This is a genomic window from Dehalococcoidia bacterium (assembly GCA_040902535.1).
GTDB lineage: Bacteria > Chloroflexota > Dehalococcoidia > DSTF01 > JACRBR01 > JBBDXD01.
In genome coordinates, this window is the sequence record JBBDXD010000019.1 from 227998 (window position 1) to 284097 (window position 56100).

Annotated in this window: 64 protein-coding genes and 1 riboswitch (2 of these 65 cut by a window edge); of the genes, 48 read left to right on the top strand and 16 right to left on the bottom strand. The window is 66.0% G+C overall.

All coding sequences use genetic code 11. The features are described 5' to 3' along the window. Positions 1-106, top strand: partial view of an ATP-binding protein gene (locus tag WEB52_10755; protein MEX2226916.1) — the final stretch only. The gene continues 1106 nt to the left of window position 1, outside the view; only the last 106 of its 1212 coding nucleotides appear in the window; the start codon falls outside the window, past its left edge; it ends in the stop codon at positions 104-106. A gap of 23 nt (positions 107-129) precedes the next feature. On the opposite strand, the gene fabF is transcribed toward WEB52_10755, so the two are convergent. Both fabF and fabD read right to left on the bottom strand, forming a co-directional pair. Next, positions 130-1374: a beta-ketoacyl-ACP synthase II gene (gene fabF / locus WEB52_10760; GenBank protein ID MEX2226917.1), complete on the bottom strand. Its 1245-nt coding sequence runs from the start codon at positions 1372-1374 to the stop codon at positions 130-132. Positions 1375-1406: 32 nt separating this feature from the next. After that, entirely contained in the window at positions 1407-2423 is a 1017-nt protein-coding gene (gene fabD / locus WEB52_10765) for an ACP S-malonyltransferase (GenBank protein ID MEX2226918.1), read from the bottom strand. A gap of 130 nt (positions 2424-2553) precedes the next feature. Here fabD and argF point away from each other — a divergent pair, with 130 nt between their 5' ends. From argF to WEB52_10795, 6 genes are all read left to right on the top strand, one after another. Next, entirely contained in the window at positions 2554-3480 is a 927-nt protein-coding gene (gene argF, locus WEB52_10770) for an ornithine carbamoyltransferase (GenBank protein ID MEX2226919.1), read from the top strand. Between the two features lie 9 nt (positions 3481-3489). After that, the gene (gene cdaA / locus WEB52_10775; GenBank protein ID MEX2226920.1) at positions 3490-4278 is read left to right on the top strand and encodes a diadenylate cyclase CdaA; all 789 of its coding nucleotides are present in this window, start codon (positions 3490-3492) and stop codon (positions 4276-4278) included. A 14-nt stretch (positions 4279-4292) separates the two neighbouring features. Beyond that, the gene (locus WEB52_10780; protein MEX2226921.1) at positions 4293-5537 is read left to right on the top strand and encodes a CdaR family protein; all 1245 of its coding nucleotides are present in this window, start codon (positions 4293-4295) and stop codon (positions 5535-5537) included. Further along, on the top strand, positions 5534-6886 hold the full coding sequence (gene der / locus WEB52_10785) for a ribosome biogenesis GTPase Der (GenBank protein MEX2226922.1): 1353 nt from the start codon (positions 5534-5536) through the stop codon (positions 6884-6886). The genes WEB52_10780 and der overlap by 4 nt, the downstream gene beginning before the upstream one ends. Positions 6887-6966: 80 nt before the next feature. Then, positions 6967-7647 carry a glycerol-3-phosphate 1-O-acyltransferase PlsY gene (gene plsY / locus WEB52_10790; GenBank protein ID MEX2226923.1) on the top strand — a complete coding sequence of 227 codons (681 nt, stop codon included), beginning with the start codon at positions 6967-6969 and terminating at the stop codon, positions 7645-7647. After that, the gene (locus WEB52_10795; protein ID MEX2226924.1) at positions 7635-8633 is read left to right on the top strand and encodes an NAD(P)H-dependent glycerol-3-phosphate dehydrogenase; all 999 of its coding nucleotides are present in this window, start codon (positions 7635-7637) and stop codon (positions 8631-8633) included. The genes plsY and WEB52_10795 overlap by 13 nt, the downstream gene beginning before the upstream one ends. A gap of 27 nt (positions 8634-8660) precedes the next feature. Here the strand turns inward: WEB52_10795 and WEB52_10800 are convergent, their stop codons facing one another. The 6 genes from WEB52_10800 to WEB52_10825 all read right to left on the bottom strand — a co-directional run bounded on the left by WEB52_10800 (position 8661) and on the right by WEB52_10825 (position 14763). Beyond that, positions 8661-9605 carry a lysylphosphatidylglycerol synthase transmembrane domain-containing protein gene (locus WEB52_10800; GenBank protein ID MEX2226925.1) on the bottom strand — a complete coding sequence of 315 codons (945 nt, stop codon included), beginning with the start codon at positions 9603-9605 and terminating at the stop codon, positions 8661-8663. Between the two features lie 16 nt (positions 9606-9621). Beyond that, positions 9622-10746, bottom strand: coding sequence for a rod shape-determining protein RodA (gene rodA, locus WEB52_10805; protein ID MEX2226926.1), 1125 nt, complete (start codon positions 10744-10746; stop codon positions 9622-9624). Beyond that, a complete protein-coding gene (gene mrdA, locus WEB52_10810) occupies positions 10743-12659 on the bottom strand; it encodes a penicillin-binding protein 2 (GenBank protein ID MEX2226927.1) in 1917 nt (638 codons plus the stop codon). Before mrdA ends, rodA begins: the two co-directional genes overlap by 4 nt. 27 nt (positions 12660-12686) lie before the next feature. Further along, the gene (locus WEB52_10815) at positions 12687-13190 is read right to left on the bottom strand and encodes a hypothetical protein (GenBank protein ID MEX2226928.1); all 504 of its coding nucleotides are present in this window, start codon (positions 13188-13190) and stop codon (positions 12687-12689) included. Beyond that, positions 13187-14011 carry a rod shape-determining protein MreC gene (gene mreC, locus WEB52_10820; protein MEX2226929.1) on the bottom strand — a complete coding sequence of 275 codons (825 nt, stop codon included), beginning with the start codon at positions 14009-14011 and terminating at the stop codon, positions 13187-13189. The genes WEB52_10815 and mreC overlap by 4 nt, the downstream gene beginning before the upstream one ends. Before the next feature lie 254 nt (positions 14012-14265). Beyond that, on the bottom strand, positions 14266-14763 hold the full coding sequence (locus tag WEB52_10825) for a MogA/MoaB family molybdenum cofactor biosynthesis protein (GenBank protein ID MEX2226930.1): 498 nt from the start codon (positions 14761-14763) through the stop codon (positions 14266-14268). 185 nt (positions 14764-14948) lie between these two features. On the opposite strand from WEB52_10825, the gene WEB52_10830 reads away from it, so the two are divergent. The 23 genes from WEB52_10830 (at position 14949) to WEB52_10940 (ending at position 37734) form a co-directional block, all read left to right on the top strand. After that, positions 14949-15386 (top strand): hypothetical protein, encoded by a 438-nt coding sequence (locus tag WEB52_10830; GenBank protein MEX2226931.1) that lies wholly within the window; start codon positions 14949-14951, stop codon positions 15384-15386. Next, on the top strand, positions 15383-16321 hold the full coding sequence (gene rsmH, locus WEB52_10835; GenBank protein MEX2226932.1) for a 16S rRNA (cytosine(1402)-N(4))-methyltransferase RsmH: 939 nt from the start codon (positions 15383-15385) through the stop codon (positions 16319-16321). The genes WEB52_10830 and rsmH overlap by 4 nt, the downstream gene beginning before the upstream one ends. Positions 16322-16354: 33 nt before the next feature. After that, on the top strand, positions 16355-16768 hold the full coding sequence (locus tag WEB52_10840) for a hypothetical protein (protein ID MEX2226933.1): 414 nt from the start codon (positions 16355-16357) through the stop codon (positions 16766-16768). Positions 16769-16840: 72 nt separating this feature from the next. After that, the gene (locus tag WEB52_10845; protein MEX2226934.1) at positions 16841-18553 is read left to right on the top strand and encodes a penicillin-binding protein 2; all 1713 of its coding nucleotides are present in this window, start codon (positions 16841-16843) and stop codon (positions 18551-18553) included. A gap of 39 nt (positions 18554-18592) precedes the next feature. Next, positions 18593-19954 carry a UDP-N-acetylmuramoyl-tripeptide--D-alanyl-D-alanine ligase gene (murF, locus tag WEB52_10850; GenBank protein ID MEX2226935.1) on the top strand — a complete coding sequence of 454 codons (1362 nt, stop codon included), beginning with the start codon at positions 18593-18595 and terminating at the stop codon, positions 19952-19954. Beyond that, a complete protein-coding gene (mraY, locus tag WEB52_10855) occupies positions 19951-20922 on the top strand; it encodes a phospho-N-acetylmuramoyl-pentapeptide-transferase (protein MEX2226936.1) in 972 nt (323 codons plus the stop codon). The genes murF and mraY overlap by 4 nt, the downstream gene beginning before the upstream one ends. Positions 20923-20965: 43 nt before the next feature. Continuing rightward, positions 20966-22363, top strand: a complete 1398-nt coding sequence (gene murD, locus WEB52_10860; GenBank protein ID MEX2226937.1) for a UDP-N-acetylmuramoyl-L-alanine--D-glutamate ligase — start codon at positions 20966-20968, stop codon at positions 22361-22363. Next, positions 22363-23610: a putative lipid II flippase FtsW gene (ftsW, locus tag WEB52_10865; protein MEX2226938.1), complete on the top strand. Its 1248-nt coding sequence runs from the start codon at positions 22363-22365 to the stop codon at positions 23608-23610. The genes murD and ftsW overlap by 1 nt, the downstream gene beginning before the upstream one ends. A gap of 2 nt (positions 23611-23612) precedes the next feature. Beyond that, positions 23613-24704 (top strand): UDP-N-acetylglucosamine--N-acetylmuramyl-(pentapeptide) pyrophosphoryl-undecaprenol N-acetylglucosamine transferase, encoded by a 1092-nt coding sequence (locus WEB52_10870; protein MEX2226939.1) that lies wholly within the window; start codon positions 23613-23615, stop codon positions 24702-24704. Beyond that, positions 24701-26095, top strand: coding sequence for a UDP-N-acetylmuramate--L-alanine ligase (murC, locus tag WEB52_10875; protein MEX2226940.1), 1395 nt, complete (start codon positions 24701-24703; stop codon positions 26093-26095). Before WEB52_10870 ends, murC begins: the two co-directional genes overlap by 4 nt. Beyond that, entirely contained in the window at positions 26096-27058 is a 963-nt protein-coding gene (murB, locus tag WEB52_10880; protein MEX2226941.1) for a UDP-N-acetylmuramate dehydrogenase, read from the top strand. After that, positions 27055-28125, top strand: a complete 1071-nt coding sequence (locus WEB52_10885) for a D-alanine--D-alanine ligase family protein (GenBank protein ID MEX2226942.1) — start codon at positions 27055-27057, stop codon at positions 28123-28125. The genes murB and WEB52_10885 overlap by 4 nt, the downstream gene beginning before the upstream one ends. Next, on the top strand, positions 28118-28972 hold the full coding sequence (locus WEB52_10890) for an FtsQ-type POTRA domain-containing protein (GenBank protein ID MEX2226943.1): 855 nt from the start codon (positions 28118-28120) through the stop codon (positions 28970-28972). The genes WEB52_10885 and WEB52_10890 overlap by 8 nt, the downstream gene beginning before the upstream one ends. A gap of 10 nt (positions 28973-28982) precedes the next feature. Continuing rightward, the gene (ftsA, locus tag WEB52_10895; GenBank protein MEX2226944.1) at positions 28983-30227 is read left to right on the top strand and encodes a cell division protein FtsA; all 1245 of its coding nucleotides are present in this window, start codon (positions 28983-28985) and stop codon (positions 30225-30227) included. A gap of 121 nt (positions 30228-30348) precedes the next feature. Then, positions 30349-31470: a cell division protein FtsZ gene (ftsZ, locus tag WEB52_10900; GenBank protein ID MEX2226945.1), complete on the top strand. Its 1122-nt coding sequence runs from the start codon at positions 30349-30351 to the stop codon at positions 31468-31470. A gap of 285 nt (positions 31471-31755) precedes the next feature. Continuing rightward, on the top strand, positions 31756-32193 hold the full coding sequence (locus WEB52_10905; GenBank protein ID MEX2226946.1) for a TIGR03668 family PPOX class F420-dependent oxidoreductase: 438 nt from the start codon (positions 31756-31758) through the stop codon (positions 32191-32193). Positions 32194-32513: 320 nt separating this feature from the next. Continuing rightward, positions 32514-33179 (top strand): transcriptional regulator NrdR, encoded by a 666-nt coding sequence (gene nrdR, locus WEB52_10910; protein ID MEX2226947.1) that lies wholly within the window; start codon positions 32514-32516, stop codon positions 33177-33179. Positions 33180-33213: 34 nt separating this feature from the next. Continuing rightward, positions 33214-33594: a hypothetical protein gene (locus tag WEB52_10915; GenBank protein ID MEX2226948.1), complete on the top strand. Its 381-nt coding sequence runs from the start codon at positions 33214-33216 to the stop codon at positions 33592-33594. A gap of 16 nt (positions 33595-33610) precedes the next feature. After that, positions 33611-33901, top strand: a complete 291-nt coding sequence (locus WEB52_10920; protein MEX2226949.1) for a hypothetical protein — start codon at positions 33611-33613, stop codon at positions 33899-33901. Positions 33902-33985: 84 nt separating this feature from the next. Beyond that, the gene (locus WEB52_10925; protein ID MEX2226950.1) at positions 33986-34249 is read left to right on the top strand and encodes a hypothetical protein; all 264 of its coding nucleotides are present in this window, start codon (positions 33986-33988) and stop codon (positions 34247-34249) included. 31 nt (positions 34250-34280) lie between these two features. Continuing rightward, on the top strand, positions 34281-37070 hold the full coding sequence (locus WEB52_10930) for a vitamin B12-dependent ribonucleotide reductase (GenBank protein ID MEX2226951.1): 2790 nt from the start codon (positions 34281-34283) through the stop codon (positions 37068-37070). Between the two features lie 44 nt (positions 37071-37114). After that, positions 37115-37435: a hypothetical protein gene (locus tag WEB52_10935; GenBank protein ID MEX2226952.1), complete on the top strand. Its 321-nt coding sequence runs from the start codon at positions 37115-37117 to the stop codon at positions 37433-37435. A gap of 143 nt (positions 37436-37578) precedes the next feature. Continuing rightward, positions 37579-37734, top strand: coding sequence for a hypothetical protein (locus WEB52_10940; protein ID MEX2226953.1), 156 nt, complete (start codon positions 37579-37581; stop codon positions 37732-37734). A gap of 218 nt (positions 37735-37952) precedes the next feature. Here the strand turns inward: WEB52_10940 and WEB52_10945 are convergent, their stop codons facing one another. Continuing rightward, entirely contained in the window at positions 37953-38312 is a 360-nt protein-coding gene (locus WEB52_10945; protein ID MEX2226954.1) for a hypothetical protein, read from the bottom strand. Positions 38313-38677: 365 nt separating this feature from the next. Here WEB52_10945 and WEB52_10950 point away from each other — a divergent pair, with 365 nt between their 5' ends. The 6 genes from WEB52_10950 (at position 38678) to WEB52_10975 (ending at position 44024) form a co-directional block, all read left to right on the top strand. Then, complete coding sequence (locus WEB52_10950) at positions 38678-39106, top strand: MarR family transcriptional regulator (GenBank protein MEX2226955.1); 429 nt, start codon at positions 38678-38680, stop codon at positions 39104-39106. Continuing rightward, on the top strand, positions 39103-40809 hold the full coding sequence (locus tag WEB52_10955) for an MDR family MFS transporter (GenBank protein MEX2226956.1): 1707 nt from the start codon (positions 39103-39105) through the stop codon (positions 40807-40809). The genes WEB52_10950 and WEB52_10955 overlap by 4 nt, the downstream gene beginning before the upstream one ends. A 25-nt stretch (positions 40810-40834) precedes the next feature. Further along, positions 40835-41173, top strand: a complete 339-nt coding sequence (locus WEB52_10960; protein MEX2226957.1) for a LysR family transcriptional regulator — start codon at positions 40835-40837, stop codon at positions 41171-41173. 90 nt (positions 41174-41263) lie between these two features. Next, positions 41264-42163 carry a substrate-binding domain-containing protein gene (locus tag WEB52_10965; protein ID MEX2226958.1) on the top strand — a complete coding sequence of 300 codons (900 nt, stop codon included), beginning with the start codon at positions 41264-41266 and terminating at the stop codon, positions 42161-42163. A gap of 20 nt (positions 42164-42183) precedes the next feature. After that, on the top strand, positions 42184-42951 hold the full coding sequence (locus WEB52_10970) for an ABC transporter permease (GenBank protein ID MEX2226959.1): 768 nt from the start codon (positions 42184-42186) through the stop codon (positions 42949-42951). After that, positions 42936-44024 carry an ABC transporter ATP-binding protein gene (locus WEB52_10975; protein MEX2226960.1) on the top strand — a complete coding sequence of 363 codons (1089 nt, stop codon included), beginning with the start codon at positions 42936-42938 and terminating at the stop codon, positions 44022-44024. Before WEB52_10970 ends, WEB52_10975 begins: the two co-directional genes overlap by 16 nt. Here WEB52_10975 and WEB52_10980 read toward each other — a convergent pair. The 6 genes from WEB52_10980 to WEB52_11005 all read right to left on the bottom strand — a co-directional run bounded on the left by WEB52_10980 (position 43990) and on the right by WEB52_11005 (position 48269). Continuing rightward, positions 43990-44562, bottom strand: coding sequence for a glycerophosphodiester phosphodiesterase (locus WEB52_10980; GenBank protein MEX2226961.1), 573 nt, complete (start codon positions 44560-44562; stop codon positions 43990-43992). The genes WEB52_10975 and WEB52_10980 overlap by 35 nt on opposite strands. 157 nt (positions 44563-44719) lie before the next feature. Beyond that, on the bottom strand, positions 44720-45223 hold the full coding sequence (locus WEB52_10985) for a secondary thiamine-phosphate synthase enzyme YjbQ (GenBank protein MEX2226962.1): 504 nt from the start codon (positions 45221-45223) through the stop codon (positions 44720-44722). A gap of 200 nt (positions 45224-45423) precedes the next feature. Beyond that, complete coding sequence (locus WEB52_10990; protein MEX2226963.1) at positions 45424-45858, bottom strand: cupredoxin domain-containing protein; 435 nt, start codon at positions 45856-45858, stop codon at positions 45424-45426. Positions 45859-45940: 82 nt separating this feature from the next. Next, positions 45941-46333, bottom strand: a complete 393-nt coding sequence (locus tag WEB52_10995) for a DUF2203 domain-containing protein (protein MEX2226964.1) — start codon at positions 46331-46333, stop codon at positions 45941-45943. Between the two features lie 78 nt (positions 46334-46411). Then, positions 46412-47773: a TldD/PmbA family protein gene (locus tag WEB52_11000; protein ID MEX2226965.1), complete on the bottom strand. Its 1362-nt coding sequence runs from the start codon at positions 47771-47773 to the stop codon at positions 46412-46414. Positions 47774-47789: 16 nt separating this feature from the next. Then, positions 47790-48269 (bottom strand): phosphoribosyltransferase family protein, encoded by a 480-nt coding sequence (locus WEB52_11005; protein ID MEX2226966.1) that lies wholly within the window; start codon positions 48267-48269, stop codon positions 47790-47792. 310 nt (positions 48270-48579) lie between these two features. On the opposite strand from WEB52_11005, the gene moaD reads away from it, so the two are divergent. Both moaD and WEB52_11015 read left to right on the top strand, forming a co-directional pair. After that, positions 48580-48831, top strand: a complete 252-nt coding sequence (gene moaD / locus WEB52_11010; protein ID MEX2226967.1) for a molybdopterin converting factor subunit 1 — start codon at positions 48580-48582, stop codon at positions 48829-48831. Beyond that, positions 48831-49274, top strand: coding sequence for a molybdenum cofactor biosynthesis protein MoaE (locus WEB52_11015; protein MEX2226968.1), 444 nt, complete (start codon positions 48831-48833; stop codon positions 49272-49274). Before moaD ends, WEB52_11015 begins: the two co-directional genes overlap by 1 nt. A 63-nt stretch (positions 49275-49337) precedes the next feature. Here WEB52_11015 and WEB52_11020 read toward each other — a convergent pair whose 3' ends face one another. Continuing rightward, a complete protein-coding gene (locus WEB52_11020) occupies positions 49338-49625 on the bottom strand; it encodes a zinc-ribbon domain containing protein (protein MEX2226969.1) in 288 nt (95 codons plus the stop codon). A gap of 140 nt (positions 49626-49765) precedes the next feature. Between WEB52_11020 and WEB52_11025 the strand changes: the two genes are divergently transcribed. The 10 genes from WEB52_11025 to WEB52_11070 all read left to right on the top strand — a co-directional run. Continuing rightward, positions 49766-50296 (top strand): NUDIX hydrolase, encoded by a 531-nt coding sequence (locus WEB52_11025; GenBank protein ID MEX2226970.1) that lies wholly within the window; start codon positions 49766-49768, stop codon positions 50294-50296. Positions 50297-50316: 20 nt separating this feature from the next. Then, positions 50317-50814, top strand: coding sequence for a DinB family protein (locus WEB52_11030; protein MEX2226971.1), 498 nt, complete (start codon positions 50317-50319; stop codon positions 50812-50814). Between the two features lie 115 nt (positions 50815-50929). Beyond that, positions 50930-51664: a tRNA (guanosine(37)-N1)-methyltransferase TrmD gene (trmD, locus tag WEB52_11035; protein ID MEX2226972.1), complete on the top strand. Its 735-nt coding sequence runs from the start codon at positions 50930-50932 to the stop codon at positions 51662-51664. A 58-nt stretch (positions 51665-51722) separates the two neighbouring features. Further along, positions 51723-51833, top strand: a riboswitch (TPP riboswitch). Positions 51834-51858: 25 nt separating this feature from the next. After that, positions 51859-52725 (top strand): bifunctional hydroxymethylpyrimidine kinase/phosphomethylpyrimidine kinase, encoded by an 867-nt coding sequence (thiD, locus tag WEB52_11040; protein ID MEX2226973.1) that lies wholly within the window; start codon positions 51859-51861, stop codon positions 52723-52725. Then, positions 52725-52973, top strand: a complete 249-nt coding sequence (locus tag WEB52_11045; protein MEX2226974.1) for a hypothetical protein — start codon at positions 52725-52727, stop codon at positions 52971-52973. Before thiD ends, WEB52_11045 begins: the two co-directional genes overlap by 1 nt. Continuing rightward, on the top strand, positions 52966-53760 hold the full coding sequence (locus WEB52_11050) for a thiazole synthase (GenBank protein ID MEX2226975.1): 795 nt from the start codon (positions 52966-52968) through the stop codon (positions 53758-53760). The genes WEB52_11045 and WEB52_11050 overlap by 8 nt, the downstream gene beginning before the upstream one ends. After that, positions 53757-54437, top strand: a complete 681-nt coding sequence (locus WEB52_11055; protein ID MEX2226976.1) for a thiamine phosphate synthase — start codon at positions 53757-53759, stop codon at positions 54435-54437. Before WEB52_11050 ends, WEB52_11055 begins: the two co-directional genes overlap by 4 nt. Beyond that, positions 54434-54640 (top strand): sulfur carrier protein ThiS, encoded by a 207-nt coding sequence (gene thiS, locus WEB52_11060; protein ID MEX2226977.1) that lies wholly within the window; start codon positions 54434-54436, stop codon positions 54638-54640. Before WEB52_11055 ends, thiS begins: the two co-directional genes overlap by 4 nt. Further along, entirely contained in the window at positions 54637-55755 is a 1119-nt protein-coding gene (gene thiO / locus WEB52_11065) for a glycine oxidase ThiO (protein ID MEX2226978.1), read from the top strand. The genes thiS and thiO overlap by 4 nt, the downstream gene beginning before the upstream one ends. Positions 55756-55812: 57 nt before the next feature. After that, positions 55813-56100 carry the start of a DUF2269 family protein gene (locus WEB52_11070; protein ID MEX2226979.1) on the top strand. The gene runs 288 nt beyond the window's last position, so only the first 288 of its 576 coding nucleotides appear in the window; its start codon is at positions 55813-55815; its stop codon lies off the right edge, out of view.

Consider the following 56100-nt stretch of genomic DNA (forward strand, 5'->3'; position numbering starts at 1 on the left):
CGCTCTCGCCGATGCGGGACTGGTTTACAAGAATCGGTGGGGGAAGTACTCGTTAGCAGTTCCTCTGCTTGACCAGTTCATAAAACGGCAGATGGCATCTCTTTAGCTCACCTGGCGTCGACGTCGAGATCAGTCTTCGTAGCGCTGGAAGATGACGCAGGCGTTGTGGCCGCCAAGTCCGACGCTGTTCGACAACGAGACGCGCACATCAGCCTGGCGGGCTTCGTTCGGCACGTAGTCGAGGTCGCAGTCGGGGTCGGGCACCTCGTAGTTGATCGTCGGGGGGATGATGCCGGTGCGGATCGCCTGGATCGCCGCGATCGACTCGAGTGCGCCGGCGCCGCCCATCAGGTGACCATGAAGCGCCTTCGTCGAGCTGATCGCGAGCTTCTTCGCGTGGTCGCCGAATGCCGCCTTGATGGCATTGGTCTCGGCACGGTCGTTGAGCGGCGTGCCCGTGCCATGCGGGTTGATGTAGTCCACGTCCGACGGCTCGATACCGGCCTTCTTCAGCGCGCGCGTCATCGCCATCGCTGAACCACGGCCATCCTCGAGCGACGCCACCATGTCGTACGCATCGGCGCTGGAGCCGTAGCCGATGACTTCGGCATAGATCTCGGCGCCGCGCGCCTTCGCGTTGTCGAGGCTCTCCAGCACGAGCGCCGCTGCGCCCTGCCCGACGACGAACCCGTCGCGGCGCGCGTCGAACGGCTTGCACGCACGCTCGGGGCGCTCCGGATCGTTCGCGAGCGCGCGCAGAGCGTGAAATCCGGCGAGCAGCACGGGCAGCAGCGGGTTGTCCGTGCCGCCGGCAATGATCGCCTCGGCATCGCCGCGACGGACCGTCTCCCACGCTTCACCGATGGCGCCCGAGCCCGTGGAGCATGCAGACGCGACGGCCATGTTCGGTCCGGCGGCACCGAGCAAGATCGAGACGTGCCCGGATGCGGCATCGGGCAGCATGTTGCTGATCAGGAAGGGGCTGACGCGACGATAGCCGCTCTTCTGGAAGATCTCGTACTGTTCCAGCAGCAGGCCATAGCCGCCGCCCGCAGACCCGAAGATGACGCCGACGTCGTCGCGGTTCGACTCATCGATGACGAGGCCGGCATCGGCGACAGCTTCGAGCGCGGAGACGACGGCGTACTGGCCGTTCTTGTCCATGCGCCGCAGCTCTTTGGTGGGGATCGCCTCTTCGGGACGAAAGTCCTTGACCTCGCCGCCGATCTGCACTTCGAACTGGCTAACGTCGAACTGCGTGAGCCTGGCGATGCCGGAGCGGCCGTCGACCATCGCCTGCCAGGCATCGCGCCAGTTGTTGCCAAGCGGGCACACGGTGCCCATGCCGGTCACGACGACGCGACGGTTGGGCAGATACTCGGGGCGGCCCTTGGACGAGGCGTTGGTCACGAGACGAATGTCTTCTCGGGAGCGGTCGCGTTGCCTTCGTCGAGTCGCGGTAGTGCAAGCACCAACTCCTGCCACTGCGTCTCATCGAACGGGTCGAAGACGGTGACGTCCTTGTCGACGCGTTTCGCGAGGTTCGCCAGCACGTGGCCCGGACCCACTTCGAAGAACGTCGATGCGCCGGCGCGGCGCATCTCCAGGAACGCGCGCATCCAGTTGATGGCGCCCGTCATCTGGTCGCTCAGCTCCTGCTTCGCCTCGTCGGCCGTCGTCAGGGCGCGGCCGGTGAGGCTCGAGACGATCGGGAACTTCGGGTCGTGAAACTCGATCTGCTCGATGAATTTGCGGAGTTCTTCGCGCGCCTCTGACATCTTGGGAAAGTGGCCGGGCACGGATATTGGCAGGTGCACGACGCGGGCGCCGCGCTCCTTGACAAGTTCCGCGGCGCGCTGCAGGGCGGCGATGGTGCCGGAGATGACGGTTTGTCCCGGCGCGTTGATCGCGGCGACGCCCACATCGCCATCGGGCGAGACCTCCTCGCAAGCGTCGCGCACGTCGTCATCGGACGGGCCGATGATCGAGGCCATGCCGCCGGGGCGCTTCTTCGACCACTTCGTCATAATGCGGCCGCGCTCGCGCACGAGGCGGAGCGCATCGGAGAACGAAAGCGCGTCGGCGGCCGCGGCGGCGGAGAACTGGCCGAAGCTATGGCCGGAGCCGAACGAGGGCTTGATCTGCCTCCCGACGCTTTCGGCACGCTCGCGCAGATAGGCGAGATATGCCCAGCTCACGGCGAGGATCGCCGGCTGGGTGTTGACCGTGCGGGCAAGATCCCGCTCCGAGCCTTCCAGCACGATCTTGGTGACGTTGATTTTGAGGATGTCGTCGGCCTGCGCGAAGACGTCCCGCGCGGCGCGTGACCGTTCGGCGACCTGCTTACCCATGCCCGGGTGTTGCGATCCCTGACCGGGGAAGATCAAGGCGAGCTTGCGCTCGCGCTGCGGGGTTAGCTCCATAGGAGTCGTCGCGACCGTCCTGACTGACAATCTGCGGGGAACTATAGCATAGCGTTGGCGTGTCAAGCGGCGTTCCGCAGGGCCGCGCGGCTATACTACGTTCGCGTGACGGGCGGGGACGGAGGATTCTGTGCGCGGACGTGATCTGCTCTCCATCGCCGACCTCAGCCCCGACGAGGTCGAGAAGATCCTGCACATCGCCCTGAGCATGAAACGCGATGGCGGCGGCACGGACTTGCTCGCGCGCAAGACGCTTGGCCTGATCTTCGAGAAGCCGTCGCTGCGCACGCGCGTCAGCTTCGACGTCGCGATGCAGCAGCTTGGCGGCCACGCCGTCTATTTGAACCAGGCGGAAGTGGGGCTCGGCCAGCGTGAGCCGGTCGCCGACGTCGCGCGCGTGTTGAGCCGTTATGTCGATGTGATCGCCGCGCGCACGTACCTGCACCAAACGCTGATCGACCTCGCACGGCACGCCGACGTACCTGTGATCAACGCCCTTTCCGATGAGGAGCACCCCTGCCAGGCGATGGCAGACCTCCTGACGATCCTTGAACGGCGCGGCACCCTCCGTGGTGTACGGCTGGCATTCATTGGCGACGGGTTTAACGTGGCGCAGTCACTCGCCGAGGCCTCGGCCCTCACGGGCATACAGTTCGCGATGGCCTCCCCGGAGGGCTATGAGTTGCCGCCGGGGATCATCCGCGCGATCGAAGACATGGCACGCGCGAACGGCGGCCACTTTGAGCTGCACGCCAGCGCCGCCGCCGCCGCGCGAGACGCCGACGTGGTGTATACCGACGTCTGGGCGAGCATGGGCCAGGAAGACACGTACGCCCAGCGCAAGGAAGCGTTCGCCGGGTTCAGCGTCACGGCCGACGTGATGGCCCTCGCGAAGCGCGACGCTATCTTCATGCACGACCTGCCGGCGCACCGCGGCGAAGAAGTCACGGAAGATGTGATCGAAGGCCCGCAGTCGGTGGTGTTTGACCAGGCGGAGAACCGGCTACATGCGCAGAAAGCGATCCTTGCGCTGGTTGCGAGCGAGCATGCCCTGTAGCGCCGTGCGATGACGGATCTGTGGGACTTTATCGTCGACAACTTCGAGCAGTTCGACTCCACGGCGGCGCTTGACGTCTTTCTGATCTGGTCGCTGATTTTCGGCATGCTGCTGTTGCTCCGCGGCACGACCGCGATGGCCGTCGTCCGCGGCGCGACGATCTTGCTGATCGGCGCCTTCATCCTGGGCAGAATCTTCGACTTGCGCTTGCTCAACTTCCTGCTGCGCAACTCATTCCTCGGTCTGCTCATCGCTCTGCCCGTCATTTTCCAGCAGGAGATCCGGCGTGCGCTCGAACGCGTCGGGCGCGCGGGCGCGCGGGCATTCGGCACGCTCGACTACGACGAGACGCTCGACGCCGTGAGCGAAGCGGCGCTTGATATGGCGCGACAAAAGATCGGCGCCCTGATCGTGCTCGAACGAGAGACGGGGCTTACGGAGTTTTCGGAGCGCGGCATAGCCGTCGACGCGGTCCCTTCGCCCGAACTGATCGAGAACATTTTCTTTCCCAAGTCACCGCTGCACGATGGCGCGTTGGTGGTGCGGGGCGACCGCGTCGTAGCTGCGGGCGTAACACTGCCGTTGTCCGAGAACTCGCTGCCGGGCGAATTGGGCACGCGGCACCGCGCAGGGCTCGGCATCACCGAGCGCACGGACGCGGTGTCACTCATCGTGTCCGAGGAGACGGGCCGCATCTCGGTGGCGGCGGATGGCCGCATGTACACCCGGCTCGATGAAGCGCGATTGCGCGGACTGCTCGAGCGGTTGCTCGGCGGCCAGAACGGGGCGAGCGTGTGAATACGCTGCGCAGGTTGCCGGGCGCTCTGCTCTTTATCGGCCGTGGTGCGATCACGTCGGTGATCGGCAACCTGAGCCTGGCGGCGCTGGCGTTGGCGCTGGCGGTGAGCCTGTGGCTGTACGTGACCGAGCGGGAGAACCCGACGACGGAGCGTACGTTCAACAAGGCCATCCCCATCACGTACGTCAACGTGCCGAACGACCTGGCTGTCTCGCAGGCGTCCGCTTCGACCGTAAGTATCCGCATCGAGGCGCCGGAGAACGAATTTGAGGGGCTGGACGTCGATGACTTCGAAGCGACGGTTGATCTCGGCGGCCTGACGGTGGGCCGGTCAGGGGTGCCGGTGGATGTTGCGCCGCCGAATGGCCGCGTCAACGTGGTCTCGACAACGCCCGCGCAGGTCGACGTGACCCTGGAGCCGCGACGCTCCCGCGATGTGCCGGTGCGCGTGGAGATCGTCGGATCGCCGCAGACGGGGTTCGCGGCAGCCAACACAAACGTCCAACCAGACAGTGCGACGGTTACGGGGCCGGAAAGCCTGGTGGCGCTCGTCGACAGCGTGGTAGCGGAGGTGAACCTCACGGGCGCGCGCGTCGACGTGACGGAGGACCGCGTGGCTCTGGAGCCGCGCGACGCCCGCGACGGAGCGCTCAGCCGCGTAACGGTGAGCCCTTCGACGGCGAGCGTCGACGTGGACCTCGAGCAGCGGGAGTTCAGTTCGCCGTTCGTCGTGTCGCCCGTGATCGCGGGCAACCCGGCGGCCGGGTTCAACGTGGCGGACATCAGCGTGCAGCCTGCCATCGTCACGATCAGCGGATCGCTCGAAGTCCTGCAGTCCATCGATGCCGTCCGCGGTGTGTTGACCGAAGAGATATCGATCGCGGATGCCCGTGACGACGTGCGCCGCACGGTGCAGCTGCAACTGCCGCCGGGGGCGCGCTTGCAGGGCAACCCGACGATCGAGGTGGCGATCGATATCGAACCAGGCAGTGGCGAGTTCACGTTCCTGGTCGTGCCGCAGATCGCGAACGTCGGCGATGGGTTGTTCGCGACGCCGGCGGAGCCGGTAGCGGTGACGCTCGCCGGCGACGTATCGGTGTTGGGGCAGCTCACGGCACAATCGATCGTCGTCAGCGCCGATGCGCAGGGATTGGACGAGGGACTGCATGTCCTGCCGCTGCAGGTAACCCCGCCCGGAAACACCAGCGTCATACGGGTCGAGCCGGGGGAACTCGGGGTCGCGCTGACGCGCCAATGAACGCGACCCCGGACGGCGCTTCCCGCGTCGTTGCAATCGTCGGGCGGCCGAACGTCGGCAAGTCGGCGCTGTTCAACCGCCTCGTAGGCGGGCGGCCCGCGCTCGTCGAAGACCTGCCAGGCACGACGCGCGACCGCATCTACGGCGCCGTCGAATGGCGCAACCGCGAGTTCACGCTCGTCGATACGGGCGGGCTCGAGCCAGACGTGCCGGGAACGTACACACCGCTGGTGCGTGCGCAGATCGAACAGGCGCTCGAAGAGGCGGCGATCGTATTGTTCGTCGTCGATGCGCGCGACGGTTCGACCGCGGCAGACATCGAAGTCGCAGATATCCTGCGGAGGTCGAACAAACCGGTGCTGCTGCTCGCCAACAAGGCGGAGAACGAAGAGCGCACGGACGCGTCGGTCGCGTTTTATGAACTCGGCCTGGGCGATCCGATACCCGTGAGCGCGCTGCACGGTCACGGCGTTGCGGACGTGCTCGACATGATCGTCGATACGCTGCCGCCGGAAGAGGCGGAGGAGCGGCAGGACGAAGAAGGTCTGCGGCTCGCGATCGTGGGACGGCCAAACGTCGGCAAGTCGTCGTTGCTCAATGCGGTGCTCGGCGAAGAGCGGGTGATCGTCAGCGATGTCCCGGGCACGACGCGAGATGTCATCGACACACCGTTTGAGTTCGAGTCCCGGCGGCTCATCCTCATCGACACCGCCGGTTTGCGGCGCCGCGGCTCGATCGAGGCGGGCGTCGAGAAGCACTCCACGCTGCGCGCTCGCCGGGCGCTGGAGCGCGCGGAGATTGCGCTTGCGGTCTTCGACCTCTCGCAGGGGTTCACGGCACAGGATTCGCACGTCGTGGGCTACGCGCTCGACGCGGCCTTGGGCTTGATCGTCGTCGCGAACAAGTGGGACCTCGTAAGAGACGGGGAATGGGCGCGCGAGGACTGGGAGCGGCGGCTGCGCTGGAAGCTCAAGTTCGCGCCGTGGGTTTCGCTGCGTTTCGTGTCGGCGAAAGATGGCGATGGCATCGAGGCGGTGCTCAAGGAAGCCGTGCGCATCGGCAACGAGCGGCGAAAGCGCGTCGATACGGGCGAACTCAACCAGGTGATTCGCCGCTCCGTCGCGGAGCGGCCGCCGACGGTGCCTTCGAAGGGCAAGCGGCTGAAGCTGCTGTACATCACGCAGGCGGAAGTGGCACCGCCGACGTTCGTCTTCTTCGTCAATGATCCTACACTCGTGCATTTCAGCTACCGGCGTTACATGGAGAACGTGATCCGCCGCCGGTGGGGCTTTCAGGGAACCGCGATCAAGCTGGTGTTCCGGGGCCGAACAGAAGAGGTGCCCGAGTAGCGATCCCGCCGCGGCGGCGCATGGGCTAGAGTAGAACGGATCGCGCTGGAAGCACGCTGCCGAGGAGCACAAGCGCCGTGGTGTGGGCGATTCCACTCGCCGCCGTTGTCGGATATCTGATCGGGTCGATTCCGGTCGGGCTGATCGTCGGGCGCGTCACGCGCGGCATCGACGTGCGCGACTATGGCAGCGGCGTCACCGGCGCGACGAACGTCATGCGCACGTCCGGCATGAAGGCGGGTGTCGTCGTGATCGTCGCGGATATCGCGAAGGGCATCGTGCCCGTGTATCTCGGGCAAGGCCTTGCGCGGCTCGCGGATATCGGGACGACAGATGACCGCGCTTGGGTCGCGGCCGCCGCCGGCTTCGCCGCCGTGTGCGGGCACATCTGGCCGGTATTCGCGAATTTCCGCGGCGGGCGCGCCGTCGCGAGCGGCTACGGCGCGGCGCTCGCGATGAACCCGCTGGCGGCGCTGGCGATGATCCCGGTAGCCGCGCTGGTGGTCGGCGCGACGCGGATCATGTCCGTGATGTCGATCAGCATGGCGCCTGCACTCGCCGTGGTGTTCATCGCCCTGGCGACGATCGATGTCAGCCCGTGGGCGTACGCGGCGTACGCGACGGGCGCCGCGGCGCTTATCGTATACAAGCATCGCCCGAACATCGAGCGACTGCTCGCGGGCGCTGAGCCGAAGATCGGCCGAGGCGGCGACAAGCGCGCCCACCCCGTCGAAGAGGAACGAGCGCCATCGCCGTCGTAGCCTTCACCGGCGCGACGGCCTGGGGTATGACGCTCGCGTGGCTGCTGGCGCGCAACGGCCATGCCGCCCGCATCGTCACGCGCACAAGCGAAGAGGCGCGCGAGATCAACGGCAACCGCCGCGCGCCGCGCATGCCGTCGCTCGAACTGCCATTCCATCTCGTCGCGACGAGCGATACGCGCACGGCGATCCACGGCGCCGACGTGATCGTAATCGCTGTGCCGTCGCAGTCGATCCGCGAGAACGCGAGAGCGATCCGCGACGCGATCGCGCCTCGCACCCTCGTCGTACATGCGACCAAGGGGCTCGAGCGCACATCGGCAAAGCGCGTGTCGGAAATGTTGCTGGAAGAACTGCCACAGGAAGATGAGGGCGACATCTGCGCTCTCTCCGGTCCGAATCTTGCGTCCGAGATCGCGCGCGGCCTTCCGGCGGCGACGGTCATTGCGGGCCGGAATCCGGCGAACGTTGAGCGTGCGCAATCGCTGTTTCACAGCGCGGCGTTTCGAGTCTACGCGTCGAGCGACGTGGCGGGCGTCGAGCTTGCGGGCTCCCTGAAGAATGTCGTCGCGATCGTCGCGGGCATCGCCGATGGCCTCGGCGTCGGCGACAACGCGAAAGCGGGCATCATCACGCGCGCGCTGGCCGAGATCACGCGGCTCGGCGTCGCCGCGGGCGGAATGCCGGCGACCTTCGCCGGGCTCGCAGGCATAGGCGACGTGATGGCGACTTGCTATAGCCCGCTGAGCCGCAACCGCAGCTTCGGAGAAGCGATCGCTCAAGGCGCATCGGAGCCGGAGGCGCGTGCGCGTTCGGAGGGCGTCGTCGAAGGCATCGATGCGACGGCTTCGGCGTGCGTGCTCGGCGAGCGCCTGCGCATCGACCTGCCAATCACGCAGAGCCTGCGTGCGGTGTTGTTCGAGGAAGCGACGACCGCATCGATGATCGCGCGGCTGCTCGAGCGGGAGCCAACGCGGGAGGCGTAGCGGCCTGCTGCCGAGCGCTCTCGTTCCTTAGGCGGACGGGTTGGGGCCGACAGGCGCCGGTTCCGTTCGCCGGTCGCGGACCTGCAGCCGTTCCGCCGCCTCGACGAGCAGCAGTCCGAACGCGTTGGAGACGATGAGCAGCACGCCGAGTGCAAATCCGACCGACGCGCCCTGCGCAGACGTCGCGCCGGCGTGATTCAGGAGCGCTGAGTAGCTCGATTCGCGAACGCCCAGGCCGCCGAGCGTGACCGGCAACAACAGGGCGATCGCGACGACCCACGTCGCGAAGGCCCAGTACCACCACGACACCTCGATGCCGAGGGCGCGCCCGGCCAGCGCGATCGTCGAGATGTAGAGCGCCTGGATGGCGAGAGAGAACACCGACATCTGGTACACGGCGACCAGTTCGCGGCGGTGGGCGAGCAGATTGCGCAGGAAATGATCGTGCTGAATCGCCGGGAACGGCATGCGCGGCAGCACGAACGCAAGCACGAGCGCGGCGCTCGCGCCGCCGGCGAGGGCGAGGAAACCGATCGCGACGTTGCCATAGTGGAACGCCGCGCCGAGCGCGCCCAGGCAGGTCATCGCGCCGTATCCGGTCGCGCGCTCGTACAGCACGCTCATCGTCACGTCGGCGGCGCGCGCCTGCGCCTCGCGCTGCATGCGATACACGCGGTAGACGTCGCCGCCTACGGCCGTCGGCAATACGTTGCTCAACAGGTTGCCGATGCAGTACATACGCGCCACGCGCAGGAACGGCTGCTGAACATCGCGCGCGCGCAGCAGCACGAGCCACTTGATCGCCACGAGGAACTGGACGGCGAACATCAACGCGGCTGACGCGATGAGCAGCCAGGGATCGGCGTCGCGCGCGGTATCGCGCAGGTCGCCGGGAGACAGCTTGACGATCAGCCCGGCGACAATTGCGAGCGTGACGACGATGCGGACCGCGGCGAACAGGCGGCTCTGCATGAAGCCAGTCTGAGGCTCAGGCACGTCTGGGGCGGCGGCGTCTGTGTCCAAGAATGCTCAGCAGAATTCCCAATGATGCCAGTAGCGTCACGAGCGAACTTCCGCCCAGGCTCACGAACGGCAGCGGCACGCCCGTCACCGGGATCAACCGGATGTTCACGCCGATGTTAACAAACGCCTGGAAGAGCACGAATGACGCGATGCCGATAGCGATCAGGCGGCCGAACGTGTCGTCGGCGCGGGACGCTATCTGGATCATGCGGAAGAGCAGGATGACGAACAGACCGAAGAGCACCATCGCGCCGGCGAACCCCAGCTCTTCGGCACCGACGCTGAAGACGTAGTCCGTCGTCTGCGTGCGCAGGTAGTCGAGCTGCGTCTGCGTGCCGTGCGTGAACCCCTTGCCCCAGGTCCGCCCCGAACCGATGCTGATTTCCGCCTGCAAGATGTTGAATCCCGACCCGGTCGGGTCCTTCTCCGGATCCCACCAGATGAAGATGCGCTCTCGCTGGTACCCGTGCGCAAGCTGCCAGATGGCCAACGGCGCGATGGCCGCGGCGGCGGCCAGGAGTCCCGCGAGGTGCAGCGGACGGACGCCTGCCACGATCGCCATTGCGAGCCACAGCACGCCAAACACCATCGCTGATCCCAGATCCGGCTCGATGAGGACGAGGGCGCCGGGCACCGCGGCGATAGCGAGCGATGTCGCAAAGACGCGCAGTGAACGGAGATTCTCATCGTTGTCGGCGAAGAACTTCGCCAGCATGATGACGGTGCAGGTCTTTGCGATCTCGGAAGGTTGGACCTGGGTGCCGGGCAGATCGATCCAGCGGCGCGCGCCATACTCGCTGGTGCCGGCAACCAGCACAAAGACCAACAGTGCGAGCGATACCAGGTACAGCGAGAGGCTCAACGGCCCCAGCAGCCGGTATTCGAAGCGCGACACGACGAGCATGACACCCAGGCCGAAGATCGCAAACGCTGCCTGGCGCGTCACCGGATGCGACAGATCCATGCCGGGGTCGCCGTAGGTATTGAGGCTGCCACTGTAAATGAGCAGCAGGCCGTACGTGATAAGCGCGGCGGCAGTCAGCACCAGCACGAAGTCAAACTCACGCGTCGGCGTGTTGCGCCAATTCACGGCGCCACCGCCTGTTGCCCGGGCGCCTGGCGGTGGAAGTAGTAGTCGAGGATCTTCGAAGCGAGCGGCGCCGCTTTAATGGCGCCGACACCGCGCTCGAGGAAGACCGTGATCGCGATCTGCGGATCGTTGGCCGGCGCGAAGCCCGCATACCACGCGTGCGTTTCGTAGTTGCCATCGGCGAAGCGCTGGCCGAACTCGGCGGTGCCGGTCTTTCCGGCGACTTCGACGCCGCGCACCGCGCCGTCCTTCGCCGTGCCCCAGCTCACGGCCTGTCGCATGGCCTCGCGGATGATCTCGAAGTTATGCTCGTCGATCGGGATCCGCGACTCGACTTGCGGCTGGTTCGGGACGATGACGTGCCCTTCGGCGTCGACCACCTCGCGGACGACGCGCGGGTGCAGCACCAGTCCGCCGTTAGCGACTGCGGCCGTTGCGCGCACCATCTGGATCGGTGTCGCCGCCAGGAATCCCTGGCCAATGCCCATGTTGTAGGTGTCGCCGAGTGTCCATTGCTCGCCGAACGTCTCCATCTTCCAGTCCGGATCCGGCACGTTGCCGGGCGCCTCGCCGGCGATGTCGATTCCGGTCGGGCGGCCCAGCCCGAACATGCGCGTGTACGCGGAGAGCTTGTCGATGCCGAGCCCGTTGAAGTTGAAGCCGTACTCGTGGTAGCCGCCCGCCAGAAAGTAGAAGTACACGTCGGACGACATCGCGACGCCGCCGTAAAAATCCAGCGTCCCGAGGCTCGCCCAGTCGCGGAACGTGTAGATGACCGACGGGTCGTACTGGTTGGGGACGGTGATGTAGCCGTTGCTCGTAATCGTCGTCGAAGGGTTCGCGACGCCTTCCTGCAGCGCCGCCGAGCCGGTGATCTGCTTGAAGATCGAACCCGGTGCGTACTGCTCCGCCAGCGCGTGGTTCACGAGCGGTTTCTTGGGGTCGTCCAGATATCGCTCGAGCCGAACTTCGTCGATCTTGCCGGATAGGACGTTGTTGTCGTACATCGGCAGCGATACCAGTGCGAGGACTTCGCCGCTGTTGACGTCCATGATGATGGCGGCGGCCTGACCGCCATTCGCCGCCGCCTGCGTCAGTTCCGTCGCCTTCTTCTGCAGATCGAGGTCGATCGACAGGATGAGGTCATTGCCGGGTTCGGCGAGCACTTCATCGAGTACCTGGATCTCCCGGCCCGACGCATCCTTCTCGATCTGTTTGGAGCCGGGGACGCCGCGCAGGTAGTCCTCGTACGCCGCTTCAACGCCGGCCTTGCCCAGGCGGTCACTCGCGAGATACCCCTCGTCCTTCAGTATCGCGTAGTCATCCTCGTCGACCCGGCCGGTGTAGCCAAGCACGGACGAGAGGATCTCTCCCTGCGTGTAACGGCGTACCGGCTCGATGATCACCTGGAGGCCGGGTAGGTCTGGCAATTCTTCGCGCACGCGAAAGGCGCTGGCGCGATCAAGTCCGTCCTTGACGATGACCGGCGTGAACGGATCGTTCGACTTGCGCGCGGCTTGAATGCGCAGCACGGTCTCGAGCGCAGGCACGCCGAGCAGTTCTTCGATCCCCGCGGCGATCTCGAGCGTGCGGTCGTCGGGTACGTCGGCCGCGACGAGGCCGGCCGAAAAACTCGGGACGTTTTCGACGACGGGCACGCCGTTGCGGTCATAGATCAGCCCGCGCGACGGGATCACGGGCTCGACGCGCAACTGGTTGAGTTCGGCGCGCTGCTCGAACTCGGCGCCACGCATGATCTGCAGGCGCGCAAGTTGCAGGGTGAGCGCGCCAAACGCGATCAACACGAGCAACCGCAAGAGCGCGAGCTTGAATTTGACCTGTTCTTTGGGGTCGGGCTCCTCGACGTTCTCAGAACGCCATCTCCGCCGCCTTGACCCTATTGCCAGTCCCATGAATTCCTTTTCAGCGGATGAACGTCATCAATACGCGTACCTGTTGCGCGATGCGCGTGGCTTCGCCGGCCGCATGAGCACATATACCGGAGGCGCCAGGAGCAGATTGACCGCGGCGGCCGGCAGTACGACATCGCCGAAGGCGCCCCGCAGGTCGAAGACGCCGCCCGTTGCCATGACGCCGAACACGAGCACCGTCTCGTAAATCAGCGACGCCAGTCCTACGAGCAGCAGGGTTAGCACGAGTTCGCTGCTCACGATGTGCATCTCCCGCAGCAGACCCACGGGCGCGATCGCGAGCAGCAACGCCAGCAGCACGAATCCCGGTGTCTGCAGGCCGACGAACCCGAGCGTGATACCCGTGACAGCCACCATCGGCAGTACGTCGTCGAGTCCGCGGACGACGAGCCAGCACACGAGCATGACCAGCATGAGATTCGGAATGACCCCCATGACGCGAACCTGTTCGACCGACGACGCCTGGAACATGGCGAGCAGGAACGCGGCGGCAGCACCGAACACGTATCTCACGGCTGCTCCAGCTCGATGGGCTCAAAACTCATCAGCACGAGCACGCTCTCCATGCTCGTGAGACTCGCAAGGTGGTCGACGTACACCGCCTGGAACAGATCCTGCTCGGTCTTCTTCACGCGCGAGACACGTCCGATGACGATGCCTTCGGGATATCCGCCGCCGATGCCCGACGACATGACGAAGTCGCCGGTTTTGACGATCGCGCCCTGTCCGACGAACTCCATGATCAACTCGCCGCCGTAGTTGCCGGCGACGACTCCTTCGGCGCGTGACTCCTGCACCATCGAGCTTACGGCGCTCTTCGGGTCGGTGATCAGCGTGACCCACGCGTAATCGTCGAAGGTTTTCGAGATCGTGCCGACCAGACTGCGTCCCTCCGAAACCACGATCATGCCATCGCGCGCGCCGTCTGCCCGGCCGATATCGATCGCAATGATCGATCGGACGTTGGTGGTGTCGCGCGCAATCACGGCGGCATCCAGGAAACTGTCGTCCGGGAACTCCGCGCGGACGGCCTCCAACTCCGCCTGCTGTTCTGCCTGCACGGCGCCTTCGCGTGCGCGCGTGAGTTCGTTGCGGAGTTGCTCGTTTTCGGCGCGCAGTTCGCGATTCTCAGCGGACAGCGCACCCGCGTCCGTCACGTTGTTCACCCATCGAGCGACGGGGCGCGTAGTGTCACTCATGACCCCCTGCACCGGTGAGGTGACGTTGAGGGTGACATTTTCGACGGGGTCAAGGACGGTGAGGCCGCTCGCCGCCATGAGCATGAAAGCGGCAACCGCAATGAAGCCTGTCCAGGCCAGCGTACGCGCGGTCATTTGCAGCCTCTCTGCCGCAATCGATCAACGTTGTACGCGCGGCGCTCCCCCGCCAGGTCCGCGCGAATTTTGAGGTGGAGTGAAAACCTCAGCGAGTATAGCCGAGGATCCTCGGCTGTGCGATCCCTCTCCGAGATTACAGATGTGAAATCGCGGGCTGCGGAAGCAGCGCGCCGACATGCCCCCGCAGCGAGCACATCGCAGCACGCGGACATCGCGACGAGGAGCCTGCGCCAGATCACGCGATGATCTCGTTATGACCACGTGGGATGCTCCGTCGCGCCGCGGAGCAGGTCCACCGCATGCGGCAGTACACCGATGATGGCGCTGAGCGACTCGCGCACACCCTTTTCGCTGCCGGGTAAGTTGACGATAAGAGTGGACCGCCGTACGACCGCGACGGATCGGCTCAACATCGCACGCGGTGTGTGCTTCACTCCTTCAGCGCGCATCGCTTCAGCGAGTCCGGGCACGGAGCGCTCAGCGATGCTCATCGTCGCTTCCGGTGTTATGTCGCGTGCGGCAAGGCCCGTGCCTCCGGTCGTGAGGATCAGGTCGAGGCCGCCGCCGTCGCACCACTCGCGCAGCGTCGATGCGATGGTCTCGACTTCATCGGGAACAACCTGGTACCGCCCGATGTCCCCACCGGCTCCCACGATCAACTCGCGTATCGCGTCGCCGCTTGTGTCGGCGCGTTCGCCGCGGCTTCCCGCATCGCTTACGGTGAGAATGCCGACGTTCATCGCGCGCATCGTACAGCGCTGTGTCGTTCCGTGGTTGCACCGGGCTCCATTGAGGCATGCGGTGGAAGAAGATGGGAAAAGTTTATGTGTAAGCACTTGACACATCGAAGTTCAATGGTAGTCTGTGGGGGTTCGTGGGGATACTGGCTGACGGATGGATCCTTTGAGCCATCGACAGGACGTCGAGCGATCTCGTGTACTTTCTCGGAACCGCCGATTACGCGATGGACGAGAGAGGGAGAGTGCCCCTCCCTCCGCGTTATCGCGACGCGTTCCGCAGCGGGGTCGTGCTCAGCCAGGGCTCCCCGGACAAATGCCTGCGCGTCTACACCCAGGAAGCGTTCGAGACGCAGGCCGCACAGACGGTCGCGCAGCCATCGCTCCGCCGCAGCGGCCGCGACCTGCGCAAGTCGCTTTTCTCGCGCTCGTTCGAAACGGAGCTGGACAAGCAGAACCGTATCCTGATTCCAGCGCATATGCGCGAATACGCAGCGCTCTCGGGCAAAGTGCTGATCATCGGCGCAGGCGAGTGGCTGGAAATTTGGTCGCCCGACGCGTACGAAGCGGAGATGGCGCGCGTCGACGCGGAACTCGAAGTGACGCTCGAATCGGTACAGACGTGGGAACCATGATGGCAGATGTGAAACACATCCCTGTCATGCTCGGAGAAGCCCTCACGACGCTGGATGTGCAGGCGGGCGGCAGATATGTCGACTGCACGCTGGGCGGCGCCGGGCATGCGGAGGCGATTCTCGATCGTGCGCAGCCCGGTGGCACGCTCCTCGGCATCGACGCCGATCCGGCGGCGATCGCGCGTGGGAACGAGCGGCTGGCGCGCTTCGCCGGAAGCTTCGAGCTGGTACAGGGCAACTTTGGCGATGTCGGCGAGATCTGCCGGCAGCGCGAGTTCGCTCCCGTCAACGGGGTGCTGATGGACCTGGGTCTCTCATCATTCCAGCTGGAACTGGGCGAGGGGTTCAGCTTTCAGCGCGACACGACGTTGGACATGCGCTTCGGCGGCGAAGGACTGACCGCCGGCGACATCGTCAACACGTACAGCGAGGCCGAACTGGCCGACCTGATCTTCAAGTATGGAGAGGAACCGGCGAGCCGCAGGATCGCCCGCCGGATCGTCGCAGCTCGCCCGGTTCGGACGAGCATTGAACTAGCCAAAGCCGTCGAGCAGGCCGTGGGTAGGAGAGCCAATCTGAAAACCCACCCCGCCACCAGGACGTTTCAGGCTCTCCGCATCGCGGTTAATCAAGAGCTAGAGAATCTAGCCGCCGCACTTCCTCAGGCCCACGGCCTGCTCGGCTTTGGGGCACGGCTCACCGTGCTCAGCTACCACTCGCTCGAGGACCGGATCGTCAAGGAGTACATCCGGCGAGAATCGAGGGATTGCATCTGTCCGCCGGGCCTCCCGGAGTGCCGGTGCGGTCACATGGCCACGCTGCGGCCGGTCACGAAGGGCGCGCTCAAGCCGTCGCACGCGGAGATCGAAGCGAACCCGCGCGCGCGCAGTGCACGGCTGCGCGCCGCAGGGCGCCTCGCCGATCACGCGGCTTAGGGACGGGCGATGGCAGCGCTGCACCGGCCTGCAATGCCCGCTCCGCGAATCTTCGGCAAAGCGCGTTCGGGAAGACTCGTCCTGTACGTCGTTGCGGCGATCGTCGTCGCGGTGGCGCTCTTGCAGGTGAACCAGTTCAGCCGGCTGACGAGCACCGGCTACCAGATCGAATCGTTGAAGCGCGAGCGCGACGTGAAGCTCGCGGCGAATCACAAACTGGAGGCCGATGTCGCAAGCCTGTCGTCGCTGGCGCGGGTGGACCTCGTCGCTCGCATCGAGTTGGGGATGCTGCCGGCGCAGCGACGACTCTATATCGATGTAAATCAGGCCGTGCCGGAGCGCCAGACACTGCCGACACGGTTCCTTCCGGATGAACCACAAGCCGAAACGCCCGCACAAGACGGCAAACCGTTCTGGAAGCGCGCGATCGACTGGCTGATTCCGTAGTAGCAGATCGCGGACCCGCCCGGGCCGCGTGGACTGGTCGAGGGATCGAAGATGTTCGGGAAGCGCGGCCGCATGAACACGCGTCTCACGGCACTCGCCGCGGCGTTCGCCATCGCGGGCCTGGTGCTCACCGCGCGCGTCGTGCAGGTGCAGATTTTCGACGGCGCCCACTACAAAGCCGAAGCGCGCTCCGAGCATTTTGGACAGCAGGAAGTGCGGGCGCCGCGCGGCGCCATCCTCGACCGCAACGGGTATCCGCTTGCGACGACCGTCGACGCATATGACGTGTACATCAATCGCGCGGACTGGCGAGATGTCTCAGTCGCCCACGCAGCGGCATCGGTGATTGCGCCGCTGATCGGACGCACGGCGGCGGACCTGGTGACCGAGGCCCGCAAGGAGGACGAGGGAACATATCTTGCGCACCGCGGCCTCGACTTCGATGCCGGGCAGTCGTTGAAGGATGAAGAGGCGCCGGGGCTGCGCCTGGTGCTGTCAGCGAAGCGCTTCTATCCGGAGGGCGACCTGGCATCGACGCTGATTGGCTTCGTCGGGCGCGACCACACGGGTCTCACCGGCCTCGAAGCCGACCTCGATACGGAATTGGGTGGGACGCCGGGTACGATCTACTTCGAGCGGGACAGCATCGGCAACCGCATTGCGCTGGGGATCGAGCGCATCGGCAAGAAGCCGGAGGCGGGCGGCGACGTCACGCTGACAATCGACCGCTACATCCAGCGCATCGTGGAAGGCGAGTTGGACTCGCGCATCAAAGCGACAGGCGCGCTTGGCGGCACGATCATCGTGATGGAGCCTGCGACGGGCGCGCTGCTCGCCATGGCGAGCGAGCCGGGCTTCCGGCTCTCACAGCTCAATCTGAACGATCCGAACGAGGCGCTGTTTCGGAATCGCGCGGTCACGGACGTCTACGAACCCGGATCTGTCTTCAAAACGCTGACGGCGGCGATGGCGATCGACCAGGGGCTCGTCACGCCGGAGACGACGTATGACGATACGGGCGCGGCGTACATCGGCGTGTCTACGATTCGAAACTGGGATTACAGCGCGAACGGCATCACCACCGTGACGCAGGTGCTGCAGCGGAGCCTCAACACCGGCGCGGTATGGCTCGGCCAGCTCGTCGGGGCGGACCTCTTCTACAAGTACGTGCGTGACTTCGGCATGGGCGAGTCGACCGGCGTCGGCCTGGGCGGCGACCCGGAGGGGCTGGTGCGGACGAACGACGACCTTTACTGGTCGGAAGTCGACTTGGCCACGAACAGCTTCGGACAGGGGATCGCCGCATCGCCACTGCAGGTGATCACGGCGGTGTCGTCGCTGGTCAACGGCGGCGGGCTGATGCGCCCGTACGTCTTGCAAGAGATGGAGACGCCGCAGGGGCCCCGGCGCTTCGAGCCGGTCGTCGTCAGGCAGGTGGTCAAAGAGGAAACGGCTAACACGGTAGCCGATATGATGAACCAGGTGGTCGAGGGCGTGCCCGGTCACCTCGCGGCCGTGAAGGGCTACCACGTCGGTGGCAAGACCGGCACGACGACGGGTGCCACGCTCGCGGATGGCACGGTGCAGGACGGCAACATCGCGTCGTTCATCGGCTTCGCACCGGCCGAAGACCCGCAGATCATCGTGCTGGTGAAACTCGATTTCAAGGAAGACAAGCTTGGAGGCACGGTCTCCGCGCCGGTGTTCTCCGCGCTCGCACCCAGCATCCTCGCCTACCTCGGCGTGCGGCCCGAGGGGCCGCAACTGGTGACAACAGGCCGCTGATCCGGCGAGGACGGCGCCCGAGGCAGGCAGGCTCCGCCCATGATTAGTGCTAAGGAACTGGCCACCGCTCTCCGCCCGGCATTGCTGCAGGCGCCATCCGTCGGGCCGATGAAGTTTCGGCAGGCGGTGGTGGACTCTCGCAAAGCCGGCAAGAACGACATCTTCGTCGCGCTTCCTGGCGAGCACGCCGACGGTCATGACTTCGTGGCGCACGCAGCGCAGCGCGGCGCGTCAGCGGCGATCGTCGCGCGTGCCGTTGATGCTGACCTCGCGCAGTACGTCGTCGAAGATCCGCTCAAGGCACTGCAGAGCCTGGCATGGGTGCGCCGCCAGGCTCGTTCGAACGTGAAGGTCGTCGCCGTCACCGGCAGCGTCGGCAAGACAACGACCAAGGAACTGACAGCCGCCGTGCTCGCGACGCGCTATCCGCTGCTCAAGAACGAAGGCAACCTCAACAGCGAGATCGGCCTGCCGCTCGTCTTGCTCGAACTGACCCGAAGGCACCGCCGCGCCGTGCTCGAAATGGGAATGTGGGCGCCGGGCGAGATCGCGCTGCTCTGCAAGATCGCCATGCCGGATGTCGGCATCGTGACGAACGTCGGGCCGGCGCACATGGAACGCCTCGGTACGATCGAGGCGATCACGGCTGCGAAGACGGAACTCGTCGAGTCGTTAGACGAGGACGGCACCGCGATTCTCAACATCGATGATCCGCGCGTCGCCGGCATGGCTGGCCGGACGACCGCGAACGTCATGACCTACGGGCTTGCGTCGGAAGCCGACGTGCGCGCGGAGGACATCGAGAGTCACGGGCTCGCGGGCGTGCAGTTCACGCTGGTGCACGGCGATGAGCGCGCGACCGTGTACTCGCGCCTGCCGGGCGTGCAGCTCGTCCACAACGCGCTCGCCGCCGCCGCCGCGGCCATCATCGATGGCATCGACGTGACCGACGTCGCCGCGGCGCTATCCGAGGCGCAGATCCCGGTGCGCTTGGCGCAGCGACCCGGCCCGAAGGGTTCAACGATCATCGACGACACCTACAACGCGAGCCCAGCGTCGATGCGGGCAGCGCTTGACCTGCTGGGCGAACTGCCGGGGCGCAAGTTCGCCGTCCTCGGCGACATGCGCGAACTCGGCGACGCTTCGATGGACGGCCATCGGGAGGTGGGACGGCGCGCGGCTGAGGTCGCGGATGTGATTTTCGCCGTGGGGGAGTTGGGCCGCTGGATCGGCGACGCCGCCATCGAAGCGGGGCACGCGGACGTGCGGATCAGCATCGACAAGCACGGCATCGCGGGCGAGTTGCTGCGGCAGGTCGCGGCGGGCGACGTGGTGCTGCTCAAGGGATCGCGCGCGCTCGCGCTCGAGACGCTCGTCGACGAACTGCAGGCGGACGCATGACCACCGCCTTGTTTGCCGGTTGCATCGCGGCGGCCATCGCCGTCCTGGCCGGCAAGCCGTTGATCGCGTTCCTGCGCGAGAAGAAGCTCGGCAAGGCGATCAGCGCCGATGGACCAGAGTCGCACATGGTCAAGGCCGGCACGCCGACGTTCGGCGGGCTGCTGATCTTCGGCGTATCGCTGCCGGTGGCGCTGATTGCGGTGGTCCCGCAAGACGCGGACATGCTCCTGCCGATTGCGGTCGCGGGCATGCTCGCGCTCGTCGGCTTTTACGATGATCTGGGCACGCTGATCGACCGCGGGCAGCGCGAGGCTCATGACCGCACGACGATGGTCTTGAAACTGGTCGCGTTCGCGGTCATTGGCGTCGGTGCTTCCCTTCTGCTTTATGAGGGTATCGACGCGCCGCGGTTGTTGGTGCCGCACTACGGACACTACGACATCGGCCCGATCTACGTGCTGATCGCGATCGGCGTCTTCGTGTCGACGACGTCGGCGGTCGGCGTCAGCGACGGCCTCGACATGTTGTGCGGAAGCACGTCGGCGGTGGCAATCGGGGCGTTCGGCGTCATCGCGTTGATGCAGGAACAGGACGCGCTCGCGACGTTTTGCTTTGCGCTCGTCGGCGCGCTGCTCGGCTTCCTGTGGTGGAACGCGTACCCCGCGCGGATCTTCATGGGCGACAGCGGATCGTTGCCGCTCGGCGGCACGCTCGCCATCGTCGCGTTGATGACGGGTTGGTGGCTCTTGGTACCGCTGATCGGCGTCATCTTCGTCGTGGTGATCGCGTCGAACGTCATCCAGATCGGCTACTTCCGTATGACGGGCGGCAAGCGCGTCTTTCGCATGGCGCCGATCCATCACCACTTCGAGAAGCTGGGGGTCCCCGAGGTCCAGATCACCGTGGCGTTCCTCGTCATCACGATCCTGGGCGCCCTGGCGGGGATCGCGCTGGTGGCGTTGGACTGAATTGAAAGGCGGCGATGCTTGACAGCGGATTTGCTAACGTGCTATGACAGGTAAACGAGACTTCCTGGTGGGGAAACGGGTGACCGTTATTGGTCTCGGCATCGAAGGCGTGGATGTGGCCAGGTTCGCGGCCACGCATGGCGCGGCAAGCGTCACGGTCATCGACGCCAAGCTCCCGGAAGCCCTCACCGACCGGCTGGAACAGCTTCGGGAGCTTCCCATCCGCTACGAACTCGGACCCTCCGGCAACGCAGATCCCGCAGACAGCGATGTCGTCTTCGCCTCTCAGGGCGTGCCGATGAGCCACCCGACGGTCGTGGCGGTGCAGGAACGCGGCATCCGCCTCAGTTCGATGACGCGCGAGTTCATGGAGCACTGCCCGGGACCGACGATCGGCATTACGGGCAGCAGCGGCAAGACAACAACGGCCAGCCTCGTCGCCCACATGCTGGCGACCGCCGGACGCCCGTACCGGGTGGGGGGCAACATCGGCACGGGCTTGCTCGGCATTCTCGACGGTCTCAACGAACACACGTGGACCGTTATGGAAATGAGCCACACGCAACTGGCAATGACGGACCGCAGCCCGCACATCGCTTCGATATTGAATGTCACGCCGAACCACCTCGATCAGTTCAGATGGGATGATTATGTCGCGCTCAAACAGAAGATCGTCCGCTTCCAGTCGCCGGATGATCACGTCGTATTGAACCTCGACGACGCGATCGCGGCCGCGTCTGCTGAACTGACGCCCGCGCGCCTCTCCCATTTCACCGTCTCAGACGACGTGCCCGGCGACGGCGCCTTCGTACGCGACGGCGCGATCTTCGTGCGTGGCGAGAGCATCGAGGAGATGGTGCTGCCGACGAGCGAGATCCCTCTCCGCGGCCAACACAACGTGGCGAACGCGGTTGCGGCGACGGCGATCGCCCGGGCGGCGGGCATCGGCGGCGAGACGATCGCCGCCGCGATCCGCTCATTTGCGCCGATTCCGCACCGGCTCGAGACCGTCGGCGAGGTCGACGGCGTGCGTTACGTCAACGACAGCATCGCCACCACACCCGAGCGCACGCTCGCGGGCATCCGTTCGTTCAGCGAGCCGCTCGTGCTTCTGCTCGGCGGCCGCGACAAGGACTTGCCGAAGGACGAACTGGCGCGCGAAGCGATGAAGCGCTGCCACGCCATCGTGTTCTTCGGACAGGACGGCCAGCGGCTGCACGACGCGTTCGCGGCGGAGGCCGACGACCCGGAGAACAACGCCGTCATGTTCCAGGTCACGACGCTCGCCGAAGCAATGAAGGTCGCGCGCGCGCAGGCAGAACCCGGCGAGGTCGTCCTGCTCTCACCGGCCTGCACCAGTTTCGACGCGTATCGCAATTTCGAGGAGCGCGGAGATCAGTTCCGCCGCTTCGTGCAACAGATCGGTGCGGAGGCGCGGTAATGGCCGTCACGGCGCATCCCGCTCGCATGAAGGTCGGCACACCCGACTACCTGATCATGTTCACCGTCGGCGCTCTCGTCGTGCTCGGCGTGCTGGTCGTCTACAGCTCGAGCTTCGCGCTCGGGCTGCTCGAATTCGGCGATGCCAACTATTTCGTCTATCGACAGGTGTTCTTCGGCATGATCGGCGCGGTGGCGATGGTCGTGCTGATGAAGATGGACTATCGCCAACTGCGCGTCATCAGCCCCTTGTTGATGCTCGGCGCCGTGCTGATGCTCGTGGCGGTGCTGGTGCCGGGCGTCGGCGTCGACCGTAACGGAGCGCAGCGCTGGATCGCCGTGGGCGGGCCGATCCCGCCGATCCAGCCGAGCGAGTTCGCCAAACTCGCGCTGATCATTTACGTCGCCGCATGGCTGGCGGGCCGTGGCGAGCACGTGAAGGCGTTCTGGACGGGGTTCTTTCCGTTCGTGCTGCTCGTCGGCCTCGTCGCGGGATTGATCATGCTGCAGCCGGACCTCGGCACGACGATCGTGATCGTGGCGACGACGCTCACGCTGGTGTTCGTGGCCGGCGCGTCGCTGACGCACATCGCCGCGTTCACATGCATCTCCGGCGTCGTTGCGTCGTTGCTGATCCTGAGCGGCGATTACCGCACCGACCGCATCTTCGCGTTCATCAGGGCCGAAGACGACCCGACCGGACGCGGCTTCCACACACTGCAAATGCTGATCGCGCTCGGCAGCGGCGGCTGGCACGGGCTTGGTCTGGGCGCGAGCCGCCAGAAGTTCTTCTACGTGCCCGGCGCCCACACGGATGGCATCTTCGCCATCATCGGCGAGGAACTCGGATTCATCGGCTGCTTCGTCGTGATCGCGCTGTTCGCGCTGCTCATCGCGCGCGGCTTCCGCGTGATCCTCCGAGCGCGCGACGACTTCGGGTCGTTGCTCGCGGTCGGGGTCGTATCGTGGGTCGCTTACCAGGCAATCATCAACGTCGGCGGTATCACCCGGATGATGCCGCTGACCGGGATCCCGCTGCCGTTCCTGAGCTACGGCGGCTCGGCGCTCATGGCCATGCTCGCCGCCATAGGCATTCTGCTCAGCATTTCCCGGTACGGCGTCGACGCGCGCACGCTCGCCAAGAAGCCGAAGCCCGTCGACGACTCCGACAAGATCGTCCGTCCGACACGCCGCACGACGAGAGACGTGCGCAAGGGCGGCTGGCCGCAGCGGAAGGGAGCGCGGTGAGAGTGGTGCTCGCAGGAGGCGGCACTGGCGGACACGTGTACCCGAGCCTGGCGGTCGCACGTGCCCTCGAGGCGGAGATGCGCGGACGCGCCGAGGCCCTCGACATGCTGTACATCGGCGTGAAGGGCCGTGTGGATGCGCAGATCGTGCCGCGCGAAGGCATCGCGTTTCGCGCCATATCGGCGGGTCAACTGCGGGTTGCATCGCCGATCACGTTCGCGCGCAACATCGTGAAGCTCGCGCTCGGCATCGTGCAGTCGTTGTGGGCGCTGGGACGCTATCGGCCGGACGTCGTGTTCGCAACAGGCGGCTACGCTAGCGTGCCGGTCAGCGTCGCGGCGCGCGTGCTGCGCAAGCCGCTCGTCGTATATCTGCCCGATGTCACGCCCGGTTGGGCGGTGCGCCTGCTCTCCCGGCTCGCGACGCGCATGACGACGACATCGGAGCGCGCGCTCGACTACCTACCGGCGCACAAAACGACGGTCGTCGGCTACCCGGTGCGCGGTGACTTCTGGTCGCTGGACCGCAACGCCGCGCGTGACCGCGGGGGCCTGCCGCGCGACGCGAAGGTGGTGCTCGTCACCGGCGCGAGCCTCGGTGCGCACGCGATCAACAGGGCGATCGTTGCCGCCCTTCCTGATCTGCTCGCGCGCGCACACGTCATGCACCTCACAGGCGCCGACGACGAAGCGTGGGCCATCGCACAGCGCGAACAGCTCGATGCGAACCTGCGCGAGCGCTACCACGTACGCGGCTACACCGACGACATGCCCGCCGCGATGATAGCGGCGGACCTCGTCGTGAGCCGTTCGGGCGCATCGACGCTCGGCGAGCTGCCGGCGGCGGGCGCAGCGGCGATCCTGGTGCCCGGCGAGTACGAGGGCTGGTCGCAGGCGCCGAACGCGGAGTACCTGCAGGCGCAGGGCGGCGCGGTCATGCTGCGTAACGCTGAGATCGAGCGCCTCGGCGAAGTCGTCATCGAACTGCTCGAAGACGATGCACGTCGCGAGCGCATGGCCGCGGCGATGCGGACGTTGGCGCGACCGGACGCCGCACGCGACCTGGCGCGCACGCTGATCGAGGTGGCGGCATGAGCGAACGGGCGCCCAACGTCCCCGACCGAGTGCACCTTGTCGGTATTGGCGGCGCGCACATGTCGGCGATCGCGAAGATCCTGCACGCTTGGGGCCACACCGTGCGCGGCTCCGACCAGCGAGCAAGCGATGCAACGAAGAAGCTCGAAGCGTTAGGCATCACGGTCTACATCGGGCATGCAGCCGAGCACGTGGGAGACGCGGAGCTTGTCGTGTTCACGTCTGCCGCACACGAGGACAACGCCGAGATCGCCGAAGCGCGGCGGCGGGGCATCGCGACGATCAAGCGCGCGGAGATGGTGGCAATGCTGATGGAGGGGCGCTACAGCATCGCCGTCGCGGGCACGCATGGCAAAACGACGACCAGTGGCCTGATCGCGCACATGCTCGTCGAAGCGAAGCTGGATCCGACGTACCTGATCGGCGGCGACGTGCGGAGCCTCGGCACGAACGCCGCGCCCGGTGAGGGCAAGTACATCGTCGTCGAAGCGGACGAATACGACCGCGCGTTCCTCAGCTATACGCCGGACGTGGCTGTCGTGACCAATATCGATCCGGACCATCTCGATATCTATGCCGACATCGACGACCTGGTGGGTGCGTTCCGGCAGTTCATGGCGAGCGTTCCCGCGTCGGGTCATGTAATCGCATCTGCGGACAGCGAGCGGGTGCGCGAGGCGGTCGCTGCGGGCGGCATAGCTGCGAACGACAAGCAGACGTATGCGCTGGAGCAACCGGCGACGTGGACGGTGCACGAAATCTCGCACGACGAACGCGGCCAGACCTTCAGCGTGGACAATCGGGGCGCCGCGTTTGGCGAATTCCGCATTGGGCTTCCGGGGCGCCACAACGTCAGCAACGCGCTCGCTGGCATCGCCGCCGGCAACACGATCGGCATCGACACGGCGGTGATGAAGTCAGCGCTCGCGTCGTACCGCGGCGCGCAGCGGCGCTTCGAGTACGTCGGCGAGGCGGCGGGCGTGACGGTGATGGACGACTACGCGCATCACCCCACGGAGGTGCGCGCCGGCATGGTGCAGCCGGCGCGGGAGCGGTTCGGCGACCGGCGGCTTGTAGTGCTGTTCCAGCCGCACACCTATTCGCGCACGGCATACCTGCTCGACGAATGGAAGACTGCATTCCAGGGCATCGACGTGCTGTACATCGGGCCGACGTACGCGGCGCGCGAAGAACCGGAGCGCGGCATGTCCGGCGAAGGCCTGGCACGCGCGATCGTCGCGCCCCCGGCGACGTACGTCGCGACCTTCGACGAGGCGACCGAGCGCGTCGCATCGGACCTGCGGCCGGGTGATGTGTTCTTCACCGTGGGGGCGGGAGACGTGAACAGCGTCGGTCCGCGAGTGCTGGAGAAGCTGAGGGAGCGTGCGTAGATGCACGCAATGACGCGCAGGGAGGCGCGCCCGGGCGAGATGTACGAAGAACTGGCCGATCGCCTGCAGCCGATAGCGCCCGTGAGGAGGGAAGAGCCCCTCGCGCGCCACACCACGTTCGGCATCGGCGGGCCGGCCGACGTGTTCGTGAGCGTGCGCAACGCCGGCGAACTCGCACTGGCCGTCGTTGAAACGCGACGCGCCGGCGCGCCGTACTTCATCCTCGGTTCCGGCAGCAACATTCTCGTCGGCGACCTCGGCATTCGCGGCGTCGTCATCGACAACCAGGCGAAGCACGTCACGGCCCCGCATGAAGTGGACGGCGAGTGGACGGTCCGTGCGGAGTCCGGCACGTCGTTCGCCGCGCTCGCGCGGAACCTCGCACGCCAGGGATTCGGCGGCATCGAGTGGGCATGCGGCATACCGGGCACGCTCGGCGGCGCCGTGGTCTACAACGCGGGCGCATACGACGGCTCCATCGCCGATGTGCTGCGGTTCGTATCGATGCTCACGGCCGACGAGCAGACAAAAGAGGTGCAGGCGCCGGACCTGAAGCTGACGTACCGCAACAGCGTCTTCACGCGCGGCGAGTGCGAAGGGTGCGTCGTGCTTGCGACGCAGCTTGTCGTCACGCGCGGCGACGCCACCGCGCTCGTGCGCCGGATCGCCGAGATCGATGCGCAACGGTTGGCGGCGCAGCCGCGCGGGCGCAACAGCGGCAGCACCTTCAAGAATCCGGATGGACGCCACGCCTGGGAGTTGGTCGACGCCGTCGGGCTGCGCGGGCACCGTATCGGCGACGCGATGTTTTCGAACAAGCACGCCAACTTCATCGAAAACCTGGGTGCGGCCAGCGCGGCCGACGTGACGGCGCTGATCCGCGAGGCGCAGCGACGGGTGAACGAGCATCATGGCATTGGGCTGGTCACCGAGGTCGAGTTCGTGGGCGAGGGTTTCGCATGACGAAGATGCAGCTCGGCGTCATCTTCGGGGGACGCTCGGTGGAGCACGAAGTCTCGGTCGTCTCGGCGATCGAGATGATCAAGGCCGCCGACTCTGACCGCTTCGACGTCGTGCCGTTCGGCGTCACGCGCGACGGCCGCTGGCTGACGCCGGAAGAGACGCACCTTCAGCTTGGCCGCGACGACCCGCCATTCCAGAAGCGGCTCGAGGGGGAGGTGCCGCGTCTGCTCGAACGCCACGAGATCTTTGACCAACTCAGCTCCGTCGACGTGCTCTTTCCGCTCGTGCACGGCATCAACGGTGAAGACGGCACGCTCCAGGGCATGCTCGAGATGTTCGCGCTCCCGTACGCCGGTTGCGGCGTCGCGGCGAGCGCCATCGGCATGGACAAGGGGTTGCAAAAGCACCTGCTCGTCGAAGCCGGTATCGACGTCGCGCCCTATATCGAGCTGCGCGAGTCGCACTGGACAGGCGACGCGAGGAGCGCCGCGTTGCAGATTGAGCAGGCCGTCGGCTACCCGGCGTTCATCAAGCCCTCGAACGGCGGCAGCAGCGTCGGCGTGAGCAAGGCGCATTCGCGCGAAGATCTGGAAGGCGCCATGAAGGCGGCCTTCGCGATCGATGGCAAGGTCCTTGTCGAGACAGCGATCCGCGGGCGCGAGATTGAATGCGGCGTCATCGGCGGCCAGCCGGCATCGGCATCGCCGGTCGGCGAGGTGATGCCGGCCGGTGAGTTCTATGACTACGCCGCGAAGTACCTCGAGGACAGCGCACGGCTGGTGGCGCCTGCGGAACTGGATGACGAGACGGTCGAGTCTGTCCAGGAAACGGCCGTCGAAGTGTTCGACGTGATTCAGGGCGGTGCCGGATTCGCGCGCGTTGACTTCTTTTTGGAGCGAGACGGACACCTGGTGTTCAACGAAATAAACACGATCCCGGGCTTCACGCCGATCAGCATGTTTCCGCGACTGTGGCAGCTCACCGGCCTCACATACCGCGAGTTGATCAGCAAACTCGTCGACCTGGCGCTCGGGCGGTTTCGAGAGAGGGAGGCGCGCAATGCCTAACCCTCGCACTCCCAGGCGGTGGCCGTACAAGGCGGCGAAGCCCGGCCGCCCGAACCGCGTCGTGAAGACGAAAGAGCCGGAGCGCGGTGTGCATCGTCGCGAGAAGCCGGAGCCTGTGTGGCGGATCACGCCGCTGCAGGCACGCATCGCCTTCTTCGGCGCCACGCTCACGCTGGTCGCGTCCGCGGCATGGTGGGCGTACCGGTCGCCGTACCTGACAGTCAGCAACGTGCAGGTCGCCGGCGCGGCGGAAGTGCCCGCCGACGACATTCTCGACGCTGCGGAGATAAGGGGCGACAGCATCTTCACGCTCGACCTGGCCGCCGCCGAGGAGCGCATCGAAGAGATCCCGAAGGTCTACGAGGCGACGATCGAAAAGCACGGGTGGACGAGCGTCACGATCACCGTCGAAGAACGGACGCCATGGGGCAGCTGGCAGATCAATGGTGTGAACGTGCCGATCGACATCGACGGCTACGTGCTAGACGGTCCGGCGGCCGCCGAAGGCTCGCCCGTGATCCTCGAAGTGGATGCTCGGCGCGTGCTCAACAAGGGCGATCGCATCGATCGCGGCGCGATCCAGCTCGCGGCGCGGATCGTGGACGAGGCCGAGACGGCGTTCGGGCGCCGGGTGCTCGTACTCGCGTATCGCCAGGAGTCGGGGCTGACGGTGGCGCTTTCATCGACGGACATCAACGGAAAGCCAGTCTGGGTGACGTTCGGCGATTCACGTGATTACGACTACAAGATCGCCTCGCTCTACGTGCTGCTGGAGCAGGCGAAGGAGAGGGACCTGGCGCTCAACGCGGTCGACCTTCGATTCGGCGATCGCCTGAGCTTCAACTAGGAGGGCCGTCATGAGCCGTGTTGGGACGTTTGCGTCGATCGACATCGGGACGACGAAGATTTGCACCGTCGTCGGCGAGGTCTCGCATGACGACGAGATGCGCATCCTGGGGGTGGGCGTAGCGCCATCGGACGGGCTGTCGCGGGGCATGGTGGAGAACATCCGCGATGCCACGGAGTCGATCCGCGCATCAGTGGACAAAGCGGAGCGGTCGAGCGGCACGCGCATCCTTTCCGCGCACGTCGGCGTTGCCGGATCGCATATCAGCTGCCTGAACAACCGCGGCATCATCGCCATCCCCGACCGGACGCGGCCGATCATGCCGGACGACGTCGCGCGGGTGCTCGATGGTGCCCGCGTCGTCAGCATCCCGACGAACCGCGAGATCGTCCACGTTATTCCGCGCTACTACGTCGTCGACGGCCAGGACAACGTCTCGGACCCGGTGGGCATGTACGGCACGCGGCTGGACGTCGAGACGCACATCGTCACGGGCATCGACAGCGCGATCCAGAACCTGACGAAGTGCGTCGAGAACTGCGGCGTGCAGGTCGATGGCCTGATCCTCGAGCCGCTCGCCGCCGCCGAAGCGGTGCTCGACCAGGAAGAGAAGGAGCAGGGCGTCGTGCTGGCGGACATAGGAGGCGGCACGACGGCGATCGCGCTCTTCATCGAAGGCAGCGTGTATCACACAGCCGTGCTGCCCGTCGGCGGCAACCACGTGACACGCGACATCGTGGTGGGGTTGCGGGCGCCGTACCAGGCGGCGGAGGAGGCCAAGAAGAACTTCGGCCACGCGATCCCGAGCATGGTGGACGCACACGAGACGTTCGTCATGGAGGCCTTTGGCTCAGAGGGCGAGAAGACGGAACTGCGGCGCCGGCTCTGCGAGATCGTGCAGGCGCGCTGCGAAGAGATCCTGGAGATGGTCACCGCGGAGGTAAAGCGCGCCGTCCACGATGACATCGTCTCGGCCGGGATCGTCTTGACCGGCGGGACGGCGAAGCTCTCCGGCATCGACCTGCTGGCCGAGCAGGTGACCGGCTGGCCCGCGCGCACAGGCATGCCGCGCAACCTGCACGGACTGACGGACGTGCTCACCGACCCGGGCTACGCGACGAGCGTCGGTCTGCTGCAGTGGGCCGTGAACGAGGCGGAGGCGAGTTCGTGGCACAGGGCGCCGCGGGCATCGCTCGACATCAACAGCATCTGGCGGCGCGTCGGGAATTGGGCGCGCGTGTTGCTACCGGAGTAGGGCGCCACGCGCGCCAGAGGAGGTGGAGCAAGGAGGGTGAATGCCGCAAGACCGCCAATCGGTGATGTTCGAGGATGAGCTCGCAGCGATGAAACAGGAAGAAGCGATCAGGGAGGCGACCATGACAAGGACGTATTCGGACGGGCTGCCGCCAATCAAGGTCATTGGCGTGGGTGGTGGGGGCTGCAATGCCGTCAACCGCATGATCGCCGAACAGATCGCGGGCGTGCAGTTTGTCGCCGTCAATACCGATGGCCAGGCGCTGCAACAGTCGCCGGCGGAGATCAAGATCCGCATCGGCGACAAGCTGACGAAGGGGCTGGGCGTCGGCGGCGACCCGGCACGCGGCCTGCGGGCGGCCGAAGAGAGCCGCGACGAACTGTTGGAAGCCCTCCGCGGCTGCGAGATGGTGTTCGTGACGGCCGGCATGGGCGGCGGCACCGGCACCGGAGCATCGCCGATCGTGGCGGAGGTCGCGAAGGAGGCCGGCGCCCTGACGATCGGCGTCGTGACGAAGCCGTTCGGGTTTGAGGGCACAAAGCGGCGTGGCAATGCCGAAGAGGGCATCCAGCGGCTGCAGGACAAGGTTGACACGCTGATCGTCATTCCGAACGACCGGCTCCTGCAGACCTGCGACGAGAAGGCGACCGTCGAAGAAGCCTTCCGTTCCGCCGACGACGTCCTGCTGCAGGGGATCCAGGGGATCTCCGAGATCATCACCCTGCCGGGCGAGATCAACCTCGACTTCGCCGACGTGCGCAAGATCATGTCGGAGGCGGGGCCGGCGCTCATGGCGATCGGCCGCGCTTCGGGCGCAAACCGCGCGGAAGACGCCGCGCGGGCGGCCATCGCGAGCCCGCTGCTGGACGTACAGATCAACGGCGCGCGCGGCGTGCTGTTCAACGTCACGGGCGGCAAGAACCTGGGATTGCAGGAACTCAACGCAGCAGCGCAGATCATCGCCGACGTGGTCGACCCGGATGCGGAGATCATCTTCGGTACCGCGATCGACCCGCGCCTGGGCGACGAAGTGAAGATCACCGTCATCGCGACGGGGTTCGCGCGCCCTGTCGCCGTGCACCCGATACCGGAGCAGTACCGCAAGTACACGCCGGACGACGATGCGCCGCCGGCCGCGCCTGAGCCATACGAGGAGCCGCAAGCGCTCCACGCCGAGGCGGCGCCGGACCCGCGCGACACAGAGCTTCCGACGTTCCTGCGCCGCACGGTGGTGGCGCGCTGAGGGACGCCTGGGCAATCCGGGAAAGGAGGTGACTGTCTAGCCAAGTCATCCCGGAGTCGAGGTGCTCCGGGGATCTTTCCCCCACCAGGGAAAGGCAGAGGCCGTGAGCGGCGTATTGGGAGATGACGCTGCTCACGGCCGACCCTTTTTTCCGGATTGCGCGGTTCGGCGCGCCGTCCGGGCTTCGGATCGGCAGTATAGGGGATGGCGGTTGGGAAATCGGAGGTCGGATGTCGGATGTCAGCATGCCAGGGGCTCGGAGACGGGTTGTTACCATCGCGACGTATGGCGATTGATATAAGCGTCCGGGAATTCATTGAGCATCAGCGCGTCGCCCGGCTCGCGACGGTCGACGAGCACGGAAGGCCGCACGTCGTGCCGATCTGCTTCGCGCTCGCCGGCGAGGTCCTGTACTCAGCCATCGACGAGAAGCCCAAGAGCGGCGACTACCGGCGCCTGCGACGTCTGCGAAACATCGAAGCGAACCCAAACGTCCAGGTGCTGTTCGACGTTTACGACGACGCCGACTGGTCGCGTCTTCGTTATGTGCAGCTCCGCGGACGCGCACGCATCATCGACGCGGGCGACGAGCACGCCGCCGCGATCGCCCTGCTGCGCCAGCGCTACGCCCAGTACACGACGATGGCGCTCGAATCGCGGCCCGTGATCGCCATCGACATGGAGCGCGTGGTGGAGTGGCGAGCGGCCCCCACTTACGACTGAAAACTGACAACTGACGACTGCAAAAAAAGTAGCCCGACCCGGTGGAGCGACATGGGCAGATGCCGCAGAACCGGGAGCGTAGGCTACTTCGCGGACTATCCTACACCAGCGCTCGCGATTTTTCCATAACTGGGCCAATTCCTGGTTTATGATCTGCCGACCTCAGATATGACCCGCACCGGGTGACGATTTACCCTTACAATCGGGCATCTGGCACAAGATATAGCCTGTGAAGCCGGTCCGGCCCGTTGACAGGCACAACATGTGGTGGTACTCTCGCGCTTGCCGTCAATGATCTACTGATCAACACGCTTTAACAATTGACGGCGGGAGCAGAGATGCGCTGCCCGCACTGCGAATGGCTTGACTCCAAGGTCGTCGACTCACGTGAGGTCGATGATGGCGTGCGGCGCCGTCGCGAATGCCTGAACCCGGACTGCGGTGGCCGGTTCACTACCTACGAGCGCGTCCAGGCCGTGGCGCTGTACGTCATCAAGAAGGATGGACGGCGCGAGGAGTTCTCGCGCGAGAAGCTGCTCACGGGCCTGCACAAGGCCTGCGAGAAACGCCCGCTCGAAATCGGCGCCATCGAAAGCCTGGCAGGCGACATCGAATCGACGCTCTACCAGGCGAATACGCCGGAGATCCCGTCAGCATTCATCGGCGAGCTGGTCATGGACCGCCTCAGCCACTTGGATCCCATCGCCTACGTCCGGTTCGCGAGTGTCTACAGGCAGTTCGCGGACCTCGACGCCCTGAAGGACGAACTCGAAGCGCTGGCATCCGGCAGCAGGCCCGCGGGCGCACAACTGCCGCTCATGCAGGAGCCCGAGTTCGCTCCACCCTCTCTTCGGCTGCGACCGGCCGCACCGAATAATCGAACCCGTACCCGCCGCCCGGTGCGGCCGGTGCAGACTCCCACGCCCATGCCGGGCAAGGAGTCGGCATCCGAGGTTCAGCCGAAGAGACGGCGCAGGGCGCGCTGAACAGCACACGGCACAGGCAAGGAGAGCATCTGGCGTGCGCGTAGAAGGCAAGCTGTTGAATCACGAAGGCGAGTTCATCGCGAGCGGACCGTGCGAGGTCGATCGCGACCGCAATGAAGTGACAATGTGGCCATCGTGGGAGATGCACATGCTGGAGCGCGAGCGCGGCGCGCTGACGCTGGAACTCGACGATGGCACGACGCTCGACATCAGCGACCGGCACCTGACGTTCAAGCTGCGCGGGCCTTCCGAGCAGCGCGTGTCGGTATACCGGCTGCGTATCGTGGAGCGTGTGCCGGAGCACCTCACGACGGGTTACGTCGCACCCGCGCAGGCGCCGGCGCCCGCAGCGGCCGAAGATCCGGCGTCACCAGAGATGGCGAGCGGCGATGCCGCGCGCATCGAACAGCGCTGAGCGGACGAGGACAAGGATGTCGAACGTCGAAGCATTCATGGAAGAAGTCGTAGGCGATATGCGCAAGCGGCTGGCGCTGCTCGACGATGACGGCGACCGCCGCTCGATCGAAGACGGCATCGCGCTGCTCACGGACTACCGGCTGAGCAACATGGACGAGACGGTCTTCGAACGGCTGCTCGTCACGCTGCGCGCCGGGCGCTCGCCCGTCGGGCTGTCGGTGCTGAAGCCCGAAGCGATCGGCGCCGAGCTCGCGCGCCGGTGGCAAGCATTCACGCAAGGAGGCGCGATCGCAGCGCACGGGTAGTTGTCGGGGACGGCGCTGTCCGGATCACCGGCCAGCGTCCGACGTTTCCCACCAGCGATCCCGTCAGGCGCTTCGAGAGGTGGCATGAAAACGGTTGCAGTGAGCAGGGCACTCAATCAGGCTATCGCTGCCCTGGGCATGGCGGCAGCGGAGTTCTTGCAGCAGGTGCATGAAGGCGCCGTGCCCGACGTGCGCACCGCCGCGGATGAACACCTGCACGCCGTGCGCGAGTTTGCGCGCTGCACCGGCGTCGACCTCAGCGAGGTTCCGTCGTGGAACGAGAACATCACGAATTGGCGAGCCGTGGCCAGGCTCGCTTCGTCGGTCCCCGCGCGCATCGAACGGTGAAGGCAGGCTAAGCGAAAGGAATCCCGCAGTCATGGTGCTCCAGGCCGAACCAGACGTCCGCAAGAATCTCGCCAGCACATTGTTCACGGTCGAGCGCTACTTCACGCGTGCGGACAGTCACCCCTTCGATGAACTCGAGTGGGAGTACCGGACGGCGGCGATTGCCGACGAGTCCGGCAACGCTTTCTTCGAACAGAAGGACGTCGAGATCCCGGCGTCCTGGTCGCAGACGGCGACCAACGTCGTCGTGTCGAAGTACTTTCGCGGGCCGCTAGGCACCGACCGTCGCGAGAAGAGCGTGAAGCAGATGATCGGCCGCGTCGCGGATACGATCGCCGGCTGGGGACGCAGCGACGGGTACTTCCTGAGCGACGACGAGGCAGAGACGTTTCGCATCGAGCTGACGCATCTGCTCGTGAACCAGAAGGTGGCCTTCAACAGCCCGGTCTGGTTCAACGTTGGCGTCGAAGAGAAGCCGCAGTGCTCGGCCTGCTTCATCCTCTCGGTCGACGACACGATGGAGTCCATCCTGGACTGGTGCAAGACCGAGGGCATGATCTTCAAGGGCGGCTCCGGCTCCGGCATCAACTTGTCGGCGATTCGCTCGAGCCGGGAGCAGCTATCGGCGGGCGGCCAGGCGAGCGGTCCCATCTCGTTCATGCGCGGCGCCGACAGCATCGCCGGTTCGATCAAGTCCGGGGGGAAGACGCGCCGGGCCGCCAAGATGGTCGTCCTGAACGCCGACCACCCGGACATCGAGGAATTTGTCGAGTGCAAGGCGAACGAAGAACGGAAGGCTTACGCCCTGGGCGAGGCCGGCTGGGACATGTCCCTCAATGGCGACGCCTGGTCTTCGATCCAGTTCCAGAACGCGAACAATTCGATCCGCGTCACCGACGACTTCATGGCCGCGGCCATCGAGGGGCGCGACTGGTCGCTGAAGTCTGTCGTCGGCGGCGAGACGACCGCCACGGTCAACGCCCGCGACCTGCTGCACAAGATCGCGGCGGCGGCCTGGGCGTGCGGCGACCCCGGCATGCAGTACGACACGGTCATCAACGACTGGCATACGTGCGCGAATACCTCCCGCATCAACGCCAGCAACCCCTGCTCGGAGTACATGCACGTCGATAACTCCGCCTGCAACCTCGCTTCGTTGAACCTGATGAAGTTCATCGATGAGGAAGGGACGTTCGACACCGAGGCGTTCCGGCGGGCGGTGACGGTGACGATCTGGGCGCAGGAGATCATCGTCGGCAACTCGAGTTATCCGACGGAGAAGATCCGCAAGAACACCGAAGCGATGCGCCAGCTCGGTCTGGGTTACGCGAACCTCGGTGCGTTGCTTATGTCGCTCGGTCTTCCCTACGACTCCGACGCGGGCCGCGCATATGCCGCCGCGATCACCGCGCTGATGACCGGACACGCGTACGCGACGTCCGCATCGATCGCGCAGCGCGTCGGTCCGTTCAGCGCATATCATGAGAACAGGACTGCAATGTTGCGCGTGATTGCAAAACATCGTGATGTTTCGCGTACAATAGAGAATGCGTACGCGCCAAAACATTTGAGTGATGCGGCGCAGAGAGCATGGGACGATGCACTACAGCTCGGCGAGACATTCGGTTACCGAAACGCACAGGCCACAGTGCTCGCGCCTACGGGGACGATCGCGTTCATGATGGACTGCGATACGACGGGCGTTGAGCCGGACATCGCGCTGGTGAAATACAAGAAGCTCGTCGGCGGGGGCATGATCAAGATCGTCAACCAGACGGTGCCCCGGGCGCTCAAGCGCCTCGGTTACGCCCCCGGGGAGATCGACGACATCGTCCGCTTCATCGACGCCAATGACACGATCGAAGGCGCCCCATTGCTGAGGGACGAGCACCTGCCCGTGTTCGACTGCGCCTTCAAGGCGGAGAACGGGGAGCGCACCATCGGCCATATGGGGCATATCAAGATGATGGGCGCGGCTCAGCCGTTCATTTCGGGCGCCATCTCCAAGACGGTGAACCTGCCGAACGAGGCCACCATCGAGGATGTGGCCGACACCTACCTCGAGGCATGGCGGCACGGGATCAAGGCGATCGCCATCTACCGGGACGGTTCCAAGCGCGTCCAACCGCTCTCGACATCGAAGGAAGCTCAAGAGGCGGACCAGGCCGCAGCCGAGGGCCGGCCGGTCCGCCGGCGCATGCAGGACACGCGCACCTCCGTCACGCACAAGTTCTGCATCGAAGGGCACGAGGGCTACATCACGGTCGGGCTCTACGAAGATGGCTCGCCCGGGGAGATCTTCCTCTCCATGGCGAAGCAGGGCTCGACGGTGAGCGGCCTGACGGAGGCCTTCGGCCGGGCGATTTCGTACGCGCTGCAATACGGCGTACCGATCGAGGATCTGGTGCGCAACTTCAGCCACATGCGCTTCGAACCGATGGGGCGCACCGAGAACCGTGACATTCCGATCGCGCAGTCGATCATCGACTACGTGTTTCGCTGGCTCGCGAGCCGCTACATGACGCCGCAGCAGGCGTATGAGATCGGCGTGATGACGCCGGAGATCAAGGCCGCGCTGGCGTCCGGCCAGTACCCGTTGCCGATGGTGGCGGGCTCAGCGCCGGAGGCGGCGTCGACGAACGTGGCGACGAACGTGGCGCCGAGCGATGGCGCCGCAGCAGACGTGCCGTTGGTATACCGCGCGCCGCGCGTCAACGGACACGCCGATGCACCCGCATGTGCAAACTGCGGGTGGATCATGATGAGGTCGGGGACGTGTTACCGCTGTGAGAACTGCGGTAGCACGAGTGGCTGCTCCTAACGGGTAGGGAGCAACGGTCAAGGAAGACAGGAGGCAGGGAAAGCATGGCTGTAACCAGGAAGAGGGCGCGGAAGGCGACCAAGAAGTCGCCAGCCAAGAAGGCCGCCCGCAAGTCCACAGCCCGCAAGTCGACCGCTCGCAAGAGCACGGCTCGCAAGACGACCGCACGCAAGAGCACGGCGAAGAAGGCGGCCCGCAAGAGCCCGGCACGCAAGACGACCGCGCGCAAGCGGACGGCAAAGCGCACGACGGCTCGCAAGACGACCGCACGCAAGCGACCGGCCAAGGCGGCGGCGGCGAAGAGCCGCACCCGCAAGACGGCCCGTAAGACCACGGCTCGCCGGCCGGCCGCAAAGAAGAAGTAGTAGGCAACGACGGGTGGCAGCAGTCCCCGGCTGCCACCCGCCGCACGCCTCGACCCCCGACAGGCGTGTACACGTGGTTCCGGGCCCCGCCCGTTTCGGGGCCTGCCACAACCAACCAGGATGGGCGCACGGAGGAGTTGATCATGGAATCGTTCATCGTCATCGCGATCCTCGTGACGATTGTCAGCGCCTCCCTCCTCCGCCAGTTCTGGGCGCACAGGCTGGAGGTCGATGACGCGCTGACGGGTGATCTATCGGCGCCCGAGCGCGACGCCGCCGGCGAACTCAAGGCCGCATAGCAACCTCGCTTAAAACTCGATTTTCCACATAAGCGACCACCGCATCCTGTTACTGCCGGAGTAGTATCTCCTTGACGAGTAGCCCGCCGAAGGGAAGGTGGCGTCCGAAGCAGGGACGCTCCCCGCCGCCCCCTTCGGCGGGCTGCTGCTCCTACTCGAGCACACAGAGAAAGGCCCGCGTCCGTGCGGGCCTTCTCCGTTGCGTCGCTGTTGGCTGATTAGCCGCGCTGGCGCGTACCGACAAGCACTGCACCGGCGCCGGCCACGAGCGCGCCTGCGCCCAACAGCCACAGCAGCGAAGCGTCCGTACCGCTGCCGCCCGTACCCGTGCCCGTGTCAGGCAGCGCGCCGCCACCCGCATCCGGCGTCGCCGCGTCGTCGTCGGCGTCACCGGCGACCGTCGGCGTGCTGATGCCGCCCGCGGCCGTGGTCGGCGTAGTGACGCCGCCGCCGGCATCCGGCGTCGCCGTGCCGTCGTCGCCGTCAGGCGTACCGGTCGTGTCACCGGCGCCGACCGTCGGCGTGTCATCGCCGGCGAAGGCCGTATTGCCGCTCGTACCGACCGCGAACGCCAGCATGAGGAGTACGATTCCTCCGATGATGGACGCAATTCCAAATGGTTTGGCTAGAGCCATACTCTGCTTCTCCTCCTGAGAACAATGGGTGATTCCGCTTCTTCCTCAACGTATGGGCGCCCGTTTACGGAATCAATGGCTCAGGCGTCCAGTACGGGCCGTTGTAGCACCGCTGTTAGGCGCGCCCGACCACGGCGATGCCGCTTCTCAATCGCCGCCCACTCCATCCGCCGGATACGCGGTGCCCGCGCGTTGGCGCGCACCGCTCTTGTGGCGGCTCGCTCCGCCTCCGATACTTCTTAGCGTCACGCTAACTGTTCGGACGGAGCGAAGTGGCAGATCGACGAGCGCAACGACATTCCGAGGCGATGCGCCTGTACGCCCAGGCGATTGCGATCATCGACCCGATCCGCATTCGCATGTGGAGCGAGGCCGAGCTGACCACCGGGCAATTGCGGCTGATGTTCTTCCTGCACGCAGAACCAGGCGCGACGCTGGGCGCGCTCGCGGCGCACCTCGATATCGCCGCTCCGACGGCGTCGGGGCTCGTCGACCGGTTGACGCGGCAGGACTACGTGCGCCGGGCGGAAGATGCGCAGGACCGCCGGTTCGTGCGCCACGAACTGACGCCCCGGGGACAGCAGATCGTGACGGAACTCCAGCGCGAGGGGCGAACGCTCCTGACGGAGATCCTGGCGGCACTGACGGATGACGAGCTGAATACGCTGACGCGCGGACTGCAGGCGCTGGTCGCGGCGGCAGCCAATGTTGCCATCGAAACGGGAGCGCCGAATTGAGTGCGTCGCCGGCGCCGATCGATTCAGCAAAGCGCTGGACGATCATGGGCGCAGTCATGCTCGGGCTGTTCCTCTCGGCGATGGATCAGACGATCGTCGGGACGGCGATGCCGCGGATCATCGCCGAGCTGTCAGGGCTGAAGCTCTACGCGTGGGTCTTTACGTCGTACATGCTCGCCTCGACCACGTTTGTGCCGATCGTTGGCAAGCTCGGCGATATCTACGGTCGCAAGATCTTCTTCCTCACGGGCATCGTCATCTTCCTGATCGGTTCGGTGCTGTGCGGTGTGTCGCAGAACATGGTGCAGCTGATCGTCTTTCGCGGCATCCAGGGCATCGGCGGCGGGTTCATCTTTGCGAACGCGTTCGCCATCATCGCCGACCTGTTTCCGCCGGCCGAGCGTGGCAAGTACGTCGGCCTGATGAGCGGCGGCTTCGGGCTGGCGAGCGTGCTGGGCCCGCTGATCGGCGGCGGGATCACTGACCACCTTCACTGGCGCTGGGTCTTCTACGTAAACATCCCGCTCGGGCTGATGGCGCTCGTGGTCTTGGCGCTGGTGCTGCCAAAGAGCGAGCGGCACGACGCGACGCGGCGCCTGGACTATCCCGGCGCCGTGACCCTGGCGGCGGCGATCGCGCCCATGCTGCTGGCATTCTCGTGGGCAGGCGTAGACTACGCATGGACATCGCCCCAGGTCGTGCTGCCGCTCGCGTTCTCGGCATTGATGGCCGCCGCGTTCTTTATGATCGAGACGCGGGCAGACGAGCCGATCGTGCCGTTCTCGCTCTTCCGCAACCCGATCTTCGCTGTCTGCACTGCCGTAACGTTCGTCTCCGGCGCGGCGATGTTCTCGGCATCGGTGTACATTCCGCTGTTCATGCAGGGCGTGCTGAACTTCAGCGCGACGAATGCTGGCCTCGTGCTGACGCCGATGACCATCGCGATGGTGTGCGGCAGCGCGATCGGCGGCCAGGTGATCTCCCGGACGGGGCGCTATAAGGTTCTGACCGTCAGCGGCCTGACGCTCGCCACCGTCGGCTTGTTCCTGATGTCGACGCTGACGAGGGGCTCATCGCAGGTCACGGGCATGCAGTACATGGCGCTGCTGGGGTTCGGGCTGGGGTTGAGTTTCCCCACACTGGTGCTGGCAACCCAGAACGCCGTCCCGCATCGCATGATGGGCCTGACGACGTCCCTGAACCAGTTCGCGCGCTCGACGGGAGGCACGATCGGCGTCGCGATCATGGGTTCGATCCTCACACGGCGGCTCAACGACGAGCTTGCGTCCGGCATGCCGCCGCGCGTCGCGGCAGAGGCACCGCCTCCGTTGCTCAGCACGCTGCAGAATCCGCGCGTGCTGCTTGATGATGGGGCGCTTCAGCGACTGCGCGACGACGGCTTCGGTGCGCTGTTCGGCGCCGACGCCCTACCGCTGTTCGACCAGACCATCGCGTCGATGAAGGACGGCCTCGCGACGGCGATCACCGACGTCTTTCTGTTTGCCGCCGCGCTTGCGGCGATCTCCGTCGTCATCAGCCTGTTCCTGCGTGAAGTGCGGCTCGAGACGACGTATGAGGCCGCGCGAGAAGACACGCAGCTCGCCAGTGTCGATGGTTCTCCGGGCCCCGGACCGTCGGTCGTAGCGCCGACGCTGCAGCAGCCCGTCGATCGTGCTTCGATCGATCGGGACGGCGCGCCGTGATGGTGGGTCGCGTACCATGACCCGCATGCAACCGCGGGCGAAGCTCTGGCTCGAAAGGGACGGCCGCATCGTCCTCAGTGACTACCGTGTCCGCCTGCTCCGGCACATCGACGAGACAGGGTCGCTCGCGGAGGCGGCAGAACGCATGCATCTCTCCTATAGACGGGCCTGGGGCAAAGTCCGCGAGATCGAACAGAACAGCGGCATGAAACTCGTCGAGAGCGCCGCGGGCGGCGCCGGCGGCGGCGGGTCGCGCCTGACCGCCGAGGGCCGCCGTCTCGTCGAGCTGTACGATCGCTTTCGGGCGTCTGTCGAGCAGGACATGTCGCGCGAATTTGGACGCGTCTTCGACAGAGACGCCTGACGCCTTCGGCTGGACGCAACACTCCCGCAACGATATGCTCGCTCCGGCATAACGAAGGCGAGGGTCGCCCTGCTCGACGAGGAGGGGATTGTGTTCAGGAAGCACTGGCTGCTCGCGGCCGTCGCGTTGCTCATACTCACCGTCGCTGTCGCGTGCGACGATGACGAAGAAACGTCGGGAGCGGACAGCATGCCTGCGGCCGGCGCGTCGCCCCAGGCGACCAAGGCCAGCGGCGATGTGATCCTCGCCACCACGACGAGCACGCAAGACAGCGGTCTGCTCGATGTCCTTGTGCCGATGTTCGAAGACGAGAGCGGCTACAACGTCCAGATCATCGCCGTCGGTTCCGGCGCCGCGATCGAACAGGGATCGCGCGGTGACGCCGACCTGGTGCTGGTACATTCGCCGGCGGCCGAGCAGCGCATGGTCGATGAGGGCAATGGCATCGAGCGGACGTTGATCATGCACAACGACTTCATCATCGTCGGGCCGGAGTCCGATCCGGCAGGGATCGCCGCCGCCGCGACCCTTAACGACGCGATGACGGCAATCTCGTCGACCGAGTCCCAATTCATCAGCCGCGGTGACGAGTCCGGCACCAATGCGCTCGAGCTGAGCCTCTGGGAGGACGCAGGCATAGACCCGTCGGGTGGCTGGTACGAAAAGAGCGGACAGGGCATGGGCGCCACGCTCCAGATCGCCGGCCAGCGGCAGGGGTACACCATCAGTGATCGGGCGACGTACCTGTCACAGCAGGACACACTCGACCTGGCGATCCTGCTCGAAGGCGAGTCGGCGCTGCTCAACGTCTACCACACGATCGTCGTCGACCCGGACGTCCACGGCAACGTCAACGTGGACGGCGCGCGTGCGTTCGCGGCGTTCCTCGTGCGCGAAGACGTGCAGCAGGTCATCGGGGAGTTCGGTGTCGAAGACTACGGCGAACCGCTGTTTTTCCCGGATGCCGGCAAGCCTGAACCTACCGGCTGAGCTGATCGGAGGAAGACAGCATGGAATTCGTGTGGGACGCTCTTCGAGAAGCGATACGGCTGCTGGCGAACAACGACGAGCACGTGTACGAGGTGGCGTGGCGGTCGCTGCGGGTCTCGGGGACGGCGACGATCCTCGCGCTGATGATCGGCGTACCGGTCGGCGCGTTGCTGGCGTTCAACCAATTCCGCGGGCGGCTGGTGGCGCTCTCGCTGGTGAATACGGGCATGGGGATGCCACCTATCGTCGTGGGGCTCATCGTCGTCTTATTGCTGTGGCGCAGCGGCCCGCTGGGTGCGCTCGATCTCGTCTACACGACTGAGGGGATGATCATCGCGCAGACGATCATCGCCACTCCGATCATCATCGGGTTTACCGCTGCATCGATGTCCGCGCTTCCGTCGAAGCTGCGGCTGCAGGTCTACGCATTGGGTGCGTCGCGGCTGCAGATGCTCTGGCTCCTGGTGCGCGAGGTGCGGCTGCCGTTGCTCGCCGCGATCATGACGGCCTTCGGCGCCGCGATCTCGGAGGTCGGCGCGTCGGTGATGGTCGGCGGCAACCTGGAGGGCGAGACGCGCGTGCTGACGGGCGCCATCCTCCTCGAACATAGCCAGGGCGACTTCGGTCCGGCGCTCGCGTTCGGCATCATCCTGCTTGCGTTGATGGTGGCGGTGAACGCACTCTTCACATGGGTGCAGTACGGGCTTCGGCGTGACCGCTGGCAAGCGGAAGGCGGCGCGACCGCCGAAGAAGCCCTGACGCCGAATCCTACATGGTTCAGGACATAGACACGCTTAAGTTGGAGGCTCATGGCCTCATCGTGGACCGCGCGGCGCGCCGCGTGCTCGACATCGCCGAGTTCGGGCTTCCCGCGGGGCGCGTGACCGCGCTCATCGGACCGAACGGGGCGGGGAAGACTACGCTGCTCATGCACCTCGCGCTACTGGAGCGCGCAACGCACGGCAACGTGCTCTTCGAAGGCGCAGCGACGCGTGGCCGCGAGCTTGCGCTGCGCCGGCGCATGGCCGTCGTGTTCCAGGAGCCGCTGCTGCTCGATCGCACGGTCGGAGCGAACGTTGAGACGGGTATGAGTCTGCGCGGCGTGGCGCGAGACGAGCGCAAGGGGCGCGTCGCCCACTGGCTTGCCGCGTTCGGGATCACGCAGCTCGCGGAGCGTTCGGCGCGCACGCTGTCCGGCGGCGAAGCGCAACGCACGAGCCTCGCCAGGGCATTTGCGCTCGAACCCGAGGTGCTGCTGCTCGATGAGCCGTTCAGCGCGCTCGACACGCCCACGCGGGCGGCGATCATCGATGATCTTGCGGCAGCGTTGGCGGAGACCAGCGTGACGGCGATGCTCGTCACGCACGACCACGACGAGGCTGCGCGACTCGGCGATCGTGTCGCCGTCATGATCGGCGGCCGGATTCGCCAGATCGGCGCGCCGGCCAGCGTTTTCGGCGCGCCGGCGGACGAGGCGACGGCGGCGTTCGTTGGCGTCGAGACCATCGTCCCCGCCGACGTCACCTCGCGCAGCGAGGGTCTCGTGACACTGACCGCACACGGCCACGTCATCGAGGCGATCGCCTCGGGCCCGTTCAAGCGCGCGCTCGTATGTGTGCGCCCGGAGGACGTCAGCGTGTCGACCGGCGGTGAGATCGTCGCGGGGAGCGCGCGCAATCACCTGCCGGGGAGCGTCCGTCGCGTCGTCATGCTCGGCGCGGACGCCCGGGTCGAGATCGACTGCGGCTTTCCCGTGATTGCCCGCGTGACGCGCCGCTCCGTCGAGGACCTGGGACTCGCGGAAGGCGCCAGCGTCGTCGCGTCGTTCAAGGCGACGGCTGTGCACCTGATCCCGAAGTAGCTTCGGCGTCCTTGTCGAGCTCCTCGAAGATGCCGGCGTCGTCGGAAATGATGCCGTCGACCCCCCACGAGAGCAGCTCGCGGGCGCGATTGTCGTTGTTCACGGTCCACGCGTAGACGATCAGGTTTGCGGCGTGGAGGCGCTCGACCAATGCGGGGCTTAGCAGCGTATGCCGGATAGACGTGCCGGCCGGCGGGTGGTCACGCTCAGCGCGCCGAAGCAGCGCGTTGATCGCGTCGTGCCGCCCCACTGAGTAGAACATGCGCATGTCTGTCCCGGCGGTGGCCAAGCGGTCGAGCAGTTTCCACTGGTTCGACGAGACATCCGTGCGGGGCATCATTGCGTCGTGATCCTGGTGCAGTTCAAGGACGGCGTCCGCGGCGCGGAGCGAAGACGACTTGATGTCCAGGAACAGGTCGGCGCGAAAGTTGATCTCGCGCAACAGGCGCCGCAGCGAGATGACGCCCCACGCCCAGCGCACGAACCACTTGTCGAACAGCACGGGTATGCCGGGCAGCTTGCGTTCGTGGCGAAGCACCAGACGCCCGCGCGCATGCCAGAAATCACACTCGATCGCGTCGACGCGTGCTTCCAGCGCGAGGTCTAGATGGTGAAGATTGTTGCCGGCCCGGTGCGCGATCGCGACGTAGGGGCGAGGCCGGCGGCCATCGCCCGCAGTTACAGGGTCGGACTGACTAGCCGGCTCCGACAACGTTCACGAGCACCCGGCGCATCCGCGGGTGGTCGAGTTCGACGAGAAAGACGCGCTGCCAGGTGCCGAGCGCGATTCGCCCGTCGATGACCGGAACGGTCTCGCTGGCGCCCAGGAACAGGTGCTGGCAATGGGCGTGGCCGTTCGCGCACTCGTCCTCGTTCATGTTGACGGTGCGGCGGGAGAAATCGTTGTGCTCGTAGTAGGCATTAGGGGGAGCGAAGTTGCGCAGCGTCCGCGCCATGTCGCGCAGGAGCAGCGGCTCATTCTCGTTGATCTTGATCGCTGCGGTAGTGTGCTGGGAGTAGATGGACACCTGGCCGAACTGGATACCAGCCGCTTCGACGATGCCGATGACGTCATCCGTTATGTCGATGAACTCCGGTGCCGTCTTCGTCTCGTACTCCAGCGCCTCGCAGATCACCCGCGCTGCCGGGGCATCGGCCCGCGCGACCGTCTCCCTCCTGGCCTCCACGATTTGTTCCATTGCACCGCCTTCTCTGGTGTTCCGCGCCCCGGATGATCTGCGGTCATTCTCGGGGACGGGGTGCCTAAGCGCAATTCAGAGCCCGCATAACAGTCATGCGCCTGAGCGATTGCGATGCTGCCGAAACTCGCACGGATTATGTCCGCGCCTGTAACCAATACGCGCAGAAAGGGCGCGTCGATCACGGGTCCACGCATGGATCACGCGACCGTCAGCGTGCCCTTCATGTTCGGGTGCACATCGCACTGAAAGAAGTAGTCGCCCGTTTCAAGATCCAGCTCCAGCGTGTCTGTCGCGGGCCCGTTCCCGAGTGCTGTTTCGCCGACACTTTCGCCGCGCGCGTTGGCGCCGCGAAAGAAGTGGATGTTGTGCGGTGTGCCGCCGTCCGCATTCTCGAACTCGATCGTGACGGCGCCCGCCGGTGCGAGGAGTTCGTCGGTGTCAAACTCCAGGTTGCGCGCGACGATGACGATCGTGCCTTCGGCGTCGGGCGTCTTCGCTCCGCGCTCGGCAGGTGTGCCTGATGCACCCGGCGTCGTTACGGGATCGGAGTCGTCGCCGCCGCACGCCGCGACCGCCAGCCCGAAGAACGTCGCGATGAGCAGGCACGCGACCGCGATACGTCTTCCCTGCAACCTCGGCCTCCTCTGCCAGCGCGTGAAGGATCGCACAATCCAATGAGTACCTGATTCGGAGCCGGCGAGGAAGCGCCGTCGTCTAGAGGGCTTGCCGGCCGCCAAACCCGGCGTCGATCTCGTGCCAGGTGGTGATGTGTTCTTCGCCCAGTCGCCAGCAAAGGTAAACGACGCGGCCTTCGCGTTCGCTCGGGAAGTCGAGCAGTCCCTCGTCGAGGCCTTTCAGTTCGACGCCCCATTCATTGAGACGCGCGAGGCGCTCGTTGAGTTGCTGGACGAGCGCTTCCGCCTTGCGGCGCTTCTCGGCTAATGCCTCCTCGTCCTTTACGTGGCCGTTGCCTGTGGCGCGACCTGCCGCGTCGACCAGCGCCTCGCGCAGCACGTCAATCTCGCGCTTGCAGGATTGCATCGCGAGCACTTCGTCACGTGCCTGCGGCAAGAGCGCTTCCGCTTCTTCGAGGGTGAACAGCTTCAAGCTTCACCGGGTGTACGGGCTAGTACAGCGTGTCTACGAGAGCGTACCGCAGCGGCGTGCGCGATACGTTCGTCGAGTTTACATCTCGCTGACGCCGGTGAAGTTCCACGCTCCGATCTTGAGCGCCGGCACGCGCCGCACCCCACCGCCGATGTCGCCGAGGACGAGCATGCTATCGCGGCCTACGGCGTCGACGTGGTTCAGCGCTTCCACGTAGCCCTGGGTGAAGCGCATGCTTTTGACCGGGCCGGCGATCTTGCCGTCTTCGATGAGAAACGTGCCGTCCCGCGTCATGCCCGTCACGACGACGTTCAGGGGATGCACAGTGCGCGTGTACCAGAAGCGGCTGACCCATATGCCGCGCTTGACATCTTTGATCATGTCGGCGGCGGCCGCATCGCCGTTGGCCATGAAGAGGTGCAGGGGCAGCGCGCCGATCGTCGCCCCCGCGGGCAGCGCATGACCTGTGGAGCGCGTGTCGCCTCCCTGCTTTCCCGCGAGGTAGCTGTCCCAGACCACGCCCCGCGCGATTCCGGCTTCGATGAGACTCACAGGTTGCTTCGGCACGCCCTCGTAGTCGAAAGGCATCGGAAGTCCTTCGGCGGCGAGGCCGTCATCCCAGATGGTCACGGCTTCGTCCATCACGCGTTCGCCGATGCGGCCGGACATGAAGCTGCGCTTCTCCATGAACGCCAGTGCGCCGAACGACAGGTACGAGAAGAAGTCCAGCAGGTCGACCACCGCGTATGGCTCCAGGATCACCTCGTACTCGCCGGGCTCGATCGTACGCGGATTGACGCCGCGCAGGGCCTTGTCGACGGCCTCCTGCGCGACGGACTCGCCGTCGATGTCGCCGACGTCCTTGCTCACCCGCGCCGCGTGACCGCTCGACGTCTCGGACATCACGACCGTATTGATGTCGGCCTGGGTCTCACGGTGATAGCCGTACACGCTGAGCGAGTTGGCAAGCGAGATCTCCTGCGAGGTCGTGTGAAACGCGCCCGCCGCCGTCAGTCCCGCGCGCGACGACGCATCGCAGATCTGCGCGACGACGCCCGCGCGTTCCTCCGGGCCACACCGCGCGGTGCGCTCGACGTAGCCCTCGACGGGCGTTATCGGCGCCGGCCTGGGGAGAGAACGGAAGTCTTCGTTCTCGCGCTGGTGCTCCGCCAGTTCGAACGCCTTGGCCGCGACCGCTGCCAGCGCATCGAGCGACGTTTCGTTCGTCGATGCAATCCCGATCTTCTTGCCGATGACCGAGCGTACACGGACATCGACGTCGCTGTGTTCGACGTTCTGGTGAATGTAATTGTTGGCGAAGCGCGTCAGCGCGGAATCGTTCGCGAAGACTTCAACTTCGGTCTGGTCGGCGCGGCTCGCCGAGAGCACCGTCTCGACGATGCGCTTGATCTCCTGCTCGCCCAGCATTGTCGCCTCCATGCTTCCATGTTCGCGCTCAGTCGGCCCTTGCCCACGTCAGGCAGCGCACGCCCGCGGCACCGGCCGCGAGCAGCGCTTCGCTGCAGGCGTCGAGCGTGGCGCCGGTGGTCACCACGTCATCGACGAGTAGTATCGCACGGCCGTCGACGCTATCGCGGCGCGCGGAGAACGCGCCTCTCACGATCGCCAACCGCTCTTCCCGGTGCATCGTTTTGACCAGCGGCGTAGTCGCGCGAACGCGACGCACTGCTGCCGGGTCAAAAGGTAACCCGGCATGGCGGGCGATCTCGCGCGCAAGCAGCGCCGCCTGGTTGTAGCCGCGCGTCCGCTCCCGCGAGGGATGCAGCGGCAGCGGCACGACGAGATCCGCGTCGGATTCACCGAGATGCTGGCACATCAGGCGGCCCATGGGCTCGGCGAGCGACGTCAGACCTCCGTATTTCAGTTCGTGCGTCAGCCGGCGCGCCCCGCCATCCATAACGAACGCCGCGCGCAACGATGCAAACATAGGCGGCGTTTCGGCGCAGTGATGACACAGTCCTCCGGAGCGTACAGGCATCCAGCAGCGTTCGCAGCGCCGGCCGTCGGCGCGCTCGAGCCGTTCGATGCAGTCGCCGCAGAGCAGTGTGCCCTCACGTCCGCAGAGCCCGCATCGTGGCGGGAACAGGAGATCGGCGGCGAATCGCGTGGCGCGGCTGAGGACACCCGGCATGGCGGCGAGTATACGCGCGCCGAGCGCCCGCTGATAGGCATCGCCGACGAGTCCGCTACAATCGATAAAAGCGATAAAGCCAGATGGAGCGTCGATGCCAACCGTGAGCGTGATGCTGTTCGCCGGCCTGCGCGAGATCGTCGGTCAGCGAGAGATCGACGTGACGTTGCCCGAGGGCGCGACCGTCGATGCCCTCCGCGACCGCATCGGCGAAGACTATCCGATGACCCGCGCCGTGCTGCCGACGGTGGTGTGCGCCGTCGGCGAGGAATACGTTTCCGGCGACGAGGCGCTGCGGGAGGGCGACAGGGTGGCGCTCATCCCACCGGTCAGCGGAGGTCGATGATGTTCGGAATCACGAAGGAGCCGCTCGACCCCGAACCGCTCGTCGCGGCCGTCCGCAGGGACGAGAGCGGCGCCGTGGCGCTCTTCTATGGCGTCGTACGGAACGAAAACCTCGGCCGCACGGTCCAATATCTGGAATACGACGCCTACCCGGAGATGGCGATCAAGAAGATGCGAGAGGTGGCCGACGAAGTCCGGGCGCGCTTCACCGTCACCGGCGTTGGCGTACTGCACCGGATCGGGCGCCTGGAGATCGGCGAGACGAGCCTGCTGGTCGCCGTATCATCAGGCCACCGACGGGAGGCATTCGAGGCGTGCCACTTCGCCGTCGACCGGATCAAGCAGATCGTGCCGATATGGAAGAAAGAAGTGTGGGACGACGGCTCGGCATGGATTGAAGGCCACATGCCCGATGTGCCCAGGCCGTCAGAGTCACGCGGCTAGACGCCGAAACGCAACATCGCCCGCAGGGTGTGATCAGCGGGCGATGTTGGCCAGAGACGAGCCTTAGCTTACGACCGATGCACGCTCGCGCTCGAAACAGCTGCTGCAGAACACCGGCCGGTCGAGACGGGGCACGAACGGCACCGTAGCGTCGGCGCCGCAGCCGGCGCACTTCACCGTCGTGCTTTCGCGGCCGGAGGCGCGGTCTTTGCGCCGGTTGGCGCGGCAACCAGGGCAGCGCTGAGGGTCGTTCAGCAGCCCCTTTTCCAGATAGAATCCCTGTTCACCGGCCGTGAACACGAAGTCCGACGAACAATCCCGGCACACGAGCGTCTTGTCTTCGAACGCCACCTCTGCTTCCTCCTTGAGACAGGCTGGGCTTTTAGCGCAGGGTGTGTGCTCAGCCACGGGCGCGAGTGTAGGTGAGCATTCTCGTTACGGTCAAGCAGTTCGGACGCGATATATCCGCTAAACGAGCGAGGATGTCAACTATGTCCCCTGAGCGGCTGTCCACGCCCCGCTACTGCCAGGAGTGCGGCCACTTCCTCGTCGAGCGCTGGGTGGAGGCCGAGCGGCGCAGCAGGCTCCAGTGTGAGAACTGCGGCTTCATCCACTACATGAACCCGCGGGTCGTGGTCTCGATCATCGTCGAGCACCAGGGGAAGGTGCTGCTACAGGAGCGGGCGAACGAGCCGCGAGCAGGCTTCTGGACCTTTCCCGGTGGCTTCCTGGAGATCGGCGAGTTGCCTGAAGAGGGCGCCCGGCGCGAGACGCTGGAAGAGGTCGAGCTGGACGTCATCCCGTCGGTGTTGCAGGGCGTGTACGGGCGGGCGGACGCCGGCATCGTCCTTGTCGTGTACAACGGAGAGAGCGCCTCGGACGACGCACGTGTTACCGACCCGGAGTCACGGCAAGTGCGCTGGTACGCTGTCGGCGAGATTCCGTGGGCAGACCTGGCGTTCGACACGACCGAAGCGGCGCTGCGTGACTGGGTGCGGATGCGAAGCGAGGCCTCGTCGTGATCTCTTCAATCACTGATTTCTTGCGCTACTTCGATGCCGTGCACCGGCGCGCGCGCCGCGATATCGCCGCGTTGCCGCCTGAAGCCGACGGGTGGACGCCGCCATCCGGCGAAGGCGAGAACGGCTGGAGCATCAATACGTTGATCGGGCACATGGCCGGCTCGCGGCTGTATTTCGCGAGCGCATACGTGGGCGAAGGCTGGATCAGCCCGCAGCCGCCGGACGTCAGCCGTCGCGACCTCTGGCTGGACGCGGTCGACGAGAGCGCGGCGAAGCTGCACGCAGCACTCGAAGGCACGCCCGACGCGTGGCTGCGGCGCAAGGTCGCCATGATCGACAGCGCCGGCGCCCTGTCCGGGTGGCGCGTGCTGATGATGATGGTCGAACACGACATCCACCACCGCAGCCAGATCGACACGTACGCCGGGCTCAACGGGTGGGACGTCCCCGACATCTACGGCCGGAGCGCCGAGACGATCATCGGCCTGCAGGGCGCCGAGCGCGCGAAGCACCAGTAGTAAGACTTCTTCCGAAGCCGCGTCGGGCGTACGGGGCTCACGGTGTTAAACAGCCGTCCGGGCTCTGTCGCGCGTTTCGACCCGCGCTCCGTTGGTTCGGGGTAGGCTGTCCCGCATGCGCATCGACATTCTGACGCTGTTTCCGGAGATGTTCGCTGGAGTCTTCGACGCGAGCATCATCGCCCGCGCGCGTGAAGCCGGCGTGGTTGAGATCGCGCTGCATAACCCACGCGATTACACGGACGACAAGCATCACGTCGTCGATGACTACGCGTATGGCGGCGGTCCCGGGATGGTGATGAAGCCGGAGCCGATCTTCGAGTGCGTCGAGGCGGTGCGCGCGGTGGCGGAACCGCGCGGGCGCGTCGTCCTGCTGACACCGCAGGGACGGCTGTTGAATCACGACGTCGTCGAAGAGTTGGCGCGCGAGGACCGCCTGATCCTGATCTGCGGCCATTACGAGGGCGTCGACGAGCGCGTGCGCGAGCATCTCGTCGACGACGAGATCAGTATCGGCGACTACGTGCTGTCAGGCGGCGAGCCGGCGGCGATCGTCGTCGTCGATGCGGTTTCGCGGCATCAGCCGGGTGTGCTCGGCTCGGACCTCTCGCTTGAAGAAGAGTCACACGCACAGGGGCTGCTCGAGTACCCGCAATACACGCGACCGGCGGTATATCGCGAGATGGCGATCCCGGAGATCCTGCTCTCCGGGCATCATGCCGAGATCGCCAAATGGCGGCGCTTGCAGTCGGTGCTGCGGACGGCGCGGCGCCGTCCGGACCTGCTGGCGAACGCCGACCTGACGCCGGAAGAGCGCCGCCTCGCCGACGAAGAGACGGCGACTGACTAGCGCGCACTTGCCGGATGTCATCAGATTGACGTAGCCTGAGATCGAAGCCAAACACATAGAGATGTTCCGCGGGAGCTGGGGTCCGCCCGGCTGAGAGGGCTGCCGAAGCCGCCGACCGCCGAACCTGACCCGGGTAATGCCGGCGCAGGGATCGAACTCACGACATGCGCCTCCCGCCCGGAAGGCGCGTTTTCATGTCCAACGACTACGAGGCAGACATCCCGCGGGCGTTGACGATCGCCGGCAGCGATTCGGGCGGCGGCGCCGGCATCCAGGCGGATCTCAAGACGTTCGCCGCCATGGGTGTCTACGGCTGTTCCGCGATCACCGCCGTGACGGCGCAGAACACGCTCGAGGTCACCGACTGGCTCGCCATGCCCCCTGAACTCGTCGCACAGCAGATTGACTCGGTGATGTCCGACATCGGCGCGGGCGCGGTGAAGACGGGGATGCTCGCCAACGCCGCCATCATCGAGACCGTCGCCGCAAAGCTGCGCGAGTTCGGCGTCGAGCAGATCGTCGTCGATCCGGTGATGGTGGCGAAGGGCGGTCACAAGCTGCTCGAAGACAATGCGATCGCGGCGATGGTCGAGACGCTGTTGCCGCTTGCATCCGTCGTTACGCCGAACCTGCCGGAAGCCGAGGTGCTGGTCGGGGCGCCGATCGCTTCCTGGGACGATGCGCGAGCTGCGGCGGCGCGCATCGTCGCCATGGGAGCACGCTCGGTCGTCGTGAAGGGCGGACACTTCGAGCATGAGCAGACATCGACGGACCTCTACTACGACGGACACAACTTCCGCGAGTACAACGCCATCCGCGTGCGGTCGAAGAACACACACGGCACGGGCTGCACCTTCGCATCGGGCATCGCCGCCGGACTCGCGCGCGGATCTTCGATGAGCGACGCGATCGCGATGGCGAAGTCGTACGTGACGCTGGCCATCCAGCACGCGTATCCGATCGGACGGGGGCAGGGTCCGGTACACCACTTCTATCGATACTGGCAGCCAGTTGGGCCGAAGTACCGCCCCGGTGTGCGCGTGCAAGGGAAGGCGAACTGATGCACCTGTTGATGCGCCGGTACACCCGGTCTGGTTACGCCTCGCGGTGGTTTCTCTGGGTGCTCGCTGCCGCGTTTGTAGCGCTTGCGGTATGGGGCGTCGTTCGCAGCGACTGGCTGGTGCTGACGCTGGCGATCTTGATGGCGGCGGTGACGCTCGCCGCCGTGCCCATCAGCCGCCGGCTCGCCGACGGCCTGCGCGAATCGCGCCGCGCACTCGATGCGGAAAAGGAGGCACGTGATGGATGATCGTCTGACGATCGCCGGCAAGCAGTTCGACTCGAGGCTGTTCTTGGGAACGGGCAAGTACGCGAGCGCCGAGTTGACCGTCGCAGCGCTCGAAGCGTCCGGCACGCAACTCGTCACGGTGGCCATCCGGCGCCTTGACCTCGACAATCCGAACGCGCGGACCGAACTCGATTACATCGATTGGGAGCGCTACCGCGTGCTCCCCAACACGGCCGGCTGCGCGACCGTCGAGGAAGCGCTCTTTACGGCGCGTCTCGGGCGCTCAGTCACTAACTCGAAGTGGGTGAAGCTCGAGGTCATCCCCGACCAGCGCTACCTGCTGCCGGATCCGATCGCCACGCTGCGCGCCGCAGAGACGCTTGTCGCCGAGGGTTTCGTCGTGCTGCCGTACATCCACGCCGACCCGGTGCTCGCCAAGCACCTCGAAGAAGCGGGGTGCGCCACGGTGATGCCGCTTGGTTCGGCAATCGGATCCGGGCAGGGCATCCTGACGCTCGAAGAGATCCGCATCATCATCGAGAATGCGCGCGTGCCCGTCGTCGTCGACGCCGGGATCGGAGCGCCTTCGGACGCGGCGCTCGCGATGGAGATCGGCGCCGACGCCGTGCTCGTGAACACCGCCGTCGCGAAGGCCGCCGATCCACCGTTGATGGCCGCCGCCATGAAGAAGGGCGTCGAAGCGGGGCGTGACGCATTTCTCGCAGGGCGCATCGAGTCGAAGCGATTCGCTTCTGCGAGCAGCCCGCAGGAAGGCATGCCCGTCGAGCGAGAGGCGAGCCGGACGTGAGGATCGCCGAGCGTCGCGCTCGATTATCGTTTCCAGCGCTGGTGCTCGTGACCGACAGCGCCCGCCAACCGCAACGTGAGACGACGGGCGAGGCGTGGCTCGATGACATCGTCCGGGAAGCAGTGCTCGGCGGCGTGAGCATCGTGCAACTGCGTGAGAAGCATCTCGAACGCGGCGACCTTATCGCGCTCGGGCTGCATATCCGCGACGCGATCGCGGGGCGGGCGATGCTGTTCGTCAACTCGAACGTCGATGCGGCGATCGCGCTCGGTGCTGACGGCGTACACCTGCCCGAGCGCGCGCTGCCAACGGGCGCCGTTCGCGATCGCGTCGGTGAACGCATGCTGATCTCGCGAGCCGTGCACTCCATCGATGCCGCGGTGCGTGCCGAGCGCGCGGGCGCCGACGTGCTGCAGGCCGGCACGCTCTTCGCGACGCAATCCAAACCAGGCGCGCCGCTCCTCGGACCGAATGGGTTGAGCGAGGTGTGCGCTGCCGTCGACCTGCCGGTCATCGCGATCGGCGGCATCGACGCACAGAACGCCGCCGAGGCGCTGGGCGCCGGTGCGCAGGGCGTTGCGGTCATCGGCGCGATACTCAACGCCGACGAGCCGAGAGAGGCGGCAGCGGCGCTGCGCCGCACCATCGACTCGATCGGCCTGAGCGGCGCCGCATGAACATCACCGTCAACGGCAAGCCCCGCCAGATCGATGCGGAAATGGATCTGCCGTCGTTTCTGCGTGCGTACGACGTCAACCCCAGGCTCGTCGCAGTGGCGATTAACGGCGATGTGATCCCCAGGGACCAGTACAGCGGCGCCCGCGTGCGCGAAGGCGATGCCCTGGAGATCGTGCGCATGGTCGGCGGCGGCGCTCGATGACCGAAGGCGAACAGGCGGACGTCCTCATCATCGGCGGTGGCATCGTCGGCTGCGCTTGCGCGTACGAGCTGACGAAGCGCGGCGCGACGGTCACCCTCCTCGAATACGGTAAGGCCGGCATGCAGGCGACAAACGCCGCCGCCGGGATGCTCGCACCGCTGAGCGATGCCTCCGGACCTGACGCGATGTTCCGGGCAGGGTTGGAGGCGCTGCGCGCGTATCCGGCGCTCGTCGCCGAACTGGAACAGGAGTGCGGCTTCGACCTCGAGTACCGCCAGGAGGGAATCCTGCGAGTCGCGTTCGAGGACACTGACGCCGCGGAGCTGCGCCATCGCTTTGCGTGGCAGCGCGAGATGGGCTTCGACGTGCGGTGGCTCGGTGGCAACGCGTGCCGCGAGATCGAGCCGCGCATCACGTCGCGGTCAATCAATGGCGTCCTGTCGCCGTCCGAGGCCACCGTGAGCAATCAGCTCGTCGCGCTCGCGCTCGAGCGTGCGTCGCGCAAGCGTGGCGTCGCAGTCCGAGAACACTCGCCCGTTACACGCGTCAGGCGGTCGCAGGAACGCGTCGTGGCGTTAGATGCGGGCGGCGAGACGTATCGAGCCGAAGCGATTGTGCTCGCAGCGGGCGCGCGTTCGGGGCAGGTCGCCCGCAAGATGGGCATCGCGCTGCCGGTATTTCCGATCCGCGGCCAGATGATCGCGTTGGGCGGCATGGCATGCCCGATCGGACGCCCGGTCTGGGGTCCGGAAGGCTACCTGGTGCCGCGCGTGAACGGACTCGTGTTCGCCGGCGCAACGGTAGAGGACGTGGGCTTCCGGCGACGGACCACGAAAGGCGGCGCGCGCGCGATGCGAGCTATGGCCGCTCGCCTCGTGCCGCAACTGAGCGCCGCGAAGGTTCACTTCGAATGGGCTGGCCTGCGTCCAGCCACCGCCGACGGCCAGCCCATCATCGGGCCTGTGCCCGGCAGTAACGTGATCGCCGCGACAGGCCATTATCGCAACGGCATTCTGCTGGGGCCGCTTACCGGCTCATGGGTCGCGGCGGGCATCGTAAAAGGCACTTGGGACGGCGTGCCGCCAGAGTTCCGCTACGAACGACTCTCCGGCTGACGCGCGCTCCCCTGCTCGCTCCGGCGCGCCTATAATCGATGAGGGAAAGGAGGCCCGATGCCAGAGAGCTACGAGTGGGCTCTATTCTTTCATCTGCTCGGCGTGTTCCTCATCTCCGGTGCTGCTGTGTCGAGCGTGCTCGTGCTCGCGTTCATGCGGCGGTCGCGTAACGTGCAAGAACTGCGACTCTGGGCGAACCTGGCGGTGATCGTCGACCGTATCTTCCCGCTCGCGATCATCGTGCTGATCGTCGCCGGCATCTGGCTGGTGGAGGACCGCGACTGGTCGTGGGGTGACGGCTGGATCAACGTATCGTTGATCGGGCTGATCTTGATGACCGTCTTC

Coding starts and splice junctions, on each gene's coding strand:
- WEB52_11000 (MEX2226965.1), bottom strand. CDS start 47,773: ATGGAGGCGACAATGCTGGGCGAGCAGGAGATCAAGCGCATCGTCGAG.
- trmD (MEX2226972.1), top strand. CDS start 50,930: ATGCGCATCGACATTCTGACGCTGTTTCCGGAGATGTTCGCTGGAGTC.
- WEB52_10840 (MEX2226933.1), top strand. CDS start 16,355: ATGCCCGCTCCGCGAATCTTCGGCAAAGCGCGTTCGGGAAGACTCGTC.
- murD (MEX2226937.1), top strand. CDS start 20,966: ATGACAGGTAAACGAGACTTCCTGGTGGGGAAACGGGTGACCGTTATT.
- WEB52_10945 (MEX2226954.1), bottom strand. CDS start 38,312: ATGCTGGCGTTCGCGGTCGGTACGAGCGGCAATACGGCCTTCGCCGGC.
- WEB52_11045 (MEX2226974.1), top strand. CDS start 52,725: ATGCACCTGTTGATGCGCCGGTACACCCGGTCTGGTTACGCCTCGCGG.
- WEB52_11015 (MEX2226968.1), top strand. CDS start 48,831: ATGTTCGGAATCACGAAGGAGCCGCTCGACCCCGAACCGCTCGTCGCG.
- WEB52_11050 (MEX2226975.1), top strand. CDS start 52,966: ATGGATGATCGTCTGACGATCGCCGGCAAGCAGTTCGACTCGAGGCTG.
- WEB52_10800 (MEX2226925.1), bottom strand. CDS start 9,605: ATGCAGAGCCGCCTGTTCGCCGCGGTCCGCATCGTCGTCACGCTCGCA.
- WEB52_10985 (MEX2226962.1), bottom strand. CDS start 45,223: ATGGAACAAATCGTGGAGGCCAGGAGGGAGACGGTCGCGCGGGCCGAT.
- thiS (MEX2226977.1), top strand. CDS start 54,434: ATGAACATCACCGTCAACGGCAAGCCCCGCCAGATCGATGCGGAAATG.
- ftsW (MEX2226938.1), top strand. CDS start 22,363: ATGGCCGTCACGGCGCATCCCGCTCGCATGAAGGTCGGCACACCCGAC.
- mreC (MEX2226929.1), bottom strand. CDS start 14,011: ATGACCGCGCGTACGCTGGCCTGGACAGGCTTCATTGCGGTTGCCGCT.
- murF (MEX2226935.1), top strand. CDS start 18,593: ATGATTAGTGCTAAGGAACTGGCCACCGCTCTCCGCCCGGCATTGCTG.
- WEB52_10825 (MEX2226930.1), bottom strand. CDS start 14,763: ATGCGCGCGATGAACGTCGGCATTCTCACCGTAAGCGATGCGGGAAGC.
- rsmH (MEX2226932.1), top strand. CDS start 15,383: ATGATGGCAGATGTGAAACACATCCCTGTCATGCTCGGAGAAGCCCTC.
- WEB52_10960 (MEX2226957.1), top strand. CDS start 40,835: ATGCAACCGCGGGCGAAGCTCTGGCTCGAAAGGGACGGCCGCATCGTC.
- WEB52_10905 (MEX2226946.1), top strand. CDS start 31,756: ATGGCGATTGATATAAGCGTCCGGGAATTCATTGAGCATCAGCGCGTC.
- WEB52_10920 (MEX2226949.1), top strand. CDS start 33,611: ATGTCGAACGTCGAAGCATTCATGGAAGAAGTCGTAGGCGATATGCGC.
- ftsZ (MEX2226945.1), top strand. CDS start 30,349: ATGACAAGGACGTATTCGGACGGGCTGCCGCCAATCAAGGTCATTGGC.
- moaD (MEX2226967.1), top strand. CDS start 48,580: ATGCCAACCGTGAGCGTGATGCTGTTCGCCGGCCTGCGCGAGATCGTC.
- cdaA (MEX2226920.1), top strand. CDS start 3,490: ATGACGGATCTGTGGGACTTTATCGTCGACAACTTCGAGCAGTTCGAC.
- WEB52_10885 (MEX2226942.1), top strand. CDS start 27,055: ATGACGAAGATGCAGCTCGGCGTCATCTTCGGGGGACGCTCGGTGGAG.
- WEB52_11025 (MEX2226970.1), top strand. CDS start 49,766: ATGTCCCCTGAGCGGCTGTCCACGCCCCGCTACTGCCAGGAGTGCGGC.
- WEB52_10890 (MEX2226943.1), top strand. CDS start 28,118: ATGCCTAACCCTCGCACTCCCAGGCGGTGGCCGTACAAGGCGGCGAAG.
- thiD (MEX2226973.1), top strand. CDS start 51,859: ATGTCCAACGACTACGAGGCAGACATCCCGCGGGCGTTGACGATCGCC.
- WEB52_10950 (MEX2226955.1), top strand. CDS start 38,678: ATGCGCCTGTACGCCCAGGCGATTGCGATCATCGACCCGATCCGCATT.
- mraY (MEX2226936.1), top strand. CDS start 19,951: ATGACCACCGCCTTGTTTGCCGGTTGCATCGCGGCGGCCATCGCCGTC.
- ftsA (MEX2226944.1), top strand. CDS start 28,983: ATGAGCCGTGTTGGGACGTTTGCGTCGATCGACATCGGGACGACGAAG.
- WEB52_10930 (MEX2226951.1), top strand. CDS start 34,281: ATGGTGCTCCAGGCCGAACCAGACGTCCGCAAGAATCTCGCCAGCACA.
- murB (MEX2226941.1), top strand. CDS start 26,096: ATGCACGCAATGACGCGCAGGGAGGCGCGCCCGGGCGAGATGTACGAA.
- murC (MEX2226940.1), top strand. CDS start 24,701: ATGAGCGAACGGGCGCCCAACGTCCCCGACCGAGTGCACCTTGTCGGT.
- der (MEX2226922.1), top strand. CDS start 5,534: ATGAACGCGACCCCGGACGGCGCTTCCCGCGTCGTTGCAATCGTCGGG.
- thiO (MEX2226978.1), top strand. CDS start 54,637: ATGACCGAAGGCGAACAGGCGGACGTCCTCATCATCGGCGGTGGCATC.
- WEB52_10845 (MEX2226934.1), top strand. CDS start 16,841: ATGAACACGCGTCTCACGGCACTCGCCGCGGCGTTCGCCATCGCGGGC.
- WEB52_10975 (MEX2226960.1), top strand. CDS start 42,936: ATGGTTCAGGACATAGACACGCTTAAGTTGGAGGCTCATGGCCTCATC.
- WEB52_10940 (MEX2226953.1), top strand. CDS start 37,579: ATGGAATCGTTCATCGTCATCGCGATCCTCGTGACGATTGTCAGCGCC.
- fabD (MEX2226918.1), bottom strand. CDS start 2,423: ATGGAGCTAACCCCGCAGCGCGAGCGCAAGCTCGCCTTGATCTTCCCC.
- WEB52_10970 (MEX2226959.1), top strand. CDS start 42,184: ATGGAATTCGTGTGGGACGCTCTTCGAGAAGCGATACGGCTGCTGGCG.
- mrdA (MEX2226927.1), bottom strand. CDS start 12,659: ATGGGACTGGCAATAGGGTCAAGGCGGCGGAGATGGCGTTCTGAGAAC.
- WEB52_10935 (MEX2226952.1), top strand. CDS start 37,115: ATGGCTGTAACCAGGAAGAGGGCGCGGAAGGCGACCAAGAAGTCGCCA.
- WEB52_10925 (MEX2226950.1), top strand. CDS start 33,986: ATGAAAACGGTTGCAGTGAGCAGGGCACTCAATCAGGCTATCGCTGCC.